The organism is Ottowia sp., from assembly GCF_035444425.1.
Classification (GTDB): Bacteria; Pseudomonadota; Gammaproteobacteria; order Burkholderiales; family Burkholderiaceae_C; genus Ottowia.
Map to the genome: position 1 here is coordinate 1 of NZ_DAOMOQ010000015.1, position 56,345 is coordinate 56,345.

At 68.7% G+C, this 56,345-nt stretch carries 50 protein-coding genes, 1 tRNA gene and 1 pseudogene (1 of these 52 running past the window's edge); 18 read left to right on the forward strand and 34 right to left on the reverse strand.

The window, feature by feature from the left end:
- Positions 1-229: 229 nt before the first annotated feature.
- The 4 genes from PK606_RS07840 to PK606_RS07855 all read right to left on the reverse strand — a co-directional run bounded on the left by PK606_RS07840 (position 230) and on the right by PK606_RS07855 (position 3,166).
- A tRNA-Ser gene (locus PK606_RS07840) sits at positions 230-319 on the reverse strand.
- A 45-nt stretch (positions 320-364) separates the two neighbouring features.
- Positions 365-1,684 carry a serine--tRNA ligase gene (gene serS, locus PK606_RS07845; RefSeq protein WP_324562481.1) on the reverse strand — a complete coding sequence of 440 codons (1,320 nt, stop codon included), beginning with the start codon at positions 1,682-1,684 and terminating at the stop codon, positions 365-367.
- A gap of 67 nt (positions 1,685-1,751) precedes the next feature.
- Complete coding sequence (gene ispH, locus PK606_RS07850) at positions 1,752-2,723, reverse strand: 4-hydroxy-3-methylbut-2-enyl diphosphate reductase (RefSeq protein WP_324562482.1); 972 nt, start codon at positions 2,721-2,723, stop codon at positions 1,752-1,754.
- Entirely contained in the window at positions 2,723-3,166 is a 444-nt protein-coding gene (locus tag PK606_RS07855; protein WP_324562484.1) for an FKBP-type peptidyl-prolyl cis-trans isomerase, read from the reverse strand. The genes ispH and PK606_RS07855 overlap by 1 nt, the downstream gene beginning before the upstream one ends.
- Before the next feature lie 56 nt (positions 3,167-3,222).
- Between PK606_RS07855 and radC the strand changes: the two genes are divergently transcribed.
- Complete coding sequence (gene radC / locus PK606_RS07860; RefSeq protein WP_324562485.1) at positions 3,223-3,900, forward strand: RadC family protein; 678 nt, start codon at positions 3,223-3,225, stop codon at positions 3,898-3,900.
- Positions 3,897-4,541 carry a Smr/MutS family protein gene (locus tag PK606_RS07865; protein ID WP_324562487.1) on the forward strand — a complete coding sequence of 215 codons (645 nt, stop codon included), beginning with the start codon at positions 3,897-3,899 and terminating at the stop codon, positions 4,539-4,541. Before radC ends, PK606_RS07865 begins: the two co-directional genes overlap by 4 nt.
- 134 nt (positions 4,542-4,675) lie before the next feature.
- Here the strand turns inward: PK606_RS07865 and PK606_RS07870 are convergent, their stop codons facing one another.
- From PK606_RS07870 to PK606_RS07900, 7 genes are all read right to left on the reverse strand, one after another.
- Positions 4,676-5,884 (reverse strand): threonine ammonia-lyase, encoded by a 1,209-nt coding sequence (locus PK606_RS07870; RefSeq protein ID WP_324562489.1) that lies wholly within the window; start codon positions 5,882-5,884, stop codon positions 4,676-4,678.
- A 47-nt stretch (positions 5,885-5,931) separates the two neighbouring features.
- Entirely contained in the window at positions 5,932-6,753 is an 822-nt protein-coding gene (locus PK606_RS07875; protein ID WP_324562492.1) for an isocitrate lyase/PEP mutase family protein, read from the reverse strand.
- A 200-nt stretch (positions 6,754-6,953) separates the two neighbouring features.
- On the reverse strand, positions 6,954-8,198 hold the full coding sequence (locus PK606_RS07880; protein ID WP_324562494.1) for an MFS transporter: 1,245 nt from the start codon (positions 8,196-8,198) through the stop codon (positions 6,954-6,956).
- Entirely contained in the window at positions 8,191-8,610 is a 420-nt protein-coding gene (locus PK606_RS07885) for a group II truncated hemoglobin (RefSeq protein ID WP_324562496.1), read from the reverse strand. Before PK606_RS07885 ends, PK606_RS07880 begins: the two co-directional genes overlap by 8 nt.
- Before the next feature lie 195 nt (positions 8,611-8,805).
- Entirely contained in the window at positions 8,806-10,071 is a 1,266-nt protein-coding gene (locus PK606_RS07890) for a patatin-like phospholipase family protein (protein ID WP_324562498.1), read from the reverse strand.
- A 160-nt stretch (positions 10,072-10,231) separates the two neighbouring features.
- Positions 10,232-12,838 carry an ABC transporter permease gene (locus PK606_RS07895; protein WP_324562499.1) on the reverse strand — a complete coding sequence of 869 codons (2,607 nt, stop codon included), beginning with the start codon at positions 12,836-12,838 and terminating at the stop codon, positions 10,232-10,234.
- A gap of 193 nt (positions 12,839-13,031) precedes the next feature.
- On the reverse strand, positions 13,032-13,856 hold the full coding sequence (locus PK606_RS07900) for a formate dehydrogenase accessory sulfurtransferase FdhD (RefSeq protein ID WP_324562501.1): 825 nt from the start codon (positions 13,854-13,856) through the stop codon (positions 13,032-13,034).
- A gap of 270 nt (positions 13,857-14,126) precedes the next feature.
- Here PK606_RS07900 and PK606_RS07905 point away from each other — a divergent pair, with 270 nt between their 5' ends.
- Entirely contained in the window at positions 14,127-15,287 is a 1,161-nt protein-coding gene (locus tag PK606_RS07905; protein ID WP_324562503.1) for an MBL fold metallo-hydrolase, read from the forward strand.
- A 120-nt stretch (positions 15,288-15,407) separates the two neighbouring features.
- Positions 15,408-16,622: a 5-demethoxyubiquinol-8 5-hydroxylase UbiM gene (ubiM, locus tag PK606_RS07910; RefSeq protein WP_324562505.1), complete on the forward strand. Its 1,215-nt coding sequence runs from the start codon at positions 15,408-15,410 to the stop codon at positions 16,620-16,622.
- A gap of 45 nt (positions 16,623-16,667) precedes the next feature.
- Here the strand turns inward: ubiM and PK606_RS07915 are convergent, their stop codons facing one another.
- Genes PK606_RS07915 through PK606_RS07930 form a run of 4 tightly spaced genes read right to left on the reverse strand, consistent with a single transcriptional unit; the run spans position 16,668 to position 22,174 of the window.
- Positions 16,668-17,090 (reverse strand): hypothetical protein, encoded by a 423-nt coding sequence (locus PK606_RS07915; RefSeq protein WP_324562507.1) that lies wholly within the window; start codon positions 17,088-17,090, stop codon positions 16,668-16,670.
- Positions 17,091-17,093: 3 nt separating this feature from the next.
- Entirely contained in the window at positions 17,094-17,579 is a 486-nt protein-coding gene (locus PK606_RS07920; RefSeq protein WP_324562509.1) for a hypothetical protein, read from the reverse strand.
- A 42-nt stretch (positions 17,580-17,621) separates the two neighbouring features.
- Positions 17,622-20,432 (reverse strand): formate dehydrogenase subunit alpha, encoded by a 2,811-nt coding sequence (gene fdhF, locus PK606_RS07925; RefSeq protein WP_324562614.1) that lies wholly within the window; start codon positions 20,430-20,432, stop codon positions 17,622-17,624.
- A 26-nt stretch (positions 20,433-20,458) separates the two neighbouring features.
- Positions 20,459-22,174, reverse strand: a complete 1,716-nt coding sequence (locus PK606_RS07930; protein WP_324562511.1) for an NADH-ubiquinone oxidoreductase-F iron-sulfur binding region domain-containing protein — start codon at positions 22,172-22,174, stop codon at positions 20,459-20,461.
- 267 nt (positions 22,175-22,441) lie between these two features.
- Here PK606_RS07930 and PK606_RS07935 point away from each other — a divergent pair, with 267 nt between their 5' ends.
- A complete protein-coding gene (locus PK606_RS07935) occupies positions 22,442-23,305 on the forward strand; it encodes an energy transducer TonB (RefSeq protein WP_324562513.1) in 864 nt (287 codons plus the stop codon).
- A 94-nt stretch (positions 23,306-23,399) separates the two neighbouring features.
- Here PK606_RS07935 and thmT read toward each other — a convergent pair.
- The 10 genes and pseudogenes from thmT to PK606_RS07985 all read right to left on the reverse strand — a co-directional run.
- Positions 23,400-23,597 (reverse strand): annotated as a pseudogene (thmT, locus tag PK606_RS07940) (2-hydroxymuconate tautomerase); the annotation flags it as partial.
- Positions 23,598-23,613: 16 nt separating this feature from the next.
- Positions 23,614-24,594, reverse strand: a complete 981-nt coding sequence (locus PK606_RS07945) for a Bug family tripartite tricarboxylate transporter substrate binding protein (protein WP_324562516.1) — start codon at positions 24,592-24,594, stop codon at positions 23,614-23,616.
- A gap of 53 nt (positions 24,595-24,647) precedes the next feature.
- Entirely contained in the window at positions 24,648-25,436 is a 789-nt protein-coding gene (gene dmpH / locus PK606_RS07950; RefSeq protein ID WP_324562518.1) for a 2-oxo-3-hexenedioate decarboxylase, read from the reverse strand.
- An 11-nt stretch (positions 25,437-25,447) separates the two neighbouring features.
- Positions 25,448-26,494, reverse strand: coding sequence for a 4-hydroxy-2-oxovalerate aldolase (dmpG, locus tag PK606_RS07955; RefSeq protein WP_324562520.1), 1,047 nt, complete (start codon positions 26,492-26,494; stop codon positions 25,448-25,450).
- Positions 26,495-26,514: 20 nt separating this feature from the next.
- Positions 26,515-27,429, reverse strand: a complete 915-nt coding sequence (locus PK606_RS07960; RefSeq protein ID WP_324562522.1) for an acetaldehyde dehydrogenase (acetylating) — start codon at positions 27,427-27,429, stop codon at positions 26,515-26,517.
- A 33-nt stretch (positions 27,430-27,462) separates the two neighbouring features.
- A complete protein-coding gene (gene dmpE / locus PK606_RS07965) occupies positions 27,463-28,245 on the reverse strand; it encodes a 2-oxopent-4-enoate hydratase (RefSeq protein ID WP_324562524.1) in 783 nt (260 codons plus the stop codon).
- 47 nt (positions 28,246-28,292) lie between these two features.
- Positions 28,293-29,753 (reverse strand): 2-hydroxymuconic semialdehyde dehydrogenase, encoded by a 1,461-nt coding sequence (locus PK606_RS07970; RefSeq protein ID WP_324562526.1) that lies wholly within the window; start codon positions 29,751-29,753, stop codon positions 28,293-28,295.
- A gap of 40 nt (positions 29,754-29,793) precedes the next feature.
- On the reverse strand, positions 29,794-30,231 hold the full coding sequence (locus PK606_RS07975) for a GlcG/HbpS family heme-binding protein (protein WP_324562529.1): 438 nt from the start codon (positions 30,229-30,231) through the stop codon (positions 29,794-29,796).
- A complete protein-coding gene (locus tag PK606_RS07980) occupies positions 30,231-31,157 on the reverse strand; it encodes a catechol 2,3-dioxygenase (RefSeq protein WP_324562532.1) in 927 nt (308 codons plus the stop codon). The genes PK606_RS07975 and PK606_RS07980 overlap by 1 nt, the downstream gene beginning before the upstream one ends.
- A gap of 18 nt (positions 31,158-31,175) precedes the next feature.
- Complete coding sequence (locus tag PK606_RS07985) at positions 31,176-31,520, reverse strand: 2Fe-2S iron-sulfur cluster binding domain-containing protein (RefSeq protein WP_324562534.1); 345 nt, start codon at positions 31,518-31,520, stop codon at positions 31,176-31,178.
- Positions 31,521-31,987: 467 nt separating this feature from the next.
- Here PK606_RS07985 and PK606_RS07990 point away from each other — a divergent pair, with 467 nt between their 5' ends.
- On the forward strand, positions 31,988-32,815 hold the full coding sequence (locus PK606_RS07990; protein WP_324562537.1) for a GntR family transcriptional regulator: 828 nt from the start codon (positions 31,988-31,990) through the stop codon (positions 32,813-32,815).
- Positions 32,816-32,949: 134 nt separating this feature from the next.
- Here the strand turns inward: PK606_RS07990 and boxA are convergent, their stop codons facing one another.
- The 4 genes from boxA to PK606_RS08010 form a co-directional block, all read right to left on the reverse strand.
- On the reverse strand, positions 32,950-34,275 hold the full coding sequence (gene boxA, locus PK606_RS07995; protein ID WP_324562539.1) for a benzoyl-CoA 2,3-epoxidase subunit BoxA: 1,326 nt from the start codon (positions 34,273-34,275) through the stop codon (positions 32,950-32,952).
- Between the two features lie 98 nt (positions 34,276-34,373).
- Entirely contained in the window at positions 34,374-35,801 is a 1,428-nt protein-coding gene (gene boxB / locus PK606_RS08000; RefSeq protein ID WP_324562542.1) for a benzoyl-CoA 2,3-epoxidase subunit BoxB, read from the reverse strand.
- Positions 35,802-35,950: 149 nt separating this feature from the next.
- Complete coding sequence (boxC, locus tag PK606_RS08005; RefSeq protein ID WP_324562545.1) at positions 35,951-37,612, reverse strand: 2,3-epoxybenzoyl-CoA dihydrolase; 1,662 nt, start codon at positions 37,610-37,612, stop codon at positions 35,951-35,953.
- Between the two features lie 123 nt (positions 37,613-37,735).
- Positions 37,736-38,665, reverse strand: a complete 930-nt coding sequence (locus PK606_RS08010) for a helix-turn-helix transcriptional regulator (protein ID WP_324562547.1) — start codon at positions 38,663-38,665, stop codon at positions 37,736-37,738.
- Positions 38,666-38,848: 183 nt separating this feature from the next.
- On the opposite strand from PK606_RS08010, the gene PK606_RS08015 reads away from it, so the two are divergent.
- Positions 38,849-40,429, forward strand: a complete 1,581-nt coding sequence (locus PK606_RS08015) for a benzoate-CoA ligase family protein (protein WP_324562551.1) — start codon at positions 38,849-38,851, stop codon at positions 40,427-40,429.
- Positions 40,430-40,516: 87 nt separating this feature from the next.
- Here the strand turns inward: PK606_RS08015 and apbC are convergent, their stop codons facing one another.
- A complete protein-coding gene (gene apbC, locus PK606_RS08020; RefSeq protein ID WP_324562553.1) occupies positions 40,517-41,608 on the reverse strand; it encodes an iron-sulfur cluster carrier protein ApbC in 1,092 nt (363 codons plus the stop codon).
- 82 nt (positions 41,609-41,690) lie between these two features.
- On the opposite strand from apbC, the gene PK606_RS08025 reads away from it, so the two are divergent.
- Complete coding sequence (locus PK606_RS08025; protein WP_324562555.1) at positions 41,691-42,920, forward strand: patatin-like phospholipase family protein; 1,230 nt, start codon at positions 41,691-41,693, stop codon at positions 42,918-42,920.
- 53 nt (positions 42,921-42,973) lie between these two features.
- Positions 42,974-45,079, forward strand: coding sequence for a methionine--tRNA ligase (metG, locus tag PK606_RS08030; RefSeq protein WP_324562557.1), 2,106 nt, complete (start codon positions 42,974-42,976; stop codon positions 45,077-45,079).
- Between the two features lie 153 nt (positions 45,080-45,232).
- On the opposite strand, the gene PK606_RS08035 is transcribed toward metG, so the two are convergent.
- A complete protein-coding gene (locus PK606_RS08035) occupies positions 45,233-46,009 on the reverse strand; it encodes a ParA family protein (protein ID WP_324562559.1) in 777 nt (258 codons plus the stop codon).
- A 201-nt stretch (positions 46,010-46,210) separates the two neighbouring features.
- Here PK606_RS08035 and PK606_RS08040 point away from each other — a divergent pair, with 201 nt between their 5' ends.
- From PK606_RS08040 to PK606_RS08050, 3 genes are read left to right on the forward strand one after another with little or no spacing between them, the layout of a single operon-like run.
- Positions 46,211-46,459, forward strand: a complete 249-nt coding sequence (locus PK606_RS08040; protein WP_324562561.1) for a ribbon-helix-helix domain-containing protein — start codon at positions 46,211-46,213, stop codon at positions 46,457-46,459.
- 9 nt (positions 46,460-46,468) lie between these two features.
- A complete protein-coding gene (locus PK606_RS08045; protein ID WP_324562564.1) occupies positions 46,469-46,882 on the forward strand; it encodes a type II toxin-antitoxin system VapC family toxin in 414 nt (137 codons plus the stop codon).
- A 12-nt stretch (positions 46,883-46,894) separates the two neighbouring features.
- The gene (locus PK606_RS08050; protein WP_324562567.1) at positions 46,895-48,616 is read left to right on the forward strand and encodes a SulP family inorganic anion transporter; all 1,722 of its coding nucleotides are present in this window, start codon (positions 46,895-46,897) and stop codon (positions 48,614-48,616) included.
- A 28-nt stretch (positions 48,617-48,644) separates the two neighbouring features.
- Here PK606_RS08050 and PK606_RS08055 read toward each other — a convergent pair whose 3' ends face one another.
- A complete protein-coding gene (locus tag PK606_RS08055) occupies positions 48,645-49,166 on the reverse strand; it encodes an outer membrane protein assembly factor BamE (protein WP_502920804.1) in 522 nt (173 codons plus the stop codon).
- 98 nt (positions 49,167-49,264) lie between these two features.
- On the opposite strand from PK606_RS08055, the gene PK606_RS08060 reads away from it, so the two are divergent.
- The 6 genes from PK606_RS08060 (at position 49,265) to PK606_RS08085 (ending at position 55,029) form a co-directional block, all read left to right on the forward strand.
- A complete protein-coding gene (locus PK606_RS08060) occupies positions 49,265-49,540 on the forward strand; it encodes a DUF3460 family protein (protein ID WP_324562569.1) in 276 nt (91 codons plus the stop codon).
- Positions 49,541-49,580: 40 nt separating this feature from the next.
- Entirely contained in the window at positions 49,581-50,429 is an 849-nt protein-coding gene (locus PK606_RS08065; protein WP_324562572.1) for a segregation and condensation protein A, read from the forward strand.
- Positions 50,430-50,532: 103 nt separating this feature from the next.
- Positions 50,533-51,753: a type II secretion system inner membrane protein GspF gene (gene gspF / locus PK606_RS08070; RefSeq protein ID WP_324562575.1), complete on the forward strand. Its 1,221-nt coding sequence runs from the start codon at positions 50,533-50,535 to the stop codon at positions 51,751-51,753.
- Positions 51,754-51,756: 3 nt separating this feature from the next.
- Positions 51,757-52,701, forward strand: coding sequence for a 5'-nucleotidase (locus PK606_RS08075; protein ID WP_324562577.1), 945 nt, complete (start codon positions 51,757-51,759; stop codon positions 52,699-52,701).
- On the forward strand, positions 52,698-53,120 hold the full coding sequence (locus tag PK606_RS08080) for an EF-hand domain-containing protein (RefSeq protein ID WP_324562579.1): 423 nt from the start codon (positions 52,698-52,700) through the stop codon (positions 53,118-53,120). Before PK606_RS08075 ends, PK606_RS08080 begins: the two co-directional genes overlap by 4 nt.
- An 88-nt stretch (positions 53,121-53,208) precedes the next feature.
- Positions 53,209-55,029: an ABC transporter ATP-binding protein/permease gene (locus tag PK606_RS08085; protein WP_324562582.1), complete on the forward strand. Its 1,821-nt coding sequence runs from the start codon at positions 53,209-53,211 to the stop codon at positions 55,027-55,029.
- Positions 55,030-55,118: 89 nt separating this feature from the next.
- Here the strand turns inward: PK606_RS08085 and PK606_RS08090 are convergent, their stop codons facing one another.
- Both PK606_RS08090 and PK606_RS08095 read right to left on the reverse strand, forming a co-directional pair.
- Complete coding sequence (locus PK606_RS08090; RefSeq protein WP_324562584.1) at positions 55,119-55,769, reverse strand: nitroreductase family protein; 651 nt, start codon at positions 55,767-55,769, stop codon at positions 55,119-55,121.
- A protein-coding gene (locus tag PK606_RS08095) for an NnrS family protein (RefSeq protein WP_324562587.1) crosses the window boundary here: on the reverse strand, positions 55,735-56,345 show its 3' portion. 637 nt of this gene lie beyond the right edge of the window; the window shows 611 of its 1,248 coding nt (coding positions 638-1,248); its start codon lies beyond the right edge, outside the window — the gene reads right to left on this strand; the stop codon is at positions 55,735-55,737. Before PK606_RS08095 ends, PK606_RS08090 begins: the two co-directional genes overlap by 35 nt.

Here is a 56,345-nt window from a genome sequence, read left to right on the forward strand (position 1 = left end):
GCTGAAGCATTCGCTTCAGCGGCCTAGCCTGTGCAGGTTCTGCTGGGTCAATACAAAATGCCGTACCGCCCCTGAAAAAGTCAGGAGGTTCTAAGACAAACGCGCTCTGAGACGGGTTTTGAGGTCGCCGGCCCGACTGGGCAGTCAGGAGCCCATATCAAAAAACCCCACGTGGTGCGGGGCTTCGGGCGCCTTCAAATCGCAGTTAGCAAGTTGGAAGGTCTTGGGCTGGCGGAGAAGGAGGGATTCGAACCCTCGATACGGTAAACCGTATACCGGATTTCGAGTCCGGCGCATTCGACCACTCTGCCACCTCTCCTGCTTCGTGTCGAAGGGCGGATTCTAGCAGCCGCGCGGCTGGGGTTCACGCCGGTTCGGCTGTCAGGGTCTCCAGGCCACCGAGGTAGGCTTGCAAGGCCTTCGGGATGCTGATCGAGCCATCGGCGTTCTGGTGGTTCTCCAGCACCGCCACCAGCGCGCGGCCGACGGCCAGGCCGGAGCCATTGAGGGTGTGCACCAGTTCGTTCTTGCCCTGCGCGTTCTTGAAGCGGGCCTGCATGCGGCGCGCCTGGAAGGCCTCGCAGTTGCTGACTGAGCTGATCTCGCGATAGGTCTGCTGCGCCGGCACCCAGACTTCGAGGTCGTAGGTCTTGCTGGCGCCGAAGCCCATGTCGCCGGTGCTGAGCAGCACCACGCGGTACGGCAGTTCCAGCTTCTGCAGGATCGCCTCGGCGTGCGTCACCATCTGTTCCAGCGCGTCGTAGCTGTGCTCGGGATGCGTGATCTGCACCATCTCGACCTTGTCGAACTGGTGCTGGCGGATCATGCCGCGGGTGTCGCGCCCGGCGCTGCCGGCCTCCGAGCGGAAGCACGGCGTGTGCGCGGTCAGCCTGATGGGCAGATCGGCTTCGGCGACGATCTCGCCGCGCACCAGGTTGGTGAGCGAGACCTCGGAAGTCGGGATCAGGTAAAGAAGTTCGCCCTCGCCTTCCTGGCCGCCCTTCTTGGCGGCGAACAGGTCGGCCTCGAACTTGGGCAACTGGCCGGTGCCGCGCAGGGTCTCGGCGTTGACGATGTAGGGCGTGTAGCACTCGGCGTAGCCGTGCTGCGTAGTCTGCACGTCCAGCATGAACTGCGCCAGCGCCCGGTGCAGGCGCGCCACCGGGCCGCGCATGAAGGAAAAGCGCGTGCCGGCGAGCTTGACGCCGGTCTCGAAGTCGAGGCCCAGCGGCTCGCCCAGTTCGACGTGGTCGCGCACCGGGAAGTCGAACGCGCGCGGCGCCAGCCCGTGCGGCGCCCAGCGGCGCACTTCCTGGTTGGCGCCTTCGTCGGCGCCCACCGGCACGCTCGCGTGCGGCAGATTCGGCACGGCCAGCAGCAGATCGTTGAGCTCGTCCTGGATCACGTCGAGCCGCGCGGCGGAAGCGTCGAGTTCGTCCTTGATCGACGCCACCTGCGCCATCAGTTCATCCGCACTTTCGCCCTTGGCCTTGCGCTGGCCGATCTGCTTGCTCGCGCTGTTGCGCTGCGCCTGCAGTTCCTCGGTGCGGGTCTGGATGGTCTTGCGCTCGGCTTCGAGCGCACGGAACGCGCTCTCGTCGAGGAAGGGCTGCGGGTCCTTGCGCGTCTTCAGGCGTGCCAGCACGCCGTCGAGGTCCTTGCGAAGCAGAATGGGATCAAGCATGGACGGCGATTGTAGGTGTCCATGCGCGCGGGCCGAGGCACGACAACCGGGCCACCGGGCCCGCCACTCAGCGCAGATGCGACAGCTTGGCTTGGCCCGCGCCGTCCAGCTTCAGGCCCTTGGGCAGCGGGAACTTCACCGTTTCCTGGATGCCGTCGAGCTTGCGCACCGACAGCACGCCCAGGTGCTTGAGCCGGTCGATCACCTGCTGCACCAGCACCTCGGGCGCCGAGGCACCGGCCGTGAGACCGATGCGCTTCTTGCCTTCGAACCATTCGCGCTTCAGTTCTTCGGCGCTGTCCACCATGTAGGTGGTGGTGCCCAGCTTGTGCGCCACCTCGCGCAGGCGGTTCGAGTTGCTGCTGGTCTGGCTGCCGACCACCACCACCACGTCGACCTGCGGCGCCATCAGCTTGACCGCGTCCTGCCGGTTCTGTGTCGCGTAGCAGATGTCCTGCTGCTTGGGCTCGCGGATGTTGGGAAAGCGCGCCTTCACGGCGGCGGTGATCTCGGCCGCGTCATCGACGCTCAGCGTGGTCTGCGTCACCACCGCCAGCTTCTCGGTCTGGCTCGGCTGGATGCGCGCCACGTCGGCGACGTCCTCCACCAGGTGGATGCCGCCGTCGAGTTGACCCATGGTGCCCTCGACCTCGGGATGGCCCTTGTGGCCGATCATGATGAACTCGTAGCCTTCCTTGTGCAGCTTGGCGACCTCGACGTGCACCTTGCTGACCAGCGGGCAAGTGGCGTCGAAGATGCGAAAGCCCCGGGCCTGGGCTTCCAGCTCGACAGATCTGGGCACGCCATGGGCACTGAAGATCAGGGTGGCGCCCGGCGGCACGTCGGCCAGATCCTCGATGAAGATGGCGCCCTTGGCCTTGAGGTCGTTGACGACGTAGGTGTTGTGCACGATCTCGTGGCGCACATAGATCGGCGCGCCGAACTTGGCCAGCGCGCGCTCGACGATCTCGATCGCCCGGTCGACGCCGGCGCAGAAGCCGCGCGGTTCGGCCAGCAGCACTTCAGCACGCGGCTCCATCACAGCACTCCAATCACATGTACTTCGAAAGTCACCGGCTGGCCCGCCAGCGGGTGGTTGAAGTCGAGCCTGAGCGCACCGTCCTCGCGCACCGCCTGCACCACGCCGGCAAACTGGCCCTCGCCACCAGGTGTCGGCAGCTGCACCACCTCGCCGACTTCGTAGCGTTCGCCAGGATCGCCCAGCGCATCCAGGTCCTTGCGCGCCAGCCACTGGATCATGTCCGGGTTGCGTTCGCCGAAGGCGGCGCCCGCGGGCAGGTCGAAGCTGGTGTGCGCGCCCTCGTTCAGGCCGATCAGGCAGGCCTCCACCGCCGGCGCCAGCTCGCCGGTGCCCAGCGACAGCGTCGCCGGCTTGCCGCCGAAGGTGTTGATGACGTCACCGCGTGGCCCGGCCAGGCGGTAATGCAGGGTGAGGAAAGATCCCGGTTCGACAACGCTCATGCATACCCCAGATAAACTGCCCCGGATTGTAGGAAACCCCCTGTTGCCCGACCGGCATGGCCCTGAAAGACCTTCCGCCCGACGCGCGTCCACGCGAGAAGCTGCTGGCACGTGGACCCGGCGCGCTCAGCGACGCCGAACTGCTGGCCCTGCTGCTGCGCACCGGCACCGCCGGGCGCGGCGTGCTGCAGATGGCGCAGGAAGTGCTGGATGCGTTCGATGGCATCGCCGGCCTGCTGCATGCCGGCGCCGATGACCTGCGGCGGGTCAAGGGGCTGGGCGGGCCGGCCAAGCGTGCCGAACTGGTCGCCGTGCTGGAGCTGGCGCGCCGCGCATTGGCACAGCAGCTGAAGCAGCGCGCCGTGTTCGACTCGCCCGCCGCGGTGAAGAGCTATCTGCAGCTGCAGCTGGCGCAGCGCGCGCACGAGGTGTTCGCGGTGCTGTTCCTCGACAGCCAGCACCGTCTGATCGCGCTGGAAGAGCTGTTTCGCGGGACGCTGACGCAGACCAGCGTGTACCCGCGCGAGGTGGTGCTGCGCGCGCTGCACCACCATGCCGCCGCCGTGGTGCTGGCGCACAACCACCCCAGCGGCAGCGTGCAGCCCAGCCGCGCCGACGAGGCCATCACGCAGGCGCTGAAGGCCGCACTGGCGCTCATCGACGTGCGCGTGATCGACCATGTGATCGTGGCGCCGGGCGAGGCCTTGTCGATGGCCGAGAAGGGACTCGTATGAAGGCCAAGTCCTTCGCCGAGCTGAAAGGCATGCGCCGGCAGCTGGCCGAGGCCGCGGCGCGCGCCGAGCAGCAGGCGGCCGAGCGCGCCGCCGCCGAGAAGCAGGCCGAGGCCGCAAAGAACCTGTTCGCGCGTGCCATCGGCCCGACGCAGCCGCTGCGCGCGCATGGCCGCGTGGTGCACGCGCCGGCACCGGTCACACCCGAGCCGCGCCAGCGCGCGCTGGACGAGCAGGCGGTGCTGCGCGAGGCGATCTCCGACGAGTTCGACGCCAGCACGCTGCTGCACACCGACGAGCACCTGAGCTTCCGCCGTCCCGGCATCGGCCCCGACGTCCCGCCCAGGCTGCGCCGCGGCGACTGGACCGTGCAGGCCGAGATCGACCTGCACGGCATGCGCACCGACGAGGCGCGCGAGGCGCTCGGCGCTTTCCTGCGCGAGGCGACGAAAGCCGGCCTGCGCTGCGTGCGCGTGGTGCACGGCAAGGGCCTGGGCTCACCCGGCCGCACGCCGGTGCTCAAGGCCAGGGTGCATGGCTGGCTGATCCAGAAGAAGGAGGTGCTGGCCTTCGTGCAGGCCAAGCCGCTGGAAGGCGGCGCGGGCGCTCTGCTGGTGCTGCTGGCGGCGGCCGGGCGCGGTTAACGGAACCCCGAGGCCGCACTACGGGTCAGCATTCGATCCCTGAGAATCCGGTTCACACGAGCTTTTCGAAGCGCGGTTGCCTCGCGGGGCAAGTACCCGATCGCTCTCTTCTGGCGAGCGGGCGGGTGCGGGCCTCAGGCCTCGTCCTGCCAGCGCGTTTCCATGCCCTGGGCCTGCAGCCGTGCCAGCAGTTCGCGCACGTGGGCGCGGTCGCGCGTCTGCAACACCAGTTCGATCTCGACGTTCTGCGCTGCGAGCATGGTGAAGGCGCGCTGGTGGCTGATCTCCTGCACGTTGGCGCCGGTGTCGGCCACCACCTGGGTGATGCGCGCCAGCGAGCCCGGCACGTCGCGCGTGCTGACCACGATGCGCGCCAGCCGACCCGAGCGCACCATGCCGCGCCGGATGATCGAGGCCAGCAGCATCGGATCGATGTTGCCGCCCGACAGCACCAGCCCGACGCGCCGCCCGGCAAAGCGCGCCGGGTGCCGCAGCAGCGCCGCCAGCGCCGCCGCGCCGGCGCCTTCGACCAGGGTCTTCTCGATCTCCAGCAGCATCACGATGGCCTGCTCGACATCGCTCTCGTCGACCAGCAGCCAGCCGTCGACGCGCTGGTGCAGCACCTCGGTGCAGTGCCGGCCGGGCGCACCGACCGCGATGCCGTCGGCAATCGTGCTCACGCCCTGCGCGTGGTGCTGGCTCGTCATCAGGTTGACCATGGCCGGAAAGCGCTGCGTCTGCACGCCGACCACCTCGATCTCCGGCTTGAGCCCCTTGGCCGCGGTGGCGATGCCGGCCATCAGGCCGCCGCCGCCCACCGGCACCACCAGGGTGTCGAGATCGGGGCGCGCCTGCAGCATCTCCAGTCCGATGGTGCCCTGGCCGGCCATGATGGCCTCATCGTCGTAGGGATGCACGAACACCAGCCCCTGCTCGGCCGCCAGCGCGCGTGCGTGCTGGCTGGCGGCTTCCAGCGTGTCGCCGTGCAGCACCACCTCGGCGCCGAAGCCGCGCGTGCGGGCGATCTTCACGCCCGGGGTGAAGCTGGGCATGACGATCACCGCGCGCACGCCGAGCTGCTCGGCGTGGTAGGCCACGCCCTGCGCGTGGTTGCCGGCGCTCATGGCGATCACGCCGCGCGCACGTTCCTCTTCCGAGAGCTGGGTCAGCTTGTTGCAGGCGCCGCGCTCCTTGAACGAGGCGGTGAACTGCAGGTTCTCGAACTTGAGGAACACCTGCGCGCCGGTCAGTTGCGACAGCGTGCGCGATTCGACGCAAGGGGTTTCCAGCACCTGGCCGCGCACCCGTTCGGCGGCTTGTTGAATGTCGGCAAGTTGCAGCATCGGCGCATTGTGCACCGCAGCCGTGCCGGGCCGTCGGTGCGGCCGGCTCACTTGAACAAGCCGTTCAATTCAGTTCCCGTAGGCGTTCCGGCGAAGGCATCGAAGCGGCCCTGCTCGGCGATGATGCGCGCCGCCTGCAGGAATCCGCCCCAGGCCGCGCGCGCCAGTGCGCCGCCGACGCTGATGCGCCGCACGCCGAGCTCGGCCAGATCGGCCACGCCAAGCTCGCTGGCCCAGCCGACCAGCACGTTCACGGGCTTGGGTGCCAGCGCCGCGACCACCGCTGCGATCTGCTCGCGGGTCCTGATGCCGGGCGCATAAAGGCAATCGGCACCGGCCGCCGCATAGGCTTGCAGGCGCGCGATGGCGTCACGAAGGTCGGGCACGCCGACGAAGAAGTTCTCCGCCCGCCCGACCAGCAAGGTGTCGCCGCCCGCCGCGTCGATGGCGGCGCGCGCCACGCGCATGCGCTCCGCAGCCTCATCCATCGCGCGCAGCGGCGCCTCGGGGTTGCCGGTCGAATCCTCGATCGACAGACCTGCCACGCCGGTGTCGACCGCCATGCCCACGCTGCTCGCCAGTTCCTCCAGCGTGTCGCCGAAACCGCTCTCGAAGTCGGCATTGATCGGCAGGCTGGTGGCCTGCACCATCTCGCGCAGGTGGGCCAGCGCGTCATCACGCGCGAGTTGCCCGTCCGCCCGCGCGCGCGACCAGGCATGGCCGGCGCTGCTGGTGGCCAGCGCCTTGAAGCCCATGGCCTCCAGCGCGCGGGCGCTGCCGAGATCCCAGGGGTTCGGCAGCACGAAGCAGCCGGTCTGGTGCAGCGCGCGAAAGGTCGCGCGCCTTTGAGCGATCGTGGGTGGGGACATGGGAACCTCCTGCAATCAGCGTTCGATCAGACGGCAGCCAAGTTCATCGCGGATGCAAATGCAACTCACCTAGTGGCTCGCCGGGATGACCGAATGATGCAGCGGTTCCCGTCCGCCACGCCATCGGCACTTCGATGCGCACCGTTGACAGCATGGACACTGCGCCGCCGCGAATGCAGAGCGCACCGATGGCCGTGCGCTCAGGCACGCCGCGCCTGGATCGCACGCCAGACCAGCAGCGCCAATGCCAGCGCCGCCGGCACGGCGAGTGCCGCGACCGCCACGCGGTAGCTGCCGCTCAGGCCCGCGACGGCGCCGAACGCGGGCGAGCCGCAGACCACGCCCATGAAGGTGAACAGCAGCGTGCCGCCGGTCGCCACGCCGGCCTGGCCGGGCGGCGACTGGCGCGCCACCGTGGCCAGATAGACACCGTTCCAGCCGATCGCCGAGGCGCCGAGCAGCGCCACGATGGCCCAGATCAGTGCCGTCGGCCAATCGGCCTGGAGCAGCGCGGTGAGCACGCTGCCGATGATCATCAGCAGTGCCAGCAGCATCAGCGTATTGCGCGGACCCATGCCGCGGTCGGCCATGGCGCCCCAGCCGATGCGGCCGACCACGCCGGCCAGCTGCGACACCGACAAGGCGACGCCGGCGGCCAGCAGCGTCATGCCCAGCGATTCGTTCAGGTAGGTCACCATGTACGCCGTCACCGACACCTGCACCGCCGAGAACAGGAACGACACCGCCGCCAGCACCGCCAGCGGCTTGTGGCCGAGCACCATGCCGATAGGCTTGAACAGCGCACCCAGCGCCAGCGGCTCGCCCGGCTGGCGGTCGGCATCGAGCGGCGCACGCAGCGGCTGCGACACGCTGGCGCACAGCAGGCAGGCCATGGCCACCACCACCAGCGTGCCCTGCCAGCCCAGCCACAGCGACAGCCCCGGTACCAGCGCACCGGCCAGCATGCCGCCTGCCGGCGTCCCGGTCTGCTTGATCGAGAACACCAGCGCCATGCGCGGCGCCGGCGTGGTCCGCGCCAGCAGTTGCGAGCTGGCCGGCGTGATCGGCCCATAGCCGGTGCCAATGAACAGCGCCCCCACGGCCACCGCCGGCAGCCAGGGCACGGCGCACAGCACCAGGCCGATGGCGCACAGCAGCAGGCCGACCTGGCTGATGCGGATCGCCCCCAGGCGCCGCGCCAGCGTGCCGCCGATCAGGCTGCCCAGCATCGCCGCCAGGTAGCAGATGGCGACGTAGGTGCCGACCAGCGTGGTCGACACGCCCAGCGCACGCGCCACCGCCGGCGCCATGGCCGGCAGCGTCAGCAGCGCCATCGACACCATGGCCTGGATCGCCGTGGTGACGATCAGGCTCGACCAGGTGCCGACGGCCGGCAAGTCCGCCGCCGGTGCCGCGGGCGCGTGCTCGTCGCCCGGCTCAGCCATGCCGATTCCGCATGAAGTCGGCAGTCTGGAAAAAGCTCTGGTTCAGGCGCAGGCGCAGCACCTCGTCGACACCGGTCTCGCGCATCGCCTGATCCATGCACGCCAGCCACTCATCGCGCTCGCGGATGCCGATGGCGAACGGCAGGTGGCGCCAGCGCAGGCGCGGATGGCCGAAGCGCTCGGCGTAGTGATCCGGCCCGCCCAGCCAGCCGCACAGGAACCAGAACAGCTTGCGCCGCGCATCGTCCAGCGTGCTGCCATGCGTGGCGCGCACGGCGGCGTAGCCGGGCTCCAGGTCCATCAGGTCGTAGAAGCGCTCGACCAGCGCGTGCACCGCCGGCTCGCCGCCGATCCAGTCGAACGGCGTGGCAGCCGCCTGGGTGACGGCGGGGTCGTCGGGATCAGCGGTCAAATCGGGCTCCGGCGCGTGCCTGCGGTGCGGTCGGCAAAGCCCTGCCGGCTTGCTGACGAGCCGGTGGACAGCCGTGAGGGGGCTGATACGCGCCGCATGCCGGTCCGCGCAGCCACGGCGAGCCCGGCCCGTGTCTTCATTCTCGATGGCTTGCAAGCTCGGCGCACGGCGCTGATTTTAGGTCGGCGGCCGCACTCATGCTGGCGGCAGCACCACGATGGTGGTGCCTTCCGATGCGGCGGGCACGCTGCCATCCTGTCCGCCGTTCCCGCCGGCCTGTTGCTGCACGGCGCGCGCAGCCTGCACCGCCTGGCCGGCGGCGGCCTCGGCGGCGGCGGCCGAGCGCGCCCGCTCCTCCGCCGGCCACAGGAAACGGGCCCAGGCCGGCTGCGCCTCGGTATCCGCCTCGCCCTCCACCGCATCGGCCGACGCGAAATCAAGCTTGAGCGGATCGCCGTAGTCGCGCTGCAGCTTGATCGAACTGCGCTCGCCGACGGCGGCGAAGCGGCGGCTGAGCCAGTGCCGGGCACGCTCCTGCCCGAGCGCGAACAGCTTCTCGACCGTGGCCGGCTGCGGCGACACCTTGCTGGAGGTCGGCAGCTCGGCCAGCGCGGCGCCACCGTCGATGCGGTGCATGTGGATCGGCTGCAGCCCCTGGTGCGCGAGGCCGCGCTCGATCAGTTCGTTGATGAGCGCGATGCTGCGCATCTGCGCGATCAGGCTGGCGTTGAAGGTCAGGTCGCCGACGCGGTCGGCGATCTCGGCCGCCGAGGTCGGCTTGCCCGGCCGCTTAAGCGGATTGATCTGCACCAGCAGGATGTCCCGGCTCTCGCCCATCTCGACCAGCGGGCCGAGGGCGGGGTTGGCCGCGTAGCCGCCGTCCCAGTACAGCCTGCCGTCGATCTCGGGCGCCTGGAACAGCTGCGGCAGGCAGGCCGAGGCCATCACCGCCTGAGCGCTCAGCCGGCGGCCCGAGAAGATCTCGGCCCGGCCGGTCTCGACGTCGGTGGCGGCGATGAACACGCGCGGCGTCTTCAGCCGGCCCAGGCGCTCGAAATCGATCTGCTCCTCGATCAGCTGGCGCAGCGGGTTGTAGTCGAGCGGATTGACCTGGTAGGGCGAGAACTTGCCCAGCGCGCCCGGCAGCGCGCCCAGCATCAGCCGGGTCAGGCTCGCCGTGCCCTGGCTGGCCGCGCCCAGTTCCATGATCCTGGTCCAGACCCGCGCCAGCGCGGCCCGTGCGCCCTCGGCGGGATCCTGCTGCTCGGCCGCGGCCAGCGCCCAGCCATGCGCCAGTGCGACCGCGTTGATCGCGCCCGCGCTGGTGCCGCTGATGCCGGCAAAGTCCAGCCGCCCGTCCATCAGCAGCGCATCGAGCACGCCCCAGGTGAAGGCGCCGTGCGCGCCGCCGCCCTGCAGCGCGAGGTGGATGGTTTTCTGTGGTTTGCCGGTTTCACTCATGCCGGAAAGTTGAGCACGGCGAACCCGGAAAGATTGGATGCTGGACTCTATTTCGGCACTATTGGCGATCTTGGCCTACATGGCCATCAGCGCCACGGCCCAGACCACCGCCCATCCGTGGCGCGGCGCCGACAACCCGCGCGTCCGCCAGGGCAGCGGCCTACTCGGCCGCGCGCCGCAGCGTCTCCACCACCGGCCGCCGCAGCACCTCGCGCAGGCCCCACCAGCCGGCCAGCAGCGCCAGCACCGCACCGACCAGGCTGCCCGCCAGCGGCACCAGCGGCGATGCGGTCCAGTGGAATTCGAACACGTAGCGCGCCATCGCCCAGCCGACGCCGATCGCCACCACGCTGGCCAGGAAGCCCGCCAACAGGCCGACCCCCATCAGCTCGGCGCGCTGCACCTGCCCCAGCAGGCGGCTGCCGGCACCAACCGCGCGCATGATGGCGAACTCGCGCGCACGCTCCTCGCGCGTGGCGCTGACCGCGGCAAACAGCACGATCAGCCCCGCCACCAGCGTGAAGCCGAATAGGAACTCCACCGCCCGGATCACCTGGTCCAGCACGCGCTGCACCTGCGCGATGGTGCTGCTCATGTCGACGTTGGTGATGTTCGGAAACTGCCGCACCAGCGCGTTGTCGAAGCCGGCCGCGCCACCGCCGGGCCGCCCCAAGCTGGCGGACGTCCCCTCGGAGGGCAGCGCATCATGCGCAGCGGAGGAGCGTGGGGGCCAGATTTCCGGCGCGCGGTACGCGGCGATGTAGGTGATCGGCACATCCGGCATCTCGGCCAGCGGGAACATGACGAAGAAGTTGACGTGCATCGAGGCCCAGTCGACCTTGCGCAGCGAGCTGATGCGCGCCTCGGTCGGCATGCCGGCGATGTCGAAGCGCAGCACGTCGCCCAGCTTCAGGTTCAGGGTCTTGGCCAGGCCCTCCTCGACGCTGATGGCGCCGGCCTCGCCCTCCTGCCAGCGGCCGGCCGCGATCTGGTTGTGCGGCGGCCGGTGCAGGGCGTGCGAGAGGTTGAACTCGCGGTCCACCATGCGCTGCGCGCGTTCGTCGGCGAAGCTCTCGGGTGACACCTCCTGGCCGTTGATCGCCACCAGCCGGCCGCGGAACATCGGGTACCAGTCCATGCGCGTGACGCCGGCCGCATCCAGCGTGGCACGAAACGGCTCGGCCTGTTCGGGCATCACGTTGATGACGAAGCGGTTCGGCGCATCGGCCGGCGTGGCGGCGCGCCAGCTGCTGATGAGGTCGGTGCGCAGCAGCACCAGCAGCACCAGCGCCAGCAGCCCCACCGCCAGGCTGCTGACCTGCACCACCGCGCAGGCCGGCCGCGCCGACATCTGCCGCGTCGCCAACACCATCCAGCGCGGCGCGGTCTGCTCGTTGACGACACCGCGCAACAAGCGGACGGCACCCCAGGACAGCAGCGCGAACACCATCACCGCGCCGGCGAAGCCGCCAACGGCGATCAGGCCCAGCTTCAGGTCTGAACTCACGGCCAGCAGCAGTGCCGCGAACCCGGCCACGCCCAGCGCCAGCACCGCCAGCGAGGCTGGCCTCAGTGCGCCGACATCGCGCCGGATCACGCGCAGCGGCGGCACCTGCGCCAGCTGCAGCACCGGCGGCAGGCCGAACGCGAGCAGCAGCGTCAGGCCGATGCCGAGCCCGAACAGCACCGGCCACGGGCCGGGCGCCGGCAGCGCGGTCTCGACCAGGCCGGCCAGCAGCACCACGAACAGATGGTGCGTGGCGTAGCCGATCAGCACCCCGGCGATGCTGGCGGTCAGGCCGACCAGCACGAACTCCACCGTGTACGCGCCGGCGATGCGCCGCTGCGGCAGCCCCAGCACGCGCAGCATGGCGCAATCGTCCAGGTGCCGCGCCGCGAAGCCGCGCGCCGCCAGCGCCACCGCCACCGCCGACAGCAGCGCCGCCAGCAGCGCCACCAGGTTGAGGAATTTCTCGGCCCGGTCCAGCGTGGTCTGCATCTCGGGCCGGCCGCTTTCCAGCGACTCCAGCCGCACGCCGTGCACGCCGGGCTTTTTGATCTCGGCCCCGGCCCAGGCCATGAAGCGCTGCACCTCGGCCTCCGGCCCCGCCACCGCCAGCCGCCAGGTGATGCGGCTGGCCGGCTGCACCAGGCCGGTTTCGGCCAGGTCGGCGGCGTGCATCATCACGCGCGGCGCGAAGCTCATGAAACCGGCGCCGCGGTCGGGCTCCTGCGCGATCAGGCGCGCGATGCGGAAGCTGGCGTCGCCCAGCAGCAGGGTGTCGCCGTCTTGCAGCGCCAGCGCCTCGAGCAGCGCGGGGTCGACCCAGACCTCGCCGCGCGCCGGGATGGCGTCGGTCGGCTCGCCCAAGCGATCGGTGACGTCGCGCGCCAGCCGCAACCGGCCGCGCAGCGGATAGCCCTGGTCGACCGCCTTCAGCGCCACCAGGCGCGTGGCACCGCCCTGGGCATCGGGCGCCCGGCCCATGGTTGGAAAGCTCAGCGTCAGCGCCTGCTCCAGGCCCAGCGCACGCGCCTGCGCCGCCCAGGCATCGGCCGGCGGGTTGTCGCTGACCACCACCGCGTCGCCGCCCAGCAACTGGCGCGCGTCGCGCTGCAGGCCACCCTGCAGGCGGTCGGAGAAAAAACCCACCGCCGTTAACGCGGCCACCGCCAGCGTCACCGCCACCATCAGCAGGCGCAATTCGCCCGAGCGCAGGTCGCGCCACAGCGAGCGCCAGCCCAGGGTCCAGCTGGAAACGTTCATGGCGCACACTGTACGCAAGTCGCTCGCGCCTTGTCGATCAGGCGCGCCGATGCCATGAAAGGCGGGGCACCACGATCACGGCCTGATTCTCATTGTAGGAGCGGCGGCAGCCGTGAACATGCGTTCGGATGGGCTACGGTTGTTTCGCGGCTGCCGCCGCTCCCACATGGGAAGACAGCCGGATCACGCAGGTTCAGTCCGCCAGCCCCGGCTCCCACCGCACCCGCTCGGGCGCGCTGTAGCACAGGAAGCGCTTGTTCACCGCGCGCCCGATCGCGCACAGGCCGAGCCGCTCGGCCACCTGCAGACCCATCTGCGTGATGCCGCTGCGCGAGACCACGATCGGCACCCCCATCTGCGCCGACTTGATGACCATCTCGCTGGTCAGACGGCCGGTGGTGTAGAAGATTTTGTCGTCGCCACGCTGCAGCGCGGCGTCCTGCAGCCACATCCAGCCGGCGATGGTGTCGATGGCGTTGTGGCGGCCCACGTCCTCGATGAAGATCAGCATGCGCTCGCCGGCGAACAGCGCGCAGCCGTGCACCGAACCGGCCGACTTGTAGGTGCTCTCCTGCAGCCGGATCGCGTTCACCAAGCCGTACAGCTGCGCCTGCGTCACGACGGCCTCGCCGAGCCGGATGCGGTCCAGGTCCTCCATCAGGCCGCCGAACACGCTGCCCTGGCCGCAGCCGGTGGTAACCACGCGCTGCGCCGTGCGCTCGGCGATGCGCTCGATGCCGCGGCGGGTGCGCACCGAGGCGGCACCGACCTCCCAGTCGACCGTGACCGACTCCACTTCCGACAGCGCGGCCACCAACCGCTGGTTGCGCAGGTAGCCCAGCACCAGCCATTCCGGCTGCGCGCCCAGCGTCATCAGCGTCACCAGCTCGTGCTTGTCGACGTAGATGGTGAGCGCGCGCTCGGCCGGGATCGAGGCCTCGCGCGCCTGCCCGTGCTCGTCGATCACGCGCACCCGCTCGGTCAGCGGCGCGCTGGCCTGGCTCAGCCGGGGAATCATGCGACTCGAAGCACCTGTCAAAAATGTGGACTGGCCGCGGGCACCTGCCGCGCCGCCTGCGCGTCAGTGTAGGTCCTGCGGTCGGGCAGGGCCTGGCGACCACTGCCGCTGCCGATGCCGCCGTGGGGACATTCGCGGCAGCGGCGGATGCCAGCCGTGGCCGGCCAGATCACGCTGGCCGGCGGCAGCCACGCGCTGGGTCGCTTGCCATCGTCTCGCCATCGCGTCTAAGATGGCAGGGCCCATCATTCCAAGACCGGAGGAGCCCTCATGAACGCCGACGACCATGACGATTACCTGGCCTCTCCGCGCCGCCGCGGCCTGCTGCGCGCGGCGCCGGGATCGATGCTGTGGGCGCTGGCCGGCGGCCTGGCCGGTTGCGCCAACGTCGTCTCGGCGCAGCCCCTGGCCGGTGGACCGCCGCAGGTCGACCAGCTGGCGGTGCGCGTGGTGACCGACTCCTACCATCACGCCTTCGAGCCGACGCGCAGGCTGCGTGACCTGCAGCTGCAGCGCTACGCGTTCGGCCTGTCAAGAAGCGGTGGCGCGCCGCGCACGCTGCAGAACGAATGGGGATTGTCGCTGCACGTCGAGTCGACGCGCGACTCCGAGAGGCGCCAGGTGCTGATCGATTTCGGCTACACCCCGGAAACGCTGAACAACAACCTGGAGCTGCTCGGCATCGACCCCGCGCAGCTCGACGCCCTGGTCCTGTCGCATGGTCATTACGATCACTTCGGCGGGCTGGTCGGTTTCCTGCGGCGCCATCAGGCTCGCCTGCGCCCGGACCTGCCTTTCGTGCTCGGCGGCGAGGAATGCTTCTGCACCCGCGAGGCTGGCGTGGGTGACGCGGCGGGCTTCTTCGGCGCGCTGGATCGCGACGCCATCCGCGCAGCGCGGCTGCGCATCGAGTTCGCCGAGCGGCCGAGCCTGATCGCCGGGCACGGCTTTTCCACCGGACGCATCCCGGCCGACAGCTTCGAGCGCGTGCTGGCGCCGACCCGCATGGCGGTCGGCCTGAAGGACGGCATCGGCTGCGCGCCCGAGGGATTGCCCGAAGCCAAGCGCGGCATCACCACCATGATTCCCGATGACTTCCAGCACGAGCAGGCCACCGTCTACCACGTCAAGGGCAAGGGCCTGGTGGTCATGACCTCCTGCGGGCATCGCGGCATCGTCAACTCGGTCGCTGCTGCGCGCCAGGTCTCGGGCGTACAGAAGGTGCATGCGGTGCTGGGCGGCTTTCACCTGGCGCCGCATCCGGTCGAGTACCAGCGGCAGACGGCCGAGGCGCTCAAGTCGATCGAGCCCGACTGGCTGATCCCGATGCATTGCACCGGCGAAGCCTTCATCGGCATGGCGCAACAGATCTTTGGCGACCGGATGGTGCGTTCCTCCACCGGCACGCGCCTGGTTTTCGGCAGCACCTGAGGCGCCGCCGCCTTGGTCCGTGGCCGAATGGCCGTCGCCACATCGCCGATCTAGTCCGCATCCTCGGCGATTGACCATCCTCAAACGAGGTGTTGAGCCAGTCCGCTACGCTGCCTGGCCATGCACTACGACCTCCTCATCAGCGGCGCCGGCCCGGCCGGCCTGTGCCTGGCGCGTTCGCTCTCGGGCCTGGGCCTGTCGATCGCGGTAGTGGAGCAGCAAGCCGCCGACGCCATCGAGAACCCGGCCTTCGACGGCCGCGAGATCGCGCTCAGCCAGCATTCGGCCGCGACGCTGCGCCGGCTTGGCGTGCTCGAGCGCATCGAAGCCGACAACCCGGCCGCACTGTCGCCGCTGCGCGATGCGCAGGTACTGAACGGGCCGTCGAAGTTCTCGATGGTGATCGGCCACGGCCTGACTTCGCGCAGCGAGCTAGGCTGGCTGGTGTCCAACCACCTGATCCGCCGCGCGGCCTGGCAGGAGGTGCAGGACAGCATCGCGAGGCATGGCGACATCACGCTGATCGCCGGTGACGGTGTCGCGCATGTCAGCACGGACACCGAGGCGGCCCGGGTCACGCTGGCCAGCGGCGCCACGCATTCGGCGCAACTGCTGGTGGCGGCCGACAGCCGCTTCTCGCCGACGCGGCGCGCGGTGGGCATCGGCGCCACCATGCACGACTTCGGCCGCACCATGGTGGTGTCGCAGGTCGAGCACGAGCTGCCGCACGATCACATGGCCTGGGAATGGTTCGGCCACGACGGCCAGACCATGGCGCTGCTGCCGATGAACGACGACCCGGCCAGCGGCGCGCACCGCGCCTCGGTGGTGCTGACGCTGCCGCACCAGCAGATGGAGCCGCTGCTGGCACTGGACCAGGAAGCCTTCGGCGCCGAGTTGACGCGCCGCTTCGACCGCCGCCTGGGCGCGATGCGCTCTACCAGCACGCGCCACGCCTACCCGCTGGTGGGCGTGTATCCCCGCCGGCTGGTGGCGCAGCGCTTCGCCTGCATCGGCGACGCCGCCGTCGGCATGCACCCGGTGACGGCGCACGGCTTCAACTTCGGCCTGGCCAGCGTCGAGACGCTGGCACGCCAGCTCGGCGCGGCGCACGCCGCCAGCCGCGACCTCGGCGCGCCCGAGGCGCTGGCGCGCTATCAGCGCCTGCACCGCCTGGCGACGCGCCCGCTGTACGAGGCCACGCGCATCGTCGCCATGCTCTACACCAACGACTCGCGACCGGCACGCCCCCTGCGCGAGCTGGTGCTGCGCGTGGCCGACCGCGTGACGCCGTTCAAGTGGGCGATCGCGACCTCGCTGGCAGGGCATCGCTGAGGCCGGTCGGCCCCTTCGGGTCGTGGTAGCCCGCTGCCGGCCGCTCTACGGGTGGCCGTAGTGCTCGCGCAGCAGGGCCCACAGCCACACCGCCATCGGCCGGCCGAGCTTGCGATAGCCCGTGCGCGTGAGGTGGATCTCGTTCTGCCAGTCGCCGGATACGCCTTTCGACCCCGGGACGGCCGGCTCGATGGTCGTGATGGCAGCGGAATCGAACACATGCACGCTTGGCAAGGCCCCAGGCTGCCCGGAGTCGGCATCCGCCGCCAGCCACAGCGCCCGCAGGCGCTCGAACAGGGCACGCGCCAGATCAGTCCGCTCACGGTCGGGGATGCCGTAGCTCTCGCAGGCCGGCCATAGCCAGCCCGCCGGCGCGCCCGCCACGCCTGATGGGCGCGGCACGGGCGTGTGGTAGGTGTGCAGGATGATGGGCGCGGCGCGGTTGATACTCTTGTCGCGCGCATCCACCAGTTAACGCAGGCTGAGCCGCAGGTAGTGCGCCAATGCATCCCAACCCGGCTCGCTGATGAAACGCTCGCCAGGCGGGCCGGCGGCGGCTTCTTCCGGCGTGCGCAGCAGCCGCAGTTCGGGCGCAAGCGCTTGCCCACCGGGATCCAGCGGCGGCACCCCAGCCGCGTCGATCAGGTCATTGCCGCCGGCCGAGATCAGGATGGCGTCCCAGATGCGCGCCTCCCGGCCCCGCAGCAGGTTGGCGAAGCCCCGGTTCTTCGGGAACCGGACCATGTGCCGCAGGGTGTCGCCCGGCGCCGCGCAGTTGATGATGAAAGTGCTCTGCGGCACGTCGAGGCCGAACAGCAGGTTGCTGTTCCGGGGCAGCCACAACGTGCTGAAGGTGAACCAGGAATCCCCCTCGGCCAGAAAGCGCTTGCCATAGCTCTCGGGCGCCGGGTCGATGTCGGCGCGAAGGTCGGAGGGCGACTTGATGACGGCTTGCATGGCCTCCCATGCTGCCGATGGCGACGCTGCTGTCAAGCCCCTTCAAGCGGGTGACACATGCACGGCGCAGTACTTGAACTCGGGGATCTTGCCGAACGGATCGAGCGCGGCGTTGGTCAGCAGGTTGGCCGCCGCCTCGCGGTAGGCGAACGCGATGAACACGCTGCCGGGCGGCGTGCCGTCGTCGCGGCGCACCGTGAGCTCGACTTCACCGCGGCGCGAGCGCACCCGCGCCAAGCCACCCGCCTGCAGGCCCAGGCGCGCCAAGTCGTCGCCATGCATCGACACCGTGGGGCCGGGCTCAATCGCGTGCAGCACGGCCGAGCGCCGCGTCATGGCGCCGGTGTGCCAGTGCTCGAGCTGGCGGCCGGTGATCAGCACCATCGGGTAGTCGGCGTCGGGCCGCTCGTCGGCCGGGATGATGTCGGCCGGCACCAGCTGCACCCGGCCGTTGGACGTCGGCACGTCGTCGGTGAAGACGATCGGCTGGCCGGGGTCCTCCTCGTCCAGGCAGGGGTAGGTGACGCTGCTTTCGCGCTGCAGGCGGTCCCAGGTGATGCCGGCGATGGCGCCGTGCATGGCGCGCCGCATCTCGTCGTAGACGGCGGCGACGCCGTGGAGGGCTGGCTCCTTCTCCGCTTGCAGGGAGCTCGCGTCATAGTCCCAGTCCAGCCCCAGCCCCTTGGCCATCTGCTGGATGATCCACAGGTCGGCGCGCGCCTCGCCGGGCGGCTGCAGCGCCTGCAGGCCGAGCTGCACCATGCGGTCGGTGTTGCTGACGGTGCCGGTCTTCTCGGGCCAGGCCGAGGCCGGCAGGATCACGTCGGCCAGCCAGGCGGTCTCGGTGAGGAAGATGTCCTGCACCACCAGGTGCTGCAGCGCAGCCAGCGCGGCACGCGCGTGGTTCAGGTCGGGGTCGCTCATGGCCGGGTTCTCGCCCATGATGTACATGCCGCGCACCTTGTGCGGGTCGCTCTCGGGCGCCAGCGCCTTGTGCATGATCTCGACCACGGTGTAGCCGGGCTCGTCGTCGAGCGGCTGGCCCCAGAAGTCCTCGAACCAGGCGTGGGCGGACGGATCGGCCACGCGCTGGTAGTTGGGGTACATCATCGGGATCAGGCCGGCGTCGCTGGCGCCCTGCACGTTGTTCTGGCCGCGCAGCGGATGCAGGCCGGTGCCCGGCCGGCCGATCTGGCCGGTGCAGGTGGCCAGCGCGATCAGGCAGCGCGCGTTGTCGGTGCCGTGCACGTGCTGGCTCACGCCCATGCCCCACAGGATGATGGCCGACCGGGCGGTGGCGTAGGCGCGCGCGACCTCGCGCAGCGTCCCGGGCGGGATGCCGCAGATCGGCGCCATGGCCTCGGGTGAATAGCCCTGCACGTTGGCCTTCAGCGCCTCGTAGTTATCGACGCGCGCGCGGATGAAGTCCTCATCCACCAGCCCTTCGTTGACAATCACGTGCAGCATGGCATTCAGCATCGCCACGTCGGCGCCGGGCCTGAACTGCAGCACGCGCCAGGCGTGGCGGCCGATGTCGGTCACGCGCGGGTCGGCCAGCACGATCCTGGCGCCACGCTGGGCGGCGTTCTTCATCCATGTCGCCGCCACCGGGTGGTTGGCCGTGGGGTTGGAGCCGATGATGAAGATCAGATCGGCATGCTCGACGTCGCGCACCGGGTTGCTGACCGCGCCCGAGCCCACGCCCTCCAGCAGCGCCGCCACGCTGGAGGCGTGACACAGGCGCGTGCAGTGGTCGACGTTGTTGCTGCCGAAGCCGGTGCGCACCAGTTTCTGGAACAGGTAGGCTTCCTCGTTGCTGCCCTTGGCGCTGCCGAAGCCGGCCAGCGACTTCGGCCCGTGCGTGGCCTTCAGATCCACCAGCTTGCCGGCGGCGAGTTCAAGTGCCTCATCCCAAGTCGCCTCGCGGAACACCTCGCGCCAGTCGGGATGGTGCTCACAGTGCGCCACGTCCTTGGGCGCGTCGGCACGCCGGACCAGGGGCTTGGTGAGGCGCTCGGGGCTGGCCACGTAGTCGAAGCCGAAGCGCCCCTTGACGCACAGGCGCTTCTCGTTGGCCGGGCCGTCACGGCCGGTGACGCTGATGATCTGCTCGTCGCGGATGTTGTAGGTGATCTGGCAACCGACGCCACAGAACGGGCACACCGAATGGACCTGCCGGTCCACCTTCTGCGGGCCGATGTGCGTCTTGGCGCTCAGCGCCCCGGTCGGGCAGGCCTGCACGCACTCGCCGCAGCCGACGCAACTGCTGGCACCCATCGGATCTTCCAGGTCGAACACGATGCGCGCCTGCGCGCCGCGGCCGGCGTAGCCGATCACGTCATTGACCTGCACCTCGCGGCAGGCACGCACGCAGCGCGTGCACTGGATGCAGGCCGACAGATTGACGGCCATGGCGGGATGGCTGAGGTCGGGCGCGGGTTGTTCGCGTGTCAAGGCTTGCAATGTCGGGCGCACGTTCACGCCAGCCTTGGCGGCCCACTGGCTCAACTCCCCGTGTGGTTGCGCGGCATCGTCCTCAAGCCACTTGAAACCATCCTGCGGCATCTCCGCCAGCAGCAGTTCCAGCACCATGTCCTGCGACTTGCGCGCCCGCTCGCTGCTGGCCTTCACCTTCATGCCCGGCTGCACGCTGCGGCAGCAACTCGGCGCCAGCACGCGTTCGCCCTCGATCTCGACCATGCAGGCGCGGCAGTTGCCCTCGGCACGCATGCCGTCCATATAGCAAAGGCGCGGGATCGCCACGCCATGGCGTTCGGCCGCCTGCAGGATGCTTTCGCCCTCGAAGGCCTCGACCGGCCGACCGTCAAGCTCGAACCCCACCATGGGCGGCATCAGTCGGGCGGCTTTGTCAGGCGCGTTCACGGCTCCACCTCATGCGGAAAATAGCGCTGCACCGACAGCATCGGGTTGGGCGCCGCCTGTCCCAGGCCGCAGATCGAGGCATCGACCATCACCTGGCTCAGGTCACCCATGGTGCCGGCGTCCCACACCGACCCATTCATCAGCTGCGCCGCCTTCACGGTGCCGACGCGGCACGGCGTGCACTGGCCGCAGCTCTCGTCGGCGAAGAAGCGCATCATGTTCAGCGCCGCATCGCGCGCCTTGTCGTGGTGGCCGAGCACGATGATGCCGGCGCTGCCGATGAAGCAGCCGTGCGGCTGCAGCGTGTCGAAGTCCAGCGGCACATCGGCCAGGCGCGCCGGCAGGATGCCGCCGCTGGCGCCACCGGGCAGATAGGCGTACAGCTCGTCGCCGTCCTGCATGCCGCCGCAGTATTCGTCGACCAGCTCGCGCAGCGTGATGCCAGCCGGCGCCAGCTTGACACCCGGCTGCTTCACGCGCCCGCTGACGCTGAAGCTGCGCAGACCCTTGCGATCATGGCGGCCCTGGGAGGCGAACCAGTCGGCGCCCTGCTCCAGGATCGCGCGCACCCAGTACAGCGTCTCGAAGTTGTGCTCCAGCGTCGGCCGGCCGAACAGGCCCACTTCGGCGATGTAGGGCGGGCGCAGGCGCGGCTCGCCCCGCTTGCCTTCGATCGACTCGATCATGGCGCTCTCTTCGCCGCAGATGTAGGCGCCGGCACCACGGCGCAGCTCGATGGGTGGCAGCGCGAAGGGCGGATCGGCCTGCAGCTCGGCGATGGCCTGGGCAAGGATGGCGCGGCACTCCGGGTATTCGTCGCGCAGGTAGATGTAGATGACCTCGCAGCCGACCACCTGGGCGGCGATCAGCATGCCTTCGAGGAAGCGGTGCGGGTCGCGCTCAAGGTAGAAGCGGTCCTTGAAGGTGCCCGGCTCGCCCTCGTCGATGTTCACGGCCAGCAGCCTCGGCGCATCGAAGCCGCGCACGATGCGCCACTTGCGCCCGGCCGGAAAGCCGGCCCCGCCCAGGCCGCGCAGGCCGGCATGTTCCAGCGTCGAGATCACGTCCTCGTGCGCCAATTCGCCGGCTGCCACGCGCTGCACCAGGCGGTAGCCGCCGGCTTCGCGGTAGCGTGCCAGCGTCAGGACTTCCGGGGCGTCAGGTGCGCAGGCACCACCTGCTGCAGGCCCATCATTCACCGCGTCGCGCAATCCTTCTGCGCTGACATTCACGAGCGAGCGCATCTGGCCCTGTGTCGTGAGCAGCGCCGCCGGTGCCTGCTCGCAGCGTCCCATGCAGGGCGCGCGCAGCACCTGCACATCTTTGCCCAGCAGCGCCGGCAGGCGCTCGATCAGCTTGTGCGATCCCGCCAGCTGGCAGCTCAGCGATTCGCATACGCGCAGTGTCACACGCGGCGGCGTGGCGTCGTCCTTCAGGACCTCGAAGTGGTGGTAGAAGCTGGCCACTTCGTAGACCTCGGTCATGGCCAGGCGCATCTCGCTCGCCAGCGCCACCAGGTGGCGCTCGAACAGGCCGTGGTAACGGTCGTTGAGCTGGTGCAGGTGCTCGATCAGCAGATCGCGCCGGTGCCCATCGGCCGGTGGCGCGCCGATCAGCGCACGAACCTCGGCGACCGCCTGCGCGTCGGGCTGTCGGCCCTTGAGTTGATGACGCGGCCGGCGCTTGTGAAGCTGGATGCTGGATTCGCTCATGGTCTTATGCATTGTCATGCAAACGTCCGGCGCCAGACGCATATCCGCAGCCTGCTCGCGGATTTGCTGGCTGGCGGCGCCGCGACACGCCCAGGCTCGCGCGCTTGCAGCGGAAACGGCGGTAGCCAGCGCAGGCGCTGCGAAGCGTGAAGCCTGCTCGACACTGAACCCGCGCTGACGGCGCGCCAGCAGGCTCGCAATTGATCTGGTTCAGTAAACTGCGTCGCCGCGGTGCCGGCGTCAGCGAGGCTTTCGTATCATGGGCCATTGCCACCGCTTCACCTCTCTTCCACCGTGTTGTATCCGGGCCGCAAGGCCCTTCTCGTTGGCGGCGTCATCCTGCTGCATGGACTGGCGCTGTGGGCCCTGAACGGCGGCCTGCAGCGCACGCCGATGGAGCCGATCGTGCCGGCGCGCTTCATCGTGGTGCCGGTTGCGCCGCTGGCGCCCGAGCCACTGGCCGCACCGCCGGCAAGCCCGGCGCCGGCAGTTCCGGCACCCGACGAGGTGCCGCCCGCGCCTGCGCCCGCGCCGGTTCCGGCCGCGGCGCCACGCAGCACCCCGGCCCCGCGCAAGACAACGCCAGCGCGGACCACGCCGCCACCCAAGCCCCGCCCCGCGGTGGCCAGTGTGCGACCGAAGCCGAGACCCGCACCTGAGCCGCCGGCTCCGTCAACGCAGGATACGGCAGCCACCAAATCCACCATCGCCACCACACCGCCGCCGGCCGCGCCGCCGGACGCACCCGCGGTCGAGTCCGGCACCAGCTCTTCAGTGGCGGCGCTCCCCGCGGCGCCCGTGGCTGCCAGCGTCGCACCCGCGCCGACACCCGCGGCAAGCCCGGTGGTAGTGCCGCCTTCATCCAGTGCCAGGCATCTGAACAACGCGCCGCCACCCTACCCGGCCATCAGCCAGCGCCTGGGCGAGTCCGGCCGCGTGGTGGTGCGGGTGCTGATCGGCGCCGACGGGCGCGCGCAGGAGGCGCGCATCCAGCGCTCCAGCGGCTTCGACCGGCTGGACCGGCTGGCACTGGAGACGGTGCGTGACCGCTGGCGCTACGTCCCCGGCACGCGCGCGGGCGTGCCGGAGGCGATGTGGTTCAACGTGCCGATCAGCTTCGTGCTCGAGTGAGGCACCGGTCCGAACCCGGCAGCTGCCGGGCGGGGACGGCAGCGCCAGGCACCGGCCGGGCGATCCTCTTGCGTGCGCCGGCGCCGACCGGGCGCTAACGCCCCAGGTCCTTGGCCGTGACCCCGGCAATGCCCCAGTTGGTCTTGGGCATGTCGTGGATCCAGACCCGGATGGTCTCCTTGGGCGCGCCGACGGCCTCGTGTAGCGCTTCGGTGACTTTCTCGATCACCGCGCGCTTCTGCTCCTCGGTGCGGCCTTCCAGCATGTAGATCTGCGCGAACGGCATGGCGTGCTCCCGGCGCTGGCGATCAGTCGGCCTTGATGCCCAGCGTGCGCACGAGGTCGCCCCAGCGCTTGTCCTCGGCTCGGATGAACTGGCCGAACTCCTGCGGCGAGGTCACGCGCAGGTTGGCCGAGATGTTCTCGAACTGCGTCTGCGCCTCGGCGGTCTTGGCGCCGGCCGCCCAGGCTTCGTGCAGCTTGGCGATGATCGCCGGCGGCGTGGCGGCGGGCGCGATCAGGCCGAACCAGGTTTCGACCGCGAAGCCCGGATAGCCCGATTCGGCGATGGTCGGCACCTCGGGCAGCGCCTTGGAGCGCTGCGGCGAGGTGACGGCGACAGCCTTGAGCTTGCCGCTCTTGACGTGCTGCAAGGTGGTGACCAGCGAGCTTTCCATGCTCATCTGCACCACGCCCGACAGCAGGTCCGGCATGATCTGGCTGGAGCCCTTGTACGGCACATGCGTCAGCTGGATGCCGGCGGTCGACTGCAGGTACTCGGCTGCCAGGTGGTTGCTGGTGCCGATGCCCGAGGTGGCGTAGCTCAGCTTGCCGGGGTTCGCCTTGGCGTAGGCGATCAGGCCTTTCAGGTCGGAGAACGGTGCCGCCGGGTTGATCACCAGCGCGCACGGTGTGGTGCCGACCAGCGAGATCGGCGCCAGATCCTTCTCGACGTTGAACGGCAGCTTGCTGTAGATGTGCGGGCTGATCGCCAGGCTGCTGATCGCCGCCAGGCCGATGGTGTAGCCGTCCGGCTGGGCCTTGGCGACGGCGTCGGTGCCGATGTTGCCGCCGGCGCCGGCCTTGTTCTCGACCACGAACTGCTGGCCGAGCTTGTCGCCCATGGCCCTGGCCGCGGTGCGGCCCATGATGTCGGTCGGGCCTCCGGGCGGAAACGGCACGATCAGCCGCACCGGCTTGCCCGGATAGTTGTCCTGCGCCCAGGCCAGGCCGGGCAGACCGGCGGTGGAAGCGGCCGCGGCGGCCGCGATGAAGTCGCGTCGTTTCATGTTTGTCTCGGGGTGGAAGGGTTGTATGAAACTTGGATCGAAAGCCGGTTGCCTCAGACGAAGCGCACCGACACGCTGCCCATGCCCTGCACGCGCAGCGTCACGTTGTCGCCGGCCTGCACCGCCACGGCTTCGGTGATGCCGCCCGACAGCACCAGGCTGCCGGCCGGCAGGCTCTTGCCGCGCCGGCCCAGGTGGTTCACCAGCATGGCGACGGCGGCGGCCGGATGGCCGAGCACGGCGGCGCCGGCGCCCAGGGCGACGACCTCGCCGTTCTTCTCCAGCACGATGCCGGTGGTGCGCAGATCGACGCTGCGCGCGTCGACCGCACGGCCGCCGACGACAAAGCGGCTGGCCGAGGTGTTGTCGGCCACCACGCTCTTCAGGTCGAACTTGAAGTCGCGGTAGCGGCTGTCGATCACCTCGATGCCGGGCAGCACCAGGTCGCTGGCAGCGAGCACGCTGGCGATGCTGCAGCCGGGGCCTTTCAGCTCGGTGCGGGTGACGAAGGCGATCTCGGGTTCGACCTTCGGATGGATCAGTTCGCTGACCTTGATCTCGGCGCCCTCGGCCACCGTGAACTCATCGACCAGGAAGCCGAACACCGGATCGGTCACGCCCATTTGCTTCATCTTGGCGTGCGAGGTCAGGCCGGCCTTGTAGCCGGCGACGCGCGCACCGCGCGCCAGCTTGGCGGCCAGGATGCGGTCCTGGATCGCGTAGGCGTCGTCCCAGTCCATGTCCGGGTGGTCGTCGGTGATCTTGGGCGTGTCCTGCGCCTTGATCTGGCAGTTGTGCAGGTGCTCGGCCAGCTGGTCCAGGGTCTTCTTGTCGAGTGCCATGTTCAGTCTCCTCAGGCTGCCTTGCGCGCCGCGCCCTGGCGCGCCTTGGCCAGCGTCAGCGCGGTGTCTTCGATCATGTCTTCCTGGCCGCCGACGCAGCCGCGCCGGCCCATCTCGACCAGGATCTCGCGCGCCGGCACGCCGTACTTCTGCTCGGCCCGCTTGGCGAACAGCAGGAAGCTGCCGTACACGCCCGCATAGCCCAGCGTGAGCGCATCGCGGTCGATGCGGATCGGAAAGTCCATCATCGGCACCACCAGATCCTCGGCCACGTCCTGGATCTTGAAGGTGTCGACGCCGGTCTCGACACCCATCATGTCGCACACCGCGACCAGCACTTCCATCGGCGTGTTACCGGCGCCGGCACCCAGGCCGGCGGCAGCGGCGTCGATGCGGTTGGCGCCGACTTCGATGGCGGCGATGCTGTTGGCCACGCCCATGGCCAGGTTGTGGTGGCCGTGGAAGCCCAGCTCCGTCTCGGGTTTGAGCGCATCGCGTACGCGCCCGAGCTTGTCCTTGACGTCGCCCGGCAGCATGTGGCCGGCCGAGTCGGTGACGTAGATGCAGTTGGCGCCGTAGCCTTCCATCAGCCTGGCCTGCCCGATCAGGCCCTCGGCACTATTCATGTGGCTCATCATCAGGAAGCCGACCGTGTCCATCTCCATCTTGCGCGCCAGCGTGATGTGCTGCTCGGCGACGTCGGCCTCGGTGCAGTGCGTGGCCACGCGGATGGTGTGCACGCCCAGCTCGCGCGCCATCTTCAGGTGCTCGACGGTGCCGATGCCCGGCAGCAGCAGCGCCGACACCTTGGCCTGCTTCATCAGCGGGATCACGGCGCCCAGGTATTCCTCGTCGCTGTGCGCCGGAAAGCCGTAGTTGACCGAACTTCCGCCCAGGCCGTCGCCGTGGGTGACCTCGATCAGCGGGATGCCCGCCGCGTCCAGGCCCTGCGCGATGGTCTTCATCTCGTCCAGCGTCATCAGGTGGCGCTTGGGGTGCATGCCGTCACGCAGCGTCATGTCGTGCAGTGTGATCTTCTTGCCCTTGAGTGTGCTCATGTCCTGTTCTCCTTGCTTGTTCAGGCGGCCACGGGTTTCAGCGTCAGCGTGCCGGCGAGGATTTCCTCGGCGAACATCTCGGCGGTGCGCGCGGCGGCGGCGGTCATGATGTCCAGGTTGCCGGCGTACTTGGGCAGGTAGTCGCCCAGGCCCTCGACCTCGAGGAACACCGAGACGCGATTGCCGTCGAACACCGGGCCATTGACCAGGCGGTAACCGGGCACGTACTTCTGCACCTCGGCCATCATGTCGTGGATGCTCTTGGTGATGGCGGCCTCGTTGGGCGTGCCCTCGACCAGGCAGTGCACAGTGTCGCGCATGATCAGCGGCGGCTCGGCCGGGTTGATAATGATGATGGCCTTGCCCTTTTTCGCGCCACCCACCTTCTCGATCGCGCCGGCGGTGGTGCGGGTGAACTCGTCGATGTTCTTGCGCGTGCCCGGGCCGGCCGACTTGCTCGACACGGTGGCGACGATCTCGCCGTATTCCACCGGCTGCACGCGGCTGACCGCGGCCACCATCGGGATCGTCGCCTGGCCGCCGCAGGTGACCATGTTGACGTTCATCTCGCGCTTGCCCACGTGCTCGCGCAGGTTGACCGGCGGCACGCAGAACGGGCCGATGGCGGCCGGCGTCAGGTCGATCATCATCGCGCCCTCGGCATTCACCTTGCGCGAGTTCTCGGCGTGCACGTAGGCGCTGGTGGCGTCGAACACGATCTGCACGCCGTCGGCCTTGATGTGCGGCACCAGGCCGTCGACGCCCTCGGCGGTGGTCTTGATGCCCATCTCCTGGGCGCGCTTGAGGCCGTCGGAAGTCGGGTCGATGCCCACCATCCACACCGGCTCCAGCACCGGGCTGCGCTGCAGCTTGGCCAGCAGGTCGGTGCCGATGTTGCCGGGACCGATCAGGGCGCATTTGATTTTCTTGCTCATGGTTTCTCCTGAATCCTGGTTGACTTGCCGCACTCAGACGAAGCGGACCGAGCAGCCGCCGATGCCGCCGATGGTGACGCGCAGGTTGTCGCCGGCCTGCACCGGGACCATGATGCCGAGCGAGCCCGACAGGACCACCTCGCCCGCCTCCAGCGCGATGCCGTGCGCGCCCAGCGTGTTGGCCAGCCAGGCGACCGCGTTGGCCGGGTGGCCGAGCGCGGCGGCGCCGGCGCCGGTGGCGACGATCTCGCCGTTCTTCTCCAGCACCATGCCGCAGGTGGCCAGGTCGACGTCGCGCACATCGACCAGGCGGTCGCCCAGCACGAACACGCCGCAGCTGGCGTTGTCGGCCACGGTGTCCTGGATCCTGATCTTCCAGTCCTGGATGCGCGAATCGACGATCTCGAAGCAGGCCATCACGCCCTCGGTGGCGGCCAGCACGTCGGCGGCGCTGATGCCGGGGCCCTTGAGCGTCTTCTTCAGCACGAAGGCGATCTCGCCCTCGGCCTTGGGCTGGATCAGGCTGCTGGCCTCGATCGCCTGACCCTCGTTGTAGACCATGGCGTCGGTGAGCCAGCCGAAGTCCGGCTGGAACACGCCCAGCAGGTTCATCACCGCCTTCGAGGTGACGCCGATCTTCTTGCCGATCACCTTCTCGCCGGCTTCGATGCGGCACTGCATCATGCGCTGCTGGATGGCGTAGGCGTCGTCGATGCTGATGTCCGCATGGCGGTTGGTCAGCGGCTCCACCATGCGGCAGGCCTTGAGGGCGTCGTACAGCTCGTCGCCCAGTTGATTGATCTGTTCAGTGTTCATGTCGATTCGCTTGCTTCGTGGACCGGCGCGAACGCCGGCCCGGCCCATCAGAACTTCACCATCACGTTGCGCAGCTCGGTGTAGAACTCGAACGAGTGCACGCCGCCCTCGCGCCCGATGCCCGACTGCTTGGAGCCGCCGAACGGGGTGCGCAGGTCGCGCAGGAACCAGCTGTTGATCCAGCACAGGCCGACCTCGATCGCCGCGCCCATGCGGTTGGCGCGGCCGATGTCCTGCGTGAACACCGCGGTCGCCAGGCCGTAGCGGTTGGCGTTGACCTTGGCCAGCACCTCTTCCTCGCTGTCGAAGGGCGCGATGTGGGCGCAGGGACCGAAGATCTCCTCGGTGATCACGGCCGCGGTCTCGGGCAGGCCGGTCCAGATGGTCGGCTGCACCCAGCAGCCGTCCTTGAGTGCCTCGGGCATGTCCGGCACGCCGCCGCCGGTGACCACGGTGGCGCCCTCGTCGACCGCCTTCTGGTAGTAGGACAGCACCTTCTGCTGGTGCTCCTTGCTGATCACCGGGCCGATCTTGGTGTCCTGGTCGAACGGCAGGCCGGGCTTCATGGTCTCGGCCTTCTCTTTCAGCGCGGCGACGAACTTGTCGAAGATCGGGCGCTCGACGTAGACGCGCTCGGTGCCCAGGCAGACCTGGCCGGCGTTCTCGAAGCACGAGCGCGTGATGGTGTCGACGGCGACCTGGAAGTCGGCATCGGCGAACACCACGGCAGCGTTCTTGCCGCCCAGCTCCAGCGACACCGGGCGGATGCCGACCGCGGCCGCCTGCATGATGGCGGTGCCGGTGCGGGTCTCGCCGGTGAAGGTGATGCCGTTGACGTCCGGGTGCGTGGTCAGCATCTCGCCGGCCGAGCCGGGGCCGAAGCCGTGCACCACGTTGTAGACGCCCTTGGGCATGCCGACGGCATTCATCACCTCGCCCAGCAGCGCGGCGGTGGCCGGCGACTCTTCCGAGGGCTTGACCACCACGGTGTTGCCGCAGGCCAGCGCGGGCCCCACTTTCCAGGTCATCAGCAGCAGCGGCAGGTTCCAGGGGCAGACCACGGCGATCACGCCGCGCGGCACGCGCACGCCGTAGGAGAGCGCGTTCTTGCCGTCCGGGGTGCGCATGTTGAACGACTCGGTCGACATGCTCTTGATGGTGTCGGCGAAGATCTGGAAGTTGGCCGCGCCGCGCGGGATGTCGACGTGCGAGGCCAGCGCGTGCGGCTTGCCGGTGTCGGCAATCTCGGCCTGCAGGAAGTCGTCGAAGCGGCGGTTGATCTCGTTGGCCACCGCGTCCAGCAGTTTGACGCGCTCGGTCACCGACATCCGACCCCACTCGCCCTTGAGCGCCGCCTTAGCCGCGGCCACGGCGGCATCGACTTCGGGTTGGCTGGCTTCGTACACATGGCCGATCACGCTGTTGTCGACCGGATTGCGGTCCTCGAAGGTCTTGCCGCTGGCGTTCTTGACGTATTCGCCGTTGATGAAGTTCAGGAATTCTTTCATGGGATTCACGCTTGAATGAAAACAGCTACCGCGCCGGCGCTCAGAGACCGATCGCCTCCAGGCCGGCGCGGGCGCATTGCTCGTCCTGCTCGGCCGAGCCGCCCGACACGCCGATGCCGCCGATCAGCGCGTCGCCATGCCGGATCGGCAGACCGCCGCCGAACACGACGATGCGCGGGCGGTGCGGCATGCCGCGGCCCAGCGCCGCATCGCCGGCCAGCGCCTGCTCCCAGTCGGACGTCGGAAAGCCGAAGCTGGCCGCGGTGTAGGCCTTGTCGATCGCAATGTCGACCGAATGCAGGAAGGCGCCCGGCATGCGCAGGAAGGCCGCCAGCACGCCGCCGCCGTCGGTGACGGCGACGTTGATGCGGATGCCCAGCTCGGCCGCCTTGTCCACGGTCGCGCGCACCGCCAGCGCAGCGGCTTCGGCGCTGATGACCGACTGGGGCACGGCGAGGCTTTCTGGCGCCAGCGACATCAGGTCACCACGCTCAGGAAGGCGTCGTTGAGCTTGCGGTTGTGATAGAAGATGCCGGCCCCGACCTCGTCCCAGGTCCAGGTGATCGGCTCCATGTCCGGGTAATGGTCGTAGCCGCCGCTGAAGGTTTCCAGCCGGTTGCCCGACGGATCGAAGAAGTAGATCGTGGTGCCGTTGGTAATGCCGTGGCGCGTCGGGCCGACGTCGATCGACACCCGGTTCTTGCTCATGATGTCGGCCGCGCGCAGCACCTGCTCCCAGCTGCCGAGCTGGAACGAGACGTGGTGCAGCTTGTCGTCCTCGCTGTGGCGCACCATGGCGATGTCGTGCGCCTTGGTGCTGCAGGTGAGCCAGGTGGCCAGGTCGGTGGTGCCGTCCTCCAGCTTGACGCGCTCGACCAGGTTGAAGCCCAGCACCTCCTCAAACAGCTTGCGGCTGCCGTCGATGTCGCCGCCGTAGATCAGGCAGTGATCGAGGCGGATCGGGCAGATGCCGGGGCCGTCGATCACGTCGACCTCGGGGTTGAGGCAGCCGGTGGCATTGCCGACGTGCTTTTTCTCGGCGTAGAGTTCGATGGTGTGGCCGGTCGGAATCTTGAAGCGCACGCGCTCGCCGGTCTCCAGCAACTCGCCCGCGGGCATGCGCTCGGTGGCGACGCCGGCGGCATGCAGTTTCTGCTCGAGCGCCTGCAGCGTGGCGTCGTCGCGTACCTTGAAGCCAAAGAAATCCATGCCGGCCCGGTCGGCCTGGCGCAGGATGATGCTGTTGTGGTCGCGCTCGGCGCGCGCCTTGAAGTAGGCGCGGCCCTGGCTGTCCTTGCCCATGGGCACCAGGCCCATCACGTCCGTGTACCACTTGATCGATTCATCCAGGTCCAGCACGCGGATCTGTGCGTGGCCGGGACGCAAAACACCTGTCATCGCCATCGGGAAGTCTCCAATTCCTCAGGTTGAGTGAACATGTTGAACAGGAGCCGGCTCAACCACCCGGCAAACGTTCTTCTTCATCTGGCCCAGCACGCGGATGCGAAGGTCGCTGGTGGGTTTGATGCGGCAGGCGAGCACGCAGCCGGCGGCCTCTTCTTCAGCGCTGACGTGCGCGCGGCTCATCACCCGCTTGCTGTAACTGCCGCTGGTGACCTGCACCTTGCAGACCCCGCAGCCACCCTGGCGGCACCCGACCGGAATGCCGCGCCTGCCGAGCGCTTCCATGCCTTCCAGCACCGAGCGGTAGTCGACGCAGCGGTAGCTTTCGCCGGTGTCCTCGATGGTGATGGTGTAGGCCGCCATGTTCGCCGTCCGACTCAGGCGCCGATGGCCCATCGGGCACGCAGCAGCGCGACGTCCGCACCACCCGACGACCACATTTCAACCACGGCCCGCACGCGGAACGCCGGCAACTCGGATCGACAGGTGTGGCTCGCGGGTGACATGGGCGGAATCTTACTCACAAGCAGATGTCTTGTCCACTAGAATATCGATAATTTTCAGGGGCTTTGTAGCAAGAATACAGCTGCAAGAGCGTGACAACTGTGGTTGAAACACTTTGTACCGCTCTCTTAATCCATTGATAAAAACGGAGAAGGACCTGAATCCTGCGGGGAAACGAGAACGCAATCGCCGTTCAGACAGCATCAGCATCATTTGCTTTATTTATCGATATTCATGCAAAATTGAGATGTAGCTTGACTGTCATCCGAGCCCGCTCGCCGAGCGGGTCACGCCGCTCGGGCCCAACGCACCGATACTCGACATCCATGGCCAAACGCCCTGCCCTCACCAGCCTGTCCACGGACAGCACGCCGCATCGCGCCGACGCCGCGCCGCGCACGCTGATCGAGCAGGCTTACGCCCGCCTGCGCAGCGACATCGTCGAAGGTCGCATCGCGCCGGGCGAGAAGCTGCGCATCGAGCACCTGCGCCAGCGCTACGGCGTCAGTGCCGGCACGCTGCGCGAGGCGCTGACCCGGCTGGTCAGCGACGCGCTGGTCGAGGCCGAGGGCCAGCGCGGCTTTCGCGTCATGCCGGTCACGTTCGAGGACATGGACGACCTCACCAACCTGCGCGTACAACTCGAGATCGAGGCGTTGCGGCAATCGATCCGGCACAGCGACGCCGACTGGCGCGAGCAGGTCGGCGACATCTACGAGCAGATGTCGGCCATCGAGCAGCCGATCCTGCCGGAGATGACGCCGCGCTGGGAAGCCTTGAACAGCCAGTTCCACGAAGCCCTGCTGGCCAACTGCGGCTCCGACTGGACCTTGCACCTGCTGCGCCTGCTGAACCGCCACAGCGAACGCTATCGCCGCTACGCCATCGGCCTGAACCAGGGCCAGCGCGACGTGCATCAGGAGCACCGCTCCATCTACGAGGCAGCGATGTCGGGCAACGAGCTGCGTGCGGCACTGGAACTGGAGGCGCACATCCGCGCCACGCCCGACCTGCTGAAGGCCGCCGCCAGTGAGGGCATCGACGTGTTCGGCAGCGCGCCCGCCGGCCTGACGCCGCCGCTGGCCGATAGCGGCACCCACGACGGCACGACCGAACCGCCCGACCGCCGTTCTCCCGCGCCGGCTGGCGCCTGAAACGACGAAGCCGCGTCGAGCGCGGCTTGCGGTTTCCAAGAATGCGGGAGCGGCGGCAGCCGCAAAAAGGATGTTGGCCCTGGGCCAGCGCCTTGTTCGCGGCCGCCGCCCCTACGAGACTGCCGTTTCCAGGATCAGTAGGTCTCCAGGTGCAGCCGCCCTTCCTTCTTCAGGCGCAGACCGATCTCGTCCCAGCTCAGGCCGGCGCCCTGCACCACTTCACGCAGCGCCAGGATCACGCCTTCTTCCATGCTCTTGAGGCCACAGACGTAGATGAAGGTGTTGGCGTCCTGCAGCAGCGCCACCAGGTCGGCGGCGCGCTCGCGCATGGCGTCCTGCACGTACTTCTTGGGCTGGTTCGGCGTGCGGCTGAAGGCGAAGTTGATGTCGATGAAGTCCTTCGGCAGACTTTGCAGCGGGCCGAAGTACGGCAACTCTTCCTTGGTGCGCGCGCCGAAGAACAGCAGCAGCTTGCCGCCCTCGAACTTGCCGCTCTTGCGCAGCCGGCGACGCCACTCGGTCATCGCACGCATCGGCGCCGAGCCGGTGCCGGTGCAGATCATGACGATGTTCGATTTCGGGTGGTTGGGCATCAGGAAGGTGCTGCCGAACGGGCCGATCACCTCGACCTTGTCGCCCACCTTGAGGTCGCACATGTAGTTGCTGGCCACGCCGCGCACCGGGTTGCCCTGGAAGTCCTGCAGCACGCGCTTGATGGTCAGCGACAGGTTGTTGTAACCCGGCCGCTCGCCGTTGCGCGGGCTGGCGATCGAGTACTGGCGCGCAAAGTGCGGCTTGCCACGCGCGTCCAAGCCGGGCGGCACGACGCCGATCGACTGGCCCTCCAGCACCGGGAACGGCATGGTGCCGAAGTCCAGGATGATGTGGTGGGTGTCGTATTCCTTGCCGACCTCGGTGACGCGCACGTTGCCGACGCAGGTGGCGGTCACGGTCTTCTCGGCCGCACGCGCGCCGTACAGGTTGGTGTAGGCGTGCGCGGCCGACCAGGGCGGCAACTGGGCGCTGAAGTTGGTCGGCGCCGCATCGGTGCCGGGCTGCGTCGGGTCGACCGCGGCCTCCTGCAGCGCCGCCGCCTCGGCCTGGGCCAGCGTCTGCAGCGCATCCTCGGCCACCGCGCCGTCGGCCTGCAGGTTGACGCCGGCCTCGGCCAGTTGCGCCGCCGTCAGCTCCTCGGGCAGGTCGAACCAGCTGAACTGCTCTGCCAGCGTGTAGGCCTTGGCCTTGGGCACCATGCGCCAGTTGTCGATGGCACCGGTCGGGCACACCGGAATGCAGGCCATGCACTTCTCGCAGATCGACGGATCGACCACGTAGTTGTTGGCATCGTGCGAGATCGCGTCGATCGGGCAGGCGGCCTCGCAGGCGCCGCAGCGGATGCAGATGGCCGGGTCGATCAGGTGCTGCTTGAGCAGCGCCGCATCGGGTGGTGCTTTGCTCATGATGGTCTCCGCGGAGTGTGGCCGGCGACGGCCTCAGCAGGCAAAAAGGCCACGCCGACCGCCGCCGCGCGTGGCCCTTGCTTGCCGGATGTCTGCGCTCAGTTGAAGCGCACGTACTCGAAATCGATCGGCTGGCGGTTGATGCCGATCACCGGCGGCGCGATCCAGTTGGCGAACTTGCCCGGCTCGACCACGCGGCCCATCAGGCTGGCGACGTAGGCACGGTCCTCGGCCGTGGGCAGCCAGTCCTTGACCTTGGCGTTCCATTCGGCCTCGCTCACCACCTGGCCTTCCGGCGATACCCGGATGCCGGCCAGCGCACCGATCTTGCGGTTGAAGGCCTTGTGCGGCACCTTCAGCCGGAACGGGATACCGGCCTTGTCGATGACGCGGTTCCAGCGCTCGACGCCGCCGATCGAGTCCTTGATGTAGTCGTCGCGCAGCACTTCGTTGAGCGCGTTGAGCATCGGCACTTCCTTCTCGGACAGCTTGCCGTCCTGGACGTTCAGCACCTTGTAGGTCTGGCCCTTCAGCACGTGATCGTCGGTGCGCTTGCCTTCCTCGAAGCGGCCCTTCAGGCCGGTCGAGTAGAAGGTCGCGGCGTTGCTCGACTCGTCGGCGCCGAACAGGTCGATCGTGACCGAGAAGTGGAAGTTCAGGTAGCGCTGGACGGTGGGCAGATCGATCACGCCAGCGTTGCGCAGCTTCTGCACGTCGTCGGTCTTAAGCTGGTTCATCATGTCGACGGTGCGCTGGATCACGCGGCTGACGCCGGTCTCGCCGACGAACATGTGGTGCGCTTCCTCGGTCAGCATGAACTTGGTGGTGCGCGCCAGCGGATCGAAGCCGCTCTCGGCCAGCGCGCAGAGCTGGAACTTACCGTCGCGGTCGGTGAAGTAGGTGAACATGAAGAAGCTCAGCCAGTCGGGCGTCTTCTCGTTGAAGGCCTGCAGGATGCGCGGATTGTCGGCGTGGCCCGAGCGGCGCTCCAGCAGCGCCTCGCCCTCTTCGCGGCCGTCGCGGCCGAAGTACTTGTGCAGCAGGTAGACCATGGCCCACAGGTGGCGGCCTTCCTCGACGTTGACCTGGAACAGGTTGCGCAGGTCGTACTGACTCGGGCAGGTCATGCCCAGGTGGCGCTGCTGCTCGACCGAGGCCGGCTCGGTGTCACCCTGGGTGACGATGATGCGGCGCAGGTTGGCGCGGTGCTCGCCCGGCACGTCCTGCCATGCCGGCTCGCCGAGGTGGTCGCCGAAGTGGATCTTGCGATCCTGCTCGGCAGGGTTCAGGAAGATGCCCCAGCGGTAGTCAGGCATCTTGACGTAGCCGAACTGGGCCCAGCCCTGCGGATCGACGCTGATCGCGGTGCGCAGGTAGACGTCGAAATCGGTCGAACCTTCCGGACCCATCTCCGACCACCATTGCAGGTAGTCGGGCTGCCAGCTCTCGAGCGCGCGCTGCAGCGTGCGGTCCTCGGACAGGTTGACGTTGTTGGGGATCTTCTCGCTGTAGTTGATGCTGCTCATAGTGGTCTCCTGAGAATGAACGAAAAAACTGCCGGACGCGAAGGACGCAAAGACACGCAAGGGACGCGAAACAAGGAAAACTCTTCTTGTTATCTCGCGAACTTCGCGAAACCCCCGCGTCCTTCGCGTCCCGTCTTTGTCTTGGGAACTTACACGCGGTTCATGTCGAACTGCGCCTTGTCACCCTTACCGTACACCTTCAGCGCGCCTTTGTCGCCCACCGCGTTGGGGCGCTGGAAGATCCAGTTCTGCCAGGCCGTCAGACGACCGAAGATGCGCGTGAACATGTTCTCCTGCTGGGCAAAGCGCAGGTTGGCTTCCAGGCCGGTCAGCGCATCCGGGCTCATGGCGGCGCGCTCTTCCAGCGCGATGCGCACCTCGTCATCCCAGTCGATGTCGTCCGGCGCGGCGGTGACCAGGCCGAGCTTCTCGGCTTGCTCGCCGCCCAGCGCCTGGCCGATCGCGGCCCTGGCAGCGGCCAGTGGCGCGGCTTCCTCGTAGAAGCGGCGCGCCAGGCGCGACTGGCCGTTGACCATCGGGTAGCTGCCGAAGTTGACCTCGTGCAGCGTCAGCGTCGGCGCCTTGGCCGGCGTCTCGGGCAGCACCAGCTGGTAGGCGCGGTCGGCGCAGAAGGCCAGTTCGGCCAGCGTGCCGGCGAAGCACGAGCCCGGCTCGATCAGCGCGAACAGGCTGCGCGAGGACACGTCCAGGCGCGCCAGCGTGCGGCGCAGCATGCCGAGCGTCTCGCGCACGAACCAGTGGCCCTGGTTGGCCAGCATCAGGGTGTCGTTGGCGAGCACGGCGGCCGCGTCGCCTTCGGTCTTGAGCACCCAGGTGCCGACCTCCAGCTCGTTGGTGCGCATGTGCAGGATGGCGTCGTCGAGTTCGCGCGCCATCTGCAGCGGGTACCAGGCGGCACCTGCGGCCTCGATGCCGGCGACGTCGGTCGGCTGCGCGCCGCTCGGCGCCTTGACGACCACGGTGGCAACGCGCTTGGCGCGGTCGATGTCGACGCTGACGTACTGGTAGGCGATGCCGTCGGCCGACTCGCTGCGCTCGACCTTGGGCAGTTGCACGCCCTTGGCGCCAGCCGGGCGATCGCTCTGCTCGGCCAGCCTGGCTGCGCGCTCGGCGACGAAGGCGTCGAACTGCTGCGGCTTGGCCACCGCGTCGACCAGGCGCCAGTCGACCGCCTTCTGGCCGCGCACGCCCTCGCTGGTGGTGCAGAAGATATCGGCCAGGTCGTGGCGCACGTGGCGCTTGTCGGTCACGCGGGTCAGGCCGCCGGTGCCGGGCAGCACGCCGAGCAGGGGCACCTCGGGCAGGCTGACGCTGCTGCTGCGGTCATCGACCAGCACGATGTCATCGCAGGCCAGCGCCAGTTCGTAGCCGCCGCCGGCGCAGGCGCCGTTCAGCGCGGCGACGAACTTGAGGCCGCTGTGCTGGCTCGAATCCTCGATGCCGTTGCGGGTCTCGTTGGTGAACTTGCAGAAATTGACCTTCCAGGCGTGGCTGGACAGGCCCAGCATGAAGATGTTGGCGCCGGAGCAGAACACGCGGTCCTTGCCGCTGGTGACGACCACCGTGCGCACCTCGGGGTGCTCGAAGCGGATGCGCTGCAGCGCGTCGTGCAGTTCGATGTCGACGCCGAGGTCGTAGCTGTTCAGCTTCAGCTTGTAGCCAGGGCGGATGCCGGCGTTCTCGTCGATGTCGATGGCCAGCCGGGCCACCGGGCCGTCGAACGACAGCTGGATGTGGCGGTACTGGCCGGGGTCGGTGCGGTAGTCGACTTTGGGGTTGATCTGGCTCATGGTCAAAGAGGTCCTCGGGTGGATTCAACGGGTCTGCTGGTCGCCGGAGATACAGCACATCCGACCGGCACAAGATGAATAATAGTGCATCTTCCGGCTGATGTCAATGCATTTTATTGCATGTCAGGCCGTCATGCCGACGGCCTCCCGAACTCGGCGCCGCAGCGCCTGGAACGCCTCCTCTTCACTGTAGAGACTGGTATTGAAGCGCAAATCGGCCTTGGCGTAAAACGGCGTGCGCCCGACCAGGATGCGCTTCAGGTCATCCATGGCTTCGGCGCTGGCCGCCATCGGCCGCACGTCACCCTGGGCCCGCACCCGGTTCATATGATCGGCGGCATCGGCCTGCAGCCAGATGGTGTAGCAATGCTGCAGCAGCAGGTTGAAGTTGGCGGCATCCGCGACCAGCCCGCCCGGCGTGGCGATCACCACCTCGGGGTAGATCTGGATCGCCTCCTCCAGCGCCCGGCGCTCGTAGCGGCGGTAGGCGTGGGTGCCGTACAGGCTGTGGATCTCGTGGATGCTGCAGCCGGCGAACTGCTCGATCTGCCGGCTCAGTTCGATGAACGCGTAACCCAGATCCTCGGCCAGCCGCCGCCCCAGCGTCGACTTGCCGGCGCCACGCAGGCCGATCAGCGCCAGCCGCGTGGTGCGCGCGCGGTCGGCGGTGCCCGGCGCGTGGAACAGCTCAGACAGGTTCTGGCGCGCGCGCCGCAGGTCGGCCTCGCTGCGATGCTCCAGCAACTCGCGGATCATCAGCCATTCGGGCGAGGAGGTGGTGACGTCGCCGAGCAGTTCGCTCAGTTCGCAGTGCAGCGCCTGCGCCACCTGCAGCAGCACCAGGATCGAGGCGTTGCCGGTGCCGTATTCGAGGTTGGCCAGGTGCCGCTCCGACACATCGGCCGCCACGGCCACCGCCTTGCGCGTCATGCCGCGGCGCGAGCGCAGGTTGCGCACCCGTTCACCCAGCGCCAGTAGGAACGGGTGGCGCGCGCCGGCGTCGTTTTCGGTCTGCAGGCTGCTGCGCGTGCTGTCTTCCAATGCGGTGGCCATGTTCTCAGCCGCTCCTTTGAACGAGCGCGGGTTGGACAACCCGGCTTGACATGCACTTTACTGCACGCCACATAACACGCATAATAATTCATTTCACCACGATGCCGTCAAAAGATCAACGCAAAACGCTGGCTCCCAGCGGCGGCCCGTGCCACCATCGCCCGAACCGGAGACAAACCCACCATGAACACCGCCCCTGCCGTTCCCGCACCACCCGAGCGCTTCAACTACGCCGAACACCTGCTGTCCCTGAATGCTGGCCGTGCCAACAAGACCGCCTTCATCGACGATAACGGCGCGCTCAGCTACGGCGAGCTGAGTGACCGCGTGCGCCGCTTGGCGGCCGGCCTGCGCCGCCTGTACCTGCGCCGCGAAGAGCGCGTGATGGTGCTGATGCAGGACTGCAACGACTGGCCGGTGGCCTTCCTCGGCAGCATGTATGCGGGCCTGGTGCCGGTTGCCGTGAACACCCTGCTGACCGCCGACGACTACGCCTACATGCTGGAGCACTCGCGCGCCCAGGCGGTGCTGGTGTCGGGCGTGCTGCTGCCGACGCTGAACATGGCGATGATCAAGAGCGACCACGAGGTGCAGAAGGTCATCGTGTCGCACCCGCAGGCGCCGCTGCACCCGTCGGAGGTCGAGCTCGAGGCCTTCCTGGCCGCGCAGGTACCGCTGGAAAAGCCCGCCCACACCGGCCCCGATGATCCCGGCTTCTGGCTGTATTCCAGCGGTTCGACCGGCCGCCCCAAGGGCGCCGTGCATTCGCACGCCAACCCCTACTGGACCAGCGAGCTGTACGGCAAGGGCATCTTGCAGCTGACGGAGAAGGACATCTGCTTCTCGGCCGCCAAGCTGTTCTTCGCCTACGGCCTCGGCAACGGGCTGACCTTCCCGATGACGGTGGGCGCCACCACCGTGCTGATGGGCGAGCGGCCGACGCCGGAGGCCACCTTCAAGCGCTGGGTCGGCGGCGTCGGTGGGGTCAAGCCGACCGTGTTCTACGGCGCACCGACCGGCTTCGCCGGCATGCTGGCACACCCGCAATTGCCCAGCCGCGACCAAGTGGCGATGCGGCTAGCCTCCTCGGCCGGCGAGGCGCTGCCGGCCGAGATCGGCGAACGCTTCAAGGCGCATTTCGGCGTCGACATCGTCGACGGCATCGGCTCCACCGAGATGCTGCACATCTTCCTGTCCAACCTGCCCGGCAAGGTGCGCTACGGCACCACCGGCTGGCCGGTGCCGGGCTACGAGGTCCAGCTGCGCGGCGACGATGGCGAGCCGGTACCCGACGGCGAACCCGGCGACATGTACATCGCCGGCCCCAGCGCCGCCATGATGTACTGGGGCAACCGCACCAAGACGCGCGAGACCTTCCAGGGCGGCTGGACCAAGAGCGGCGACAAGTACGTGCGCAACGAGGACGGCACCTACACCTACGGCGGCCGCAGCGACGACATGCTGAAAGTCAGCGGCATCTACGTGTCGCCGTTCGAGGTCGAGGCCACGCTGGTGCAACACCCGGCGGTGCTGGAAGCAGCCGTGATCGGCAAGGAGGACGGCGACGGCCTGACCAAGACCAAGGCCTTCGTCATCCTCAAGTCGGGCGCCGAGGCGTCCGAGGAGGAGCTCAAGGCCTTCGTCAAGGAGCGCCTGGCGCCCTACAAGTACCCGCGCTACTTCGAGTTCGTGACCGAACTGCCGAAGACGGCAACCGGCAAGATCCAGCGCTACAAGCTGCGCGAGCGCGAACTCCGGGCCTGATCGCGCGCAAGCCGGTGCCGCGGGCGCCGGCGCCTTCCGCTGGCGCACCAGCGGAAGGCTGGTCTGCTTGCTGGGCGCGTCAGGCGCTCAGGTATCGCGCGAGATCTTGATCGACGGGAAGCGCGACGAGAAGTCCTTGGCCTTGGCCGCGATCTTGATCGCCACCTGGCGCGCAATGCTCTTGTAGATCGCCGCGACCTCGCCGTCCGGATCGGCCACCACCGTCGGCCGGCCGGAATCGGCCTGTTCGCGGATCGACAGCGCCAGCGGCAGCGCGCCCAGGTAGTCCAGGCCCTTCTCCTCGGCGTAGCGCTTGCCGCCCTCGGCGCCGAAGATGTGCTCGACGTGCCCACAGTTGGAGCACACGTGCACCGCCATGTTCTCGACCAGGCCGAGGATCGGCACGCCGACCTTCTCGAACATGGTCACGCCCTTGCGCGCGTCGGCCAGCGCGATGTCCTGCGGCGTGGTGACAATCACCGCGCCGGTCATCGGCACGCGCTGGCTCAGCGTCAGCTGGATGTCGCCGGTGCCGGGCGGCAGGTCGACGATCAGGTAGTCGAGCTCGCGCCAGTTGGTGTGGCGCAGCAGCTGTTCCAGCGCCTGGGTGGCCATCGGGCCGCGCCAGACCATGGCCTCGTCGGGATCGACCAGGAAGCCGATCGAGCTGACCTGCACGCCGTGATTCTGCAGCGGCTCCATGCTCTTGCCGTCCAGGCTCTCCGGCTTGCCGCTGACGCCCAGCATGATCGGCATGCTGGGCCCGTAGATGTCGGCATCCAGCACCCCCACCGCAGCGCCCTCGGCGGCCAGCGCCAGCGCCAGGTTGACGGCGGTGGTGCTCTTGCCGACACCGCCCTTGCCCGAGGCCACGCCGACGATGTTCTTGACACCCGGCATCAGCTGCACGCCACGCTGGACCGCGTGCGCCTGCACCTTGGTCACCACGTTCACCGACACGTTGCCGACACCGGGCACGGCGCGCGCCGCCGCCACCAGCGCCTGCCGCAGCGCCGGGATCTGGCTCTTGGCCGGGTAGCCCAGCTCGACGTCGAACGACAGATCGTCGCCGGCAATCTGCAGATTCTTGATCTGCTTGGTGGACACGAAGTCCTGGCCCGTGTTCGGGTCGGTGACGCCCGCGAGGGCCTGGAGTACGTCAGATTCCTGGATGCTCATTTGCTCTCTTTCGGTGGACGCGCTAGTCTAGTCGCTACCCGGCTGAACGCCGAATGGTGCCATCAAGACCGTACCGCGAACGATGATTGCAGCGCCTGCGCCAGCAGCCCGCCCCGGCACCGCACTGCTACTGGGCGGCGGCGGCGCACGCGCCGCCTATCAGGTCGGCGTGCTGCAGGCGCTGGTGGCGCTGCGGCGGCACCGCCAGCCGGGCCAGCGTGGATCACCCTTCGACATCATCATCGGCACCTCGGCCGGCGCCATCAACGCCGCCGCGCTGGCCGCCGGCGCCGACCGCTTTGGCCACGCGGTGGCGCAACTGGCGCGGGTCTGGCGCACGCTGCGCTCCGAGCAGATCTACCATGCCGGCGCGCTGCAGGCGGCGCGCGCCGGCACCCAGTGGCTGCGCCTGATCTCGCTGGGCTGGGCACTGGCGCGCTGGCGGCGGGCGCAACCGCGATCCCTGCTCGACAACCAGCCGCTGCGCGACATGCTGCAGGCCCAGATCCCCTTGCGGCGCCTGCCCCGGATGCTGGCCGATGGCCACCTGCGCGGCCTGGGGGTGACGGCGTCCTGCTACGCCAACGGCGAGCACGTCACCTTCTACGAAGCCGTCGGCGAGATGCACGACTGGTCGGACATGCAGCGGCGGCGCGCCGTACGCACGCCCATCGCCGTCGACCACCTGATGGCCTCGTCCGCCATCCCGTTCGTGTTTCCGGCGGCGGCGATTACGCAGGACGGCATGCCCGCCTATTACGGCGATGGCGCGATGCGGCAGACCGCACCGCTGTCGCCGGCGATCCACCTTGGCGCCGAGCGCGTGCTGGTGGTCGGCGTCGGCCGCGCACACCATCGTCCGGATCCTGCCGATCTTTCGGCATCGACCGGCTACCCGAGCCTGGCCGAGGTGGCCGGCCACGCGCTGTCGAGCATCTTCCTCGACACGCTGTCGGCCGATGTCGAACGCCTGGAGCGCGTCAACCATACGCTGGCACTGATTCCGCCCGAGCGCCGCTCCGGCTCCCCGCTGCGCTCGATCGAGCTGCTGAGCATCACGCCCTCGCTGCGCCTGGACGAAATCGCGGCGCGCCACGTGCAGGACCTGCCAAGTTCGATGCGCGCCCTGCTCGGCATGCTGGGCGTGCGCGGCAACGGGCTCGGCCCGCGATCTGCCGCATTCGCCAGCTACCTGCTGTTCGAGCCCGGCTTCACCCGCGAACTGATCCGCCTCGGCTGGAACGACGCGCTGGCGCAGCGCGAAACCATCTGCCGCTTCTTCGGCTGGTTGGACAGGCCCGCCGCCCACTGAGTCGCGCTGGCGCGCTACCTAAAATGACGGGTTCCCCGTCGTGAGAGCCGCGCATGTCCGCACCCCGCCAGATCTTCGTCACCACCGCCCTGCCGTACGCCAACGGCACCTTCCACATCGGCCACATCATGGAATACATCCAGGCCGACATCTGGGTGCGCTACCAGCGCATGCAGGGCCATGCGGTGAACTTCGTCGGCGCCGACGACGCGCACGGCGCGCCGATCATGATCGCGGCCGAAAAGGCCGGCAAGACGCCCGAAGCTTTCGTCGCCGACATCGCCGCCGGACGCCAGCAGTACCTCGACGGTTTCCTGATCAGCTTCGACAACTGGCACTCGACGCACAGCCCCGAGAACACCGCCATCTCGCAGGCGATCTACCGCGACCTGAAGGCAGGGGGCCTGATCGAGTCGCGCGTCATCGAGCAGTTCTTCGACCCCGAGAAGGGCATGTTCCTGCCCGATCGCTTCATCAAGGGCGAGTGTCCCAACTGCCACGCCAAGGATCAGTACGGCGACAACTGCGAGGTCTGCGGCGCGGTGTATGCGCCAACCGAGCTGATCGAGCCGTATTCGGCGCTGTCCGGCGCGCGGCCCGAACTCAAGAGCAGCGAACACTTCTTCTTCCGGCTGTCGGATCCGCGCTGCGTCGAGTTCCTGAGCCAGTGGACCCAGGACGGCCGCCTGCAGCCCGACGTCGCCAACAAGGTGCGCGAATGGATCGCGCCGGGCGAGGACGGCAAGCCCAAGATGGGCGACTGGGACATCTCGCGCGACGCGCCCTACTTCGGCATCGAGATCCCCGACGCGCCGGGCAAGTACTTCTACGTCTGGCTCGACGCGCCGATCGGCTACCTGGCCAGCCTGAAGAACCTGCTGGAAAAGCGCGGCGAAAGCTACGAGGCCTACATGGCGCAGCCCGCATTGGAGCAGTTCCACTTCATCGGCAAGGACATCATCACCTTCCACACCCTGTTCTGGCCGGCGATGCTCAAGTTCAGCGGCCGCAAGGTGCCCGACAACGTGTTCGTGCATGGCTTTCTCACCGTCAACAACGGTGAGAAGATGAGCAAGAGCCGCGGCACGGGGCTGGATCCGCTGAAGTACCTCAAGCTCGGCATGAACCCGGAATGGCTGCGCTACTACCTGGCCGCCAAGCTGTCGGGCCGCAACGAGGACATCGACTTCAACGCCGAGGACTTCATGCTGCGGGTCAACGCCGACCTGGTCGGCAAGTACGTCAACATCGCCTCGCGCGCGGCCGGCTTCATCAGCAAGCGCTTCGACGGCCGCCTGGGCGAGGTGTCGGCCGACGGCGAGCAGCTGCTGACGCGGCTGCGCGACGCGCTGCCCGAGATCACCGCGCTGTACGAGCAGCGCGACTACGGCAAGGTGGTGCGCGAGACCATGCTGCTGGCCGACCGCGTCAACGAGTACGTGGACCAGAACAAGCCCTGGGAGCTGGCCAGGAAACCCGAGCTGACGCAGCGCCTGCACGATGTCTGCAGCACCTGCATCGAGGCCTTCCGCATCCTGACCATCTACCTGAAGCCGATCCTGCCGAAGCTGGCATCCGAAGTGGCGCTGTTCACCATGATGCCGCCCGAGGGCTTCGACGACGTGCTGAAGCCCCTCGGCGCCGGTGCGCAGATCGGCGAGTACAAGCACCTGATGCAGCGCGTCGACATGAAGCAGCTGGAGGCGCTGTTCGAGCCGCCGCCGCAGGCCGCAGCCGCCACGCCCGCCGATACTGCGGTGCCCGCCGCCGCACCCGCGCCCGGCGGCGAGTCGCTGGCGCCGACCATCGGCATCGACGACTTCGCGAAGGTCGACCTGCGCATCGCGTACATCGTCGACTGCCAGGCGGTCGAGGGCTCGACCAAGCTGCTGCGCCTGACGCTGGACGCCGGCGAGCTGGGCGACGACGGCCAGCCCAGGCTGCGCAACGTCTTCAGCGGCATCGCCAGTGCCTACCAGCCCGAGCAGCTCAAGGGCAAGCTGACGGTGTTGGTCGCCAACCTGGCGCCGCGCAAGATGAAGTTCGGCGTCAGCGAAGGCATGGTGCTGGCCGCCAGCCATGGCGACGAGAAGGCGCACCCGGGCATCTTCGTGCTGGAGCCCACGCCCGGCGCGCAGCGAGGCATGCGGGTGCGCTGAGCCGCCGAGCTGGAACCGTCCTATTCAACAGCCGGACTCAGACGACGCAAAGGTTTCCCAGAAGTCGCAAGAAGAGAACCACCAAAGGTTTTCTTTGAATCTCTTGCGTCCTTTGCGTAGTTTTCGCGTCTTCTGCGTCCAGCTGTTCGGTGTTCAAGCCCGCGCCGCCCATACCCCGTCGTGCAGCGCCACCAGTGCCTGGGTCAGCTTGTGGCCCGGCTCCAAGTGGATCATGGGGCGCGACTGCTCGTGCGACTCGCGCACCTTGACGGAGGACGGCAGGTAGGGCTGCAGCACCGGCAGGCCTTCGTCGATCAGCTCCTGCACCAGCCGCTGCGGCAGCTTGGCGCGCGACTGGAACTGGTTCACCACGATGCCCTCGACCGCCAGCTCGGGGTTGTGGTCGGCGCGGATCTCCTGCACGTTGTCCAGCAGCGTGTACAGCGCCTGGCGCGAGAAATCGTCGCAGTCGAACGGAATCAGGCAGCCGCGCGCACCCATCAGCGCCGAGCGCGTGTAGAAGTTCAGCGCCGGCGGCGTGTCGATGTAGATGCGCTCGTAGCCCTGCTTGAGCTGCTGCAGCGCCTCGCGCAGCTTGTAGATCTTGTGGCGCGATTCGAGCTTGCCCTGCAGCTCGTCGAGCCGCGCGCTGGCGGCCATCAACTCGAGGTTCTCGAACGGCGTGGCGAGCACGAAGTCGGTCGGCGGCACCGGGCGGAAGCTGTAGCTCAACGACTGATCGAACAGCGTGGCCACGGTCGGCTGATCCTCATCGGCCGGTCCGCCAAGCAGGTACTGGGTCGAATTGCCCTGCTGGTCCAGGTCGATCAGCAGGGTGCGCAGCCCCTGGCTGGCGCTGATGGCGGCCAGGTTGCAGGCGATGGTGGACTTGCCGACCCCACCCTTCTGGTTGAACACGACAAGCGGCATGCAGACAACTCCTTTTTTCTCGGTCAATGCCCTGGCTTCGGACGCCGTGATTATCCGGGCTGGAAATTGCACGACCTTGCTGTGCCCCGCCAGCGGGCTCGGGCGCATGTGGCCGGCGCCTGCCAGCGACCATCGGCGACTTCCCGGACGCGGGCGCATCCGGCACTTGTATTACAGCATGACAGTCGGTATTATCCCGACATGATCACGCTCACGGTCAAGATCCCGGCCGAACTGGTGCAGGCCATGGATGCGCTGGCGGCGCGAACCCACCAGTCGCGCTCGGAACTGGTGCGGCGGGCGCTGCAAGCCTACGTGCAGGCGCACGAGGCGGACACGGACGGCGCCAGCCTGCTCGACGCCATCCCCGACCTGGTCGGCTGCTTTAGCGGCGGACCGGCCGATCTGTCGTCGAACCCGGCGCATCTGGCCGAACTCGGGCAACACTGAAACCGATCCATGCAGGTGCTGCTCGACACGGGTCCCTGGGTGGCACTGCTGTGCCGCGACGACGCCCACCACGAGTGGAGCCGCGCGCAGTGGGCCGCGCTTGAGCAGCCGGTACTCAGCTGCGAGGCGGTGGTGGCCGAAACCTGCTTCCTGCTGGCGCGGCACGGCTTCGATCCGGCCGCACCGCTGAAGATGATCGAGCGCGGCGTGGTGCGCATCGATTTCGCACTGGCCGCGCAGATCGCCTCGGTGCGCGCCCTGTTCGAGCGCCAGGACAAGCTGCCCGCATCGCTGGCCGAAGCCTGCCTGCTGCGCCAGAGCGAGCTGCACGAACCCTGCAAGGTGTTCACGCTCGACCGCGACTTCCAGATCTACCGCCGCCACGGCCGCCGCACCGTGCCGGTCATCAGCCCCTGGGTCTAGCCCACCAAGTCCATGCCCATCGCCCGCTTCCGTCCCCGCCTGTTCGACGCCATGCACGGCTACGGCCGGGCCGATTTCGGCCGCGACTTCGGCGCCGGGCTGACGGTGGCGGTGGTGGCGCTGCCGCTGGCGATGGCATTCGCCATCGCCTCAGGCCTGAAACCCGAGGCCGGCATCTTCACCACCATCATCGCCGGCTTCCTGATCGCGCTGCTCGGTGGCAGCCGGGTGCAGATCGGCGGCCCGGCGGGCGCCTTCATCGTCATCGTCTACGGCATCGTCGAGCGCTACGGCGTCGGCAACCTGATCATCGCCACCGCGCTGTCGGGCGTGATGCTGTTCCTGATGGGCCTGTTCAAGCTCGGCACCCTGGTGCGCTTCATCCCGATCGCGGTCATCATCGGCTTCACCAATGGCATCGCGGTACTGATCGCGCTGTCGCAGGTCAAGGACTTCTTCGGCCTGCGGATCGAGAAGATGCCGAGCGACTTCTTCGGCATCCTGGGCGCGCTGTGGACCCACTGGGACACCGTCAACCCCTGGGCGCTGGGCGTCGCCGCGGTGTCGCTGCTGATCGTCATCGGCTGGCAGCGCTGGATGCCGGCGCTGGGGCCCAAGGTGCAGTTCTCGGGCAAGCTCAGCACGGTGCCGGGCTCGATCGTGGCGCTGGTGCTGGCGACCGCGGCGGTCGGCCTGTTCGCGCTGCCGGTCGAGACCATCGGCAGCCGCTTCGGCGGCATCCCGGCGGCGCTGCCCGAATTCAGGCTGCCCGGCTTCAGCTGGGAGTCGGCGCGCTTCCTGCTGATGCCGACCATCACGCTGGCGCTGCTGGGCGCGATCGAGTCGCTGCTGTGCGCGCGCGTGGCCGACGGCGTGATCGGCGACCGCCACGATCCCAACCAGGAACTGATGGCGCAGGGCGTGGCCAACTTCGTCACGCCGCTGTTCGGCGGCATGCCGGCCACCGGCACCATCGCGCGCACCATGACCAACGTCAAGAGCGGCGCCCGCACGCCGGTGGCCGGCATGGTGCATGCACTGGCGCTGCTGGTGGTGATCCTGGTCGCGGCGCCGCTGGCCAGTTCGATCCCGCTGGCGACGCTGGCGGCGATCCTCATGTACGTAGCCTGGAACATGGGCGAGTGGCACGAGTTCACCCACCTGAAGAACTACCGCATGCCGTATCGCGTGACCCTGGTGGGCGTGTTCCTGCTGACGGTGATCTTCGATCTGACGGTGGCGGTGGAATTCGGCATCCTCGCCGCCTGCGTGACCTTCATCTACCGCATCTCCAACCTCACGCGCAGCGAGCGCCTGACCGCCAGCAAGCACTCGGCGCTGGCCGGCCACGAGGGCCAGATGCAGGCCTGGCGCCTGTATGGCGCGCTGTTCTTCGGCGCCACCCGCCTGGTGGAAGAACTCGAGGACGACCTGCCGTCCCAGGTCCTGGTGCTGGACCTGAAGAACGTGATCTACCTCGATTCGACCGGCGCCGAAGCGCTGGAGAACCTGGTCAGGACCTGCCGCAAGCAGGGTGTGCGGCTGATCGTCTCGGGCCTGATGAACCAGCCGCTCGACATCGCCAGCAGAACCGGCCTGCTGGCCCTGTTCACCCAGCACTCGGCCGCTGACGTGCAGCCGGATGTCGCAGCCGCCATCGATGCCGCGCTGGCCGATCTGGCTGGCGCGGCCAGCTCACCTGAAGATACCGCGCCAGACCACGGCAGCGCCTGAAAGGCGGCCGGCGCCACGGCTGCCGCGATCAACCACCGCCGCGCATGTCAGGCCCGTCCGGATCGGGACCGACCTCGGTGCGCAGCACCCGATAATCGGTGCTGAAGATGACGTTGAAGGCCTTGGTCTCGCTCGGCGGTTCGAGGAATTTCCAGGTCCACACGACCTCGTTCTTGAGCTGGTAGGGCACCTGCCTTGCCGGCTTGCCGAGCATGCGGCGCACGTCCTCGACGCCCATGCCGGGCTGCACGCGGCGGAAATTCTCGGGCGTCAGCACCTGGCGCAGCGCGCTCATCTTGCCGTCCGGGCCGATGGTGATCATGTAGTTGCGCATGCCCTCGGGCTGGCGGTTGTACTCGAAGGTCTTGGCGCCGCCGGCTTCGGACCACACGCGCTCGGGCTGGCCGAAACGCTGCACCACGTCGGCCTCGGTGGAAACACCTTCCTCGAGTTCCTTGATGGCCTGCGGGTCACAGGCGGCCAGCATGAGCGTGGCGCCCAGCAGGCCGGCCAGGCCCCAGGTGCGGAATCGGTCAAAGCGGAGCGTCATAGGTGGCATGCTCGGTAAAATGGATGAAAACCCTCATGTAACGCGGCGAGGCAGCAATTCGCCGTCAGAACAATCCGACAAGGGATACTGAAAGCATTATGTCGCTCGCCCGCCTGTTCCAACGCCCGCACTACCGCTCCGAGGCCACGCAGTTCATCAGCGACCTGAAGAACGCCAAGCCCGATCTCGACCGCAAGCAGCGCGAGGGCCGCTCGCTGCTGTGGGACAAGCGCATCGACCGCGAGCTGCAAGCAGAGTTTCGCGCCGGCCGGGTGGCACAGCCGGGCTACGTCTACTACGAGTGGGACCTGGCCCCGCACGAGTCCGCCAGCACCCCCGAAGCCAGCCCGAATCCGACGCAGACGCCGGCCTGAGTGACGGCGCACCCGACCGCCGCAGCCACCAGCGCCCGTGGTGTTGGCTGATCCCGATCAGTTGCTGGGCAGCGCGCCAGTGCAGGTGCCGCTGCCCGATGTGGTCGACCACATCGCGGTGGCGCGCCTGTACGGCGAGCCGCTGTTCGCGCTGCCGCAGGACCTGTACATCCCGCCCGATGCGCTGGAGGTGTTCCTGGAGGCCTTCGAGGGGCCGCTGGATCTGCTGCTGTACCTGATCCGCAAGCAGAACTTCAACATCCTCGACATCCCGATGGCGGCGGTGACGCGCCAGTACCTGAGCTACGTCGACGAGATCCGCGGCCGCAACCTGGAGCTGGCCGCCGAATACCTGCTGATGGCGGCGATGCTGATCGAGATCAAGTCGCGCATGCTGCTGCCGCCGCGCAAGACCGCCGAAGGCGCCGAGCCAGAGGATCCACGCGCCGAACTGGTGCGCCGCCTGCTCGAATACGAGCAGATCAAGCTGGCCGCCACCCAGCTGGCCGAGGTGCCGCTGTTCGGGCGCGACTTCCTGAAGGCGCAGGTCTACGTCGAGCAGGCATTGCAGCCGCGCTTTCCCGACGTCGAGCTGATCGACCTGCAATCGGCCTGGGCCGACATCCTCAAGCGCGCCAGGCTGGTGCAGCACCACCGGATCACGCGCGAGCAACTCAGCGTGCGCGAGCACATGTCGATCGTCCTCAAGAAACTCCAGGGTCGTCGCTTCGCACCCTTCGAGGACCTGTTCGACGCCACCAAGGGCGTGCCGGTGCTGGTGGTGACGCTGATCGCACTGCTCGAGCTGGCGAAGGAAAACCTGGTCGAGGTCACCCAGGCCGAGGCCTACGCACCGATCTACGTGCGGCTGGCGTTCACGCCGGCCTGAGAAGGTGTGAACGAACCCGCCACGCGCCGCCACCGGGCCGCGCGGCAGACCCAGCCGCTACCATTGGCAGACCAGCCCGCCGCCCCGACCACCCGCCGCACCCGTGCCCGCCTACACCTTCGAAGCCCTGCAAGCCGACGGCAAGAGCCGCAAGGGCGTGATCGAGGCCGACTCCGCCAAGGCCGCACGCGCACTGCTGCGCGGGCAGGCGCTGGTGCCGCTGTCGGTCGACCCGGTCACCGGCGGCACGGCCGGCTCGCTGCTGACGCGGCCGATCGCCGGCGGGCGTGTGTTCAACGGCACCCAGCTGGCGATCTGGACGCGCCAGCTCGCCGGCCTCATCACTTCCGGCCTGCCGCTGGAGCGCGCGCTCACCGCGCTGGCCGACGAGGCCGAGGACGAGCGCCAGCGCAACCTGATCGCCGGCCTGCGCGCCGAAGTCAATGCCGGCTCGCCACTGGCCAAGGCGATGACGCAGCAGCCGCGCGAATTCTCCGGCGTCTACACCGCCGTCATCGCCGCCGGCGAGCAAGGCGGCAACCTGGGCCTGGTGCTGGAGCGCCTGGCCGATGACCTGGAGGAGCGCCAGGCGCTCAAGGCCAAGCTCATTGGCGCGGCGCTGTACCCCGCCATTGTGACCCTGCTGTCGATCGTCATCGTGGTGTTCCTGGTCAGCTACGTGGTGCCGCAGGTGGCCAACGTGTTCGCCGGCAGCAAGCGCTCGCTGCCCTGGCTCACGGTGGCGATGCTGGGCCTGAGCGACTTCGTGCGCGCCTGGGGCTGGTGGCTGCTGGGTGCGCTGGCGCTGCTCGCCATCGGCGGCCGGCTGGCGCTGCGCAATCCGGTGCTGCGCCAGCGCTTCGACGCCCTGTGGCTCCGGCTGCCGCTGGTCGGCCGGCTGGCGCGCGGTTACAACGCGGCGCGCTTCGGCAGCACCTTGGCCATGCTGGCCGGTGCCGGCGTGCCGATCCTGCGGGCGCTGCAGGCCGCCGCCGAAACCCTGAACAACACCGCCATGCGCGCCGATGCCGAGGACGCGCTGGTGATGGTGCGCGAGGGCGCGCCGCTGGCCAGCGCACTGGCGCAGAAGAAACGCTTCCCCGGCCTGCTGGCCATGTTCGCGCGCCTGGGCGAGCAGACCGGCCAGCTGCCGCTGATGCTGCAGCGCGCTGCGGGCCAGCTCGGCGCCGAGGTGCAGCGCCGCGCCCTGCAGCTGGCCACCGTGCTGGAACCGCTGCTGATCGTCGCCATGGGTCTGGTCGTGATGCTGATCGTGCTGGCGGTGATGCTGCCGATCATCCAGCTCAACCAATGGGTGAAATAGGCCATGGCCGCCTCCCTGCAAGACCAGCTCGTCGTCGCCATCTCCTCGCGCGCGCTGTTCGACTTCGAGGAGGAAAACCGCCTGTTCGAATCCGGCAACGCGCAGGCCTATATGCAGTTGCAGCTCGACCGGCTCGACATGCCGGCGCAGCCGGGCGTGGCGTTCTCGCTGGTCAAGAAGCTGCTGGCCTTCAACCAGCCGGGCCATCACCGCGTCGAAGTGGTGGTGCTGTCGCGCAACGACCCGGTCAGTGGCATGCGGGTGTTCCGCAGCGTGGCGGCGGCCGGGATGGCGGTCGAGCGCGGCGTGTTCACGCAGGGGCGCGATCCGTTCCGGTATCTGAGGCCGCTGGGCGCGCACCTGTTCCTGTCGGCCAACGAGGCCGATGTGCGCGAGGCGCTGGGCCTGGGTTTTCCGGCCGCACGCGTGGCGATCGGTGCGCAGCAGGCTGGCCACAACCACCCTGACGAGGTGCGAATCGCCTTCGACGGCGATGCCGTGCTGTTCGCCGACGAGGCCGAACGCGTGTTCCAGGCCCGCGGCCTGGAGGCGTTCCAGAAGCACGAGAAGCGCAAGGCCCTGCTGCCGCTGCCGGCCGGACCGTTCAAACCGCTGCTGGACGCGCTGCACCGCCTGCAGCAGGCCGGCGACACGCCGATGCGCCTGCGCACCGCGCTGGTCACGGCGCGCAGCGCGCCGGCGCACGAGCGCGCCATCCAGACGCTGATGAGCTGGGGCGTCGGCGTCGACGAGGCCATGTTCCTCGGCGGCCTGCCCAAGGGCGAGTTCCTGCGCGAGTTCGAACCTGACTTCTTCTTCGACGATCAGACCGGCCACATCGAACACGCTGCCCGCCACGTGCCTGCAGGCCATGTCGCGGCCGGTGTTACAAATTCACCCGATTCCGCTGAAACCCCGCGCCGCCGACGCAGCTCCAAGCAGGCATGACGCTGCGTCGCTATCTCCTGCCCATCCTCGTCGCCCTGCCACTGGCCGCCGCGCCCGTGCTGGCGCAGCCGGTGGACGCCGCTACCGCGGCGGAACAGCCCGCCGCAAAGCGGGTCAGCAAGGGCGAGCAGCAGGCGCTCAAGTGGTTTGCCATGCTGGACGCCAACAAGGACGGCCGCATCTCGCGCCAGGAAGCCAGGGTAGCATTCCGCCTCAGCCCGACGCTGGCCGAATACTTCCGTGACACCGATCTGGATGGCGACGGCTACCTGACGCAGCAGGAAATCCGCACCGTCGCCGAGCGCCGCCGCGCCGAACGCCAGCGGCGGCGCCAACAGGAGGCCGCACAGGCTGCTGCGACGCCAGGGACTGCGATCAGCAGGGCGGCCGCGTCCACCGAGCGCACGCAAGCACGCTGAGTCTCGTCTTTGGCCGCCGACAGGCCTGACGTCGGTCACCCCACCCAAAACCGCTAGCATCCACGCTCCGCTGAAATGGAGCCCCTGGATGACCTGGTCCGACAAACTCGCCCGCCTGCATCAATTCCTGCACCAGGTCTGGCACTTGGCATCGCCCTACTTCCGCGGCTCCGACGAACGCTGGAAGGCACGCGGCCTGCTGGCCGCGATCATTGCGCTCAACCTCGGCATGGTCTACGTGATGGTGCTGGTCAACGACTGGCAGCGCCGCTTCTTCGATGCCATGCAGAACCTCGACCAGGCCACGTTCTGGCGCGAAGCAGTCTTCTTCACCCTGATCGCGACCGTGTTCATCCTGGTGGCGATCTACCGGTTCTACCTCACCGAACTGCTGCAGCTGCGCTGGCGCGCCTGGATGACGCGCGAGCTGATGGGTCGCTGGCTGTCCGGCAACGCCTTCTACCGCATGGAACTCGGCCGCTACGCCGGCGCCGCGCAGGAGGAGACCACGCCGACCGGGCTGCCCGAACAGGGCCAGCGCGTGCCCGACAACCCCGACCAGCGGCTGGAGGAGGACGTGCACATCTTCACCATGCGCAGCGTCGATCTGTCGATGGGCCTGCTGAACGCCGTGGTCACGCTGCTCAGCTTCGTCACCATCCTGTGGAAGCTGTCGGGCGATTTCTCGTTCAGCCTCGGCAGCAGCGAGATCGCCATCCCCGGCTTCATGGTCTGGGCCGTGCTGCTGTACTGCCTGGTCGGCAGCGTGTTCACGCACTACATCGGCCGGCCACTGATCGGCCTGAACTTCGAGCAGCAGCGGCGCGAAGGCGACTTCCGCCACCACCTGGTGCGGGTGCGCGAGTACAGCGAGGCCATCGCGCTCGACCAGGCCGGCGGCACCGAGCGCCGCAACCTGGATGGGCGCTTCTCATCGGTGCTGGCCAACTACCTGGCGCTGATCAGGAAACGCACCAAGCTGCTCGGCTTCACCGAGCTGTTCGGCCAGACCGCGGTGCTGTTTCCGTTCATGCTGGCGGCTCCGCGCCTGTTCAGCGGCGCCATCAAGCTGGGCGAGGTGATGCAGATCAGCGGCGCTTTCGGCTATGTGCAGAATTCGCTGTCCTGGTTCGTCAACAACTACGACAACCTGGCGGCGTGGCGTGCCACCACCGAGCGCCTGACCAGCTTCGAGGCCGGGCTGGCACTACTGGACGCCACGCCGTCACGGATCGAGCGCGTGCCGGCGACACCGGATGCCACCACCATCGAGGCCGACGGTCTCAGCCTGCAGCTGCCGACCGGCGTCACGCTGCTGCAGGACGCCTCGCTGCACGCCGCGCCCGGCGAGCACACGCTGATCCAGGGCCCCTCGGGCAGCGGCAAGTCCACCCTGCTGCGCGCGTTGACGGGCATCTGGCCCTGGGCACGCGGGCGCGTGAAGCTGCCCGACGGCATGATGGTGATCCCGCAGCGCCCCTATTTCCCCGACGGTGCGCTGCGCGACGCGCTGGCCTACCCGGACGACGCCGATGCGTACACCGACGAGCAACTGCGGCAGGCGCTGCACGACGCACTGCTGCCCAGGCTGGCCGAGCGGCTGAACGAGCGCGACAACTGGACGCAGAAGCTCTCTGGCGGCGAGCAGCAACGCCTGGCAATCGCCCGCGTGCTGCTGAAGCAACCCGCGTGGGTGCTGGCCGACGAAGCCACCGCCGCGCTTGACCTGAGCGCCGAGCACAGCCTGTACCAACGCCTGCGCGCGCTGACCGAGCGCCGCGGCGGCGCCCTGGTGTCGATCGCCCACCGACCCTCGGTCGCGGAATTCCACCGCTACCGCTGGCAGCTGGTGCCACAGGCGGAAGACGCACCGGCGCGCTTTCGGATTGATCGGCTGACGATAGTCTGAGGATGACCGTAGTGCCTGGGTGCAGCCCGGGCCTCACCCCAAAATCATCACGTCCTACCGGTTAGCCCAGCGCACAGCGCGAGCGCACATCAGGCGACTGGCAGCGTCGTCACATACTGCCTTGGCTGCGGCCGCACGCGCGGCGGCCGGCCCTTGATCACGCTCCCGACGCTGAGAAAGCACAGCGCCTGCTCGTCGTCACCCAGAGCGAACAGGCGGCGCAGCGCGTTCGATGCCAGCGCCTTGCCGCTGGTCAGCGCGGCGCCGAAACCGAGTGCATGCGCCATCAGCAGCATGTTCTGCAGCGCGCAGCCGGCCGAGACGATGCGCTCGGGCGGCTCGATCTCGGCATCGCCATCACGCAGCCGCACCACCGCCAGCAGCAGCAGCGGTGCGCGGAAGGCCTTCTCGCGCGCCTGCTCGGTCTGCGTCGGCGTCGCGCCGGCGTCACGCTGTACCAGCGCGGCGGCGAAGGCGTCGGCCAGCCGCCCGCGTGCCTCGGCCGGCACGATGACGAAGCGCCAGGGCAGCAGTTCGTGGTGGTCGGGCGCGCTGGCGGCGGCACCCAGGATCAACTGGATCTGCGTCGCATCCGGGCCGGGATCCCCCAAGCGCCGCGGCAGGATGGTCTGGCGCGTGTGGATCAGCGCCTGCGCCAGCTCCACCACTTCGGGCGGGCGCGGCTGGCTGAGGGTGCGGGCGCCGTCAGCCCGGCTTGCCGTCGATGCGTGGTTTTCCATACCAGCTAGCGTAGCGCAGCGCCCATACGGTCACCACCGCCGCCCACAGCAGCGCCGCCAGGCCGGTCAGCCAGGGCGACGCGCCCAGCACCGCGGCGATCAGCCGTACTCCCACCGTGAGCTGCAGCAGCCAGAACAGCGCCCACACGGCGCCATCGGCCACCAGCGCGCGCCCGCTGTGACCGCAGGACACGCGCGTGACCATGGCCAGCATGACCGAGCCGAGAAAACCCATGGCCAGCGCATGCAGCGCACCCAGGCCCAGCACGGCGCGGCCAGTGGCCAGCCACAACGCCTGCGACGCCGCGCTGTACAGCAGCGCCAGGCCGAGCCATGCAAAGCCCACGTGCAGCATCGCCAGCAGGCGGATCTTCATGCTTTGCACCAGGCCCCAGGCCAGCGCCAGCCACAGCAGCACGGCGCCGGCCGCCAGCTCGACCGCGATCACCAGCAGGGTCCAGGCCGTGCCGCTGCCATCGTCGGGCCGCGCGAAATCCACCCACAGCGCCAGCACCTCGAACGCCGCCGTGCCCAGCATCAGCCACAGCAGCCAGTATGGCCGCCAGAGCTGGATCG

Bases quoted from the DNA above. Each gene is read 5' to 3' on its own strand.
- PK606_RS07920 (WP_324562509.1), bottom strand. From the start codon at position 17,579: ATGCAAGCCGTCATCAAGTCGCCCTCCGACCTTCGCGCCGACATCGAC.
- PK606_RS07905 (WP_324562503.1), top strand. From the start codon at position 14,127: ATGAACGCCGACGACCATGACGATTACCTGGCCTCTCCGCGCCGCCGC.
- boxC (WP_324562545.1), bottom strand. From the start codon at position 37,612: ATGAGCCAGATCAACCCCAAAGTCGACTACCGCACCGACCCCGGCCAG.
- boxA (WP_324562539.1), bottom strand. From the start codon at position 34,275: ATGAGCAAAGCACCACCCGATGCGGCGCTGCTCAAGCAGCACCTGATC.
- PK606_RS08055 (WP_502920804.1), bottom strand. From the start codon at position 49,166: ATGACGCTCCGCTTTGACCGATTCCGCACCTGGGGCCTGGCCGGCCTG.
- radC (WP_324562485.1), top strand. From the start codon at position 3,223: ATGGCCCTGAAAGACCTTCCGCCCGACGCGCGTCCACGCGAGAAGCTG.
- ubiM (WP_324562505.1), top strand. From the start codon at position 15,408: ATGCACTACGACCTCCTCATCAGCGGCGCCGGCCCGGCCGGCCTGTGC.
- PK606_RS08050 (WP_324562567.1), top strand. From the start codon at position 46,895: ATGCCCATCGCCCGCTTCCGTCCCCGCCTGTTCGACGCCATGCACGGC.
- PK606_RS07890 (WP_324562498.1), bottom strand. From the start codon at position 10,071: ATGAGTGAAACCGGCAAACCACAGAAAACCATCCACCTCGCGCTGCAG.
- dmpE (WP_324562524.1), bottom strand. From the start codon at position 28,245: ATGAACACTGAACAGATCAATCAACTGGGCGACGAGCTGTACGACGCC.
- PK606_RS08025 (WP_324562555.1), top strand. From the start codon at position 41,691: ATGATTGCAGCGCCTGCGCCAGCAGCCCGCCCCGGCACCGCACTGCTA.
- apbC (WP_324562553.1), bottom strand. From the start codon at position 41,608: ATGAGCATCCAGGAATCTGACGTACTCCAGGCCCTCGCGGGCGTCACC.
- PK606_RS08090 (WP_324562584.1), bottom strand. From the start codon at position 55,769: ATGGAAAACCACGCATCGACGGCAAGCCGGGCTGACGGCGCCCGCACC.
- PK606_RS07900 (WP_324562501.1), bottom strand. From the start codon at position 13,856: ATGATTCCCCGGCTGAGCCAGGCCAGCGCGCCGCTGACCGAGCGGGTG.
- metG (WP_324562557.1), top strand. From the start codon at position 42,974: ATGTCCGCACCCCGCCAGATCTTCGTCACCACCGCCCTGCCGTACGCC.
- PK606_RS07870 (WP_324562489.1), bottom strand. From the start codon at position 5,884: ATGCTGCAACTTGCCGACATTCAACAAGCCGCCGAACGGGTGCGCGGC.
- PK606_RS07865 (WP_324562487.1), top strand. From the start codon at position 3,897: ATGAAGGCCAAGTCCTTCGCCGAGCTGAAAGGCATGCGCCGGCAGCTG.
- PK606_RS08060 (WP_324562569.1), top strand. From the start codon at position 49,265: ATGTCGCTCGCCCGCCTGTTCCAACGCCCGCACTACCGCTCCGAGGCC.
- PK606_RS08035 (WP_324562559.1), bottom strand. From the start codon at position 46,009: ATGCCGCTTGTCGTGTTCAACCAGAAGGGTGGGGTCGGCAAGTCCACC.
- PK606_RS07855 (WP_324562484.1), bottom strand. From the start codon at position 3,166: ATGAGCGTTGTCGAACCGGGATCTTTCCTCACCCTGCATTACCGCCTG.
- PK606_RS07975 (WP_324562529.1), bottom strand. From the start codon at position 30,231: ATGTCGCTGGCGCCAGAAAGCCTCGCCGTGCCCCAGTCGGTCATCAGC.
- PK606_RS07960 (WP_324562522.1), bottom strand. From the start codon at position 27,429: ATGAGCAAGAAAATCAAATGCGCCCTGATCGGTCCCGGCAACATCGGC.
- PK606_RS08045 (WP_324562564.1), top strand. From the start codon at position 46,469: ATGCAGGTGCTGCTCGACACGGGTCCCTGGGTGGCACTGCTGTGCCGC.
- PK606_RS07970 (WP_324562526.1), bottom strand. From the start codon at position 29,753: ATGAAAGAATTCCTGAACTTCATCAACGGCGAATACGTCAAGAACGCC.
- PK606_RS07985 (WP_324562534.1), bottom strand. From the start codon at position 31,520: ATGGCGGCCTACACCATCACCATCGAGGACACCGGCGAAAGCTACCGC.
- PK606_RS08075 (WP_324562577.1), top strand. From the start codon at position 51,757: ATGGCCGCCTCCCTGCAAGACCAGCTCGTCGTCGCCATCTCCTCGCGC.
- PK606_RS07880 (WP_324562494.1), bottom strand. From the start codon at position 8,198: ATGGCTGAGCCGGGCGACGAGCACGCGCCCGCGGCACCGGCGGCGGAC.
- PK606_RS08040 (WP_324562561.1), top strand. From the start codon at position 46,211: ATGATCACGCTCACGGTCAAGATCCCGGCCGAACTGGTGCAGGCCATG.
- PK606_RS07945 (WP_324562516.1), bottom strand. From the start codon at position 24,594: ATGAAACGACGCGACTTCATCGCGGCCGCCGCGGCCGCTTCCACCGCC.
- PK606_RS07930 (WP_324562511.1), bottom strand. From the start codon at position 22,174: ATGAGCGAATCCAGCATCCAGCTTCACAAGCGCCGGCCGCGTCATCAA.
- PK606_RS08085 (WP_324562582.1), top strand. From the start codon at position 53,209: ATGACCTGGTCCGACAAACTCGCCCGCCTGCATCAATTCCTGCACCAG.
- boxB (WP_324562542.1), bottom strand. From the start codon at position 35,801: ATGAGCAGCATCAACTACAGCGAGAAGATCCCCAACAACGTCAACCTG.
- dmpH (WP_324562518.1), bottom strand. From the start codon at position 25,436: ATGGCACTCGACAAGAAGACCCTGGACCAGCTGGCCGAGCACCTGCAC.
- PK606_RS07875 (WP_324562492.1), bottom strand. From the start codon at position 6,753: ATGTCCCCACCCACGATCGCTCAAAGGCGCGCGACCTTTCGCGCGCTG.
- PK606_RS07980 (WP_324562532.1), bottom strand. From the start codon at position 31,157: ATGGCGATGACAGGTGTTTTGCGTCCCGGCCACGCACAGATCCGCGTG.
- PK606_RS07895 (WP_324562499.1), bottom strand. From the start codon at position 12,838: ATGAACGTTTCCAGCTGGACCCTGGGCTGGCGCTCGCTGTGGCGCGAC.
- dmpG (WP_324562520.1), bottom strand. From the start codon at position 26,494: ATGAGCACACTCAAGGGCAAGAAGATCACACTGCACGACATGACGCTG.
- PK606_RS08010 (WP_324562547.1), bottom strand. From the start codon at position 38,665: ATGGCCACCGCATTGGAAGACAGCACGCGCAGCAGCCTGCAGACCGAA.
- PK606_RS08080 (WP_324562579.1), top strand. From the start codon at position 52,698: ATGACGCTGCGTCGCTATCTCCTGCCCATCCTCGTCGCCCTGCCACTG.
- ispH (WP_324562482.1), bottom strand. From the start codon at position 2,723: ATGGAGCCGCGTGCTGAAGTGCTGCTGGCCGAACCGCGCGGCTTCTGC.
- serS (WP_324562481.1), bottom strand. From the start codon at position 1,684: ATGCTTGATCCCATTCTGCTTCGCAAGGACCTCGACGGCGTGCTGGCA.
- fdhF (WP_324562614.1), bottom strand. From the start codon at position 20,432: ATGCCGCCCATGGTGGGGTTCGAGCTTGACGGTCGGCCGGTCGAGGCC.
- PK606_RS07990 (WP_324562537.1), top strand. From the start codon at position 31,988: ATGGCCAAACGCCCTGCCCTCACCAGCCTGTCCACGGACAGCACGCCG.
- PK606_RS08015 (WP_324562551.1), top strand. From the start codon at position 38,849: ATGAACACCGCCCCTGCCGTTCCCGCACCACCCGAGCGCTTCAACTAC.